The organism is Cellvibrio sp. ARAG 10.3 (assembly GCF_051846955.1).
Taxonomy (GTDB): domain Bacteria; phylum Pseudomonadota; class Gammaproteobacteria; order Pseudomonadales; family Cellvibrionaceae; genus Cellvibrio.
Genome location: NZ_JBPYCU010000006.1, coordinates 114,389 through 172,059, shown reverse-complemented (window position 1 = coordinate 172,059; position 57,671 = coordinate 114,389). Strand labels below are relative to the sequence as shown.

The window sequence follows — 57,671 nt, the reverse complement described above, 5'->3', positions numbered from 1 at the left end:
TGATCTCCGACACCAGGGTTGATAAAGCCTACTTGGCAGCGGATGCTGCGGTAGACGTCCTTTTTCGAGGGAGCGCAGGTGCTTATTGTTATCGTGCAGTTGCCGATGCATTTTGTCTGACAATAACCCAGGCTGTTGATCATGACTAGAAATTAACGTGCCAGCGGGAAATTTCTGGCACCGCTTTCAGATTTTAACGAAACCGTAAATAGTATTTTTAACGCGCTCACTTGCTGGTGCAGGCAAACAGTATGCAATCTCAATAACACGCACAGGAGATGATTATGGAAACGCAAACACTATACCGAGGCCGGCTGATTGATCACGTCCAGTTAGTGGTGCGCGACCTATCCGCCGCTCACACGTTTTATAGCGCTGTTCTGAATGTGCTGAACATCCCCGTCAGCGGTACGGGTGATGGATTTTTTTGGGCTGATGAATTTGTCGTGTCAGCGGCTGACAGTCCAGCGGCGTTGGGGATGTTGACCGGGCGCAATCATGTGGCATTTCAAGCAAAAGATCGCGCTACAGTAGATGCTTTTTATGAGGCAGCCATGGCCAATGGCGGAACATCCAATGGTGAACCCGGTGTGCGCAGTAAATATCACCCCGGATATTACGCAGCTTTTGTGCTGGACCCCGATGGCAACAATATTGAAGCCGTTTACCATGGCGAAGCACAACGCAGTGCATCTTCCGTGATTATCAGGTTTTGATGAAATCCTGATGTAAAAATTATTACGTTTTTTATCACTTCATATTTCAAAACTCGGCGGAAAACCCCGCTGAGCCCCTTCTTTCTTTTTCTTCACTTCTCACTGCTTGACTCACCAGGCCTCGTCAACAAGTTGTCATGATTAGGTTTGTAGAATGCCGTCACCAAAATCCATAACCATTAAGGAAAACGTGATGTCATTTCTATCAGGCATAAAGCAAGCAGTAATGTTTCGGTCGGCCGGTTACCTGTTGTTGGCGACTTTGGCCAGCGGTATCGGCCAAGCACAGGCGGATGAGTTTCCTCGCTGGGACGCAGCGATTACCAAATACAATGAAGCGCAGGTGCTGAATTTTCATCCCAAGTTCGACTTTGATTCTGATGGCTGCTATGCGGCTACGCCGTTTCATCGTTATGAAAATTTGCGGCAGAATCCGGGCCTTGGTGCAACCGGTACTGTGTGGGGCGCATGTCGGGATGCCGGCTGGGAAAACTATGCGAACACCATTCATCGCCAGCTGTGTCGCACCACCAACGAAGGTGGTAATACCATCCAACGCTGCGCCCATTTTTACGAGCTGTATTTTGAAAAAGACCAGGCCATTGGCTTTTCCTTCCTGGCCGGTCACCGCCACGACGTAGAAACCGTGATTGTGTGGACGGGTAAAATCAACAACCAGGCTCCGTTTGTTTCACATACTTCCGTGAGCGCACACGGCAGCTTTACCACCAGAGCAATGAGCCAGATTCAAACCCAGGGGTCCCATGCGCTGGTGGTTTACCATAAAGATGGCGCGGGCACGCATGCATTTCGTTTTGCGAACAGCACGGACAAAAATAATGTCGAATTTCAGGGTAACTGGGGCGAATTTTATGCACCCAATATCCTGAGCCATTATCGCGCCGTGGCGTCATGGAGCAGTGATGAGTGGACGCGCTATAACGCCAACAGACAATATCGATTGGTGCTGGAAAATTCAAACTTCGGCAGCGCGACCTTTAAAACCCGTAACGATGCAGAAGTATTAAATAAAGCCAATGATAATGCCCCGCGCAGTGATGCCTTCTGGGCGAATACCTGGTTTTCCTGGGATGACGTGTGGGCGACGCGGGCAAAAGAGTTTGAAGCCAACTACCCTGCTATTCACCAGCAAATCAGCGAATAACACGATAGAGACTGATGTTAAAGCTGCGATGTTGCAGCTTTAACATCAGCACCCTTACTTCCACTTGATATTACAGCCCAGGCTCGGCACCTGGTTCGGTGATACAGACTTTCCTTCCAATAATGCATCCATTGCTGCACGCAAATCCTTACCGGTAACCGGTATGTCATTGCCCGGCCGGGCATCGTCAAACTGACCGCGATAAACCAATTGCAGATCACCGTCGTATAAGAAAAAATCCGGCGTACAGGCGGCATCGTAAGCCTTGGCAACTTGTTGGGTTTCATCATAAAGATAGGTTATGCCGAGGTTAAGTTGCGGCATTTTTTCCGGCGCGTCATCGGGATATTGTTCGGCATCGTTGGAACTGATGGCGACCAGGCCGATCTCGCTGTTGTGGTAATCACGCCCCAATGCGCGTAGCCCTTCAAGGATGTGTTTAACAAAGGGGCAGTGGTTACACATAAAGATGACCAACAAGCCTTTGCTCTTACGCAGATCATCGCGCGCGACCTGCTGGTTGTTAGCGGGATTGAGCAAACGAAAATCAGCGGCAGCACTGCCGAGGGCAACCATGGTTGAGGGTGTGCGGGCCATAGGCTTCTCCTTTCATGTGGGTGGCGTTGGTGTGGGTGATGAGCCTACCACATCTATCGCGCGGCGCTCAGGCGCATCTATACACTTCTTAAACCAGCGCCCGTTGCGACCGGCGGCGCGCCTTTGTTAACCTGCCGAATCACTGCAACCGTCATCGGAGACGATAAATGAAAACCCTAACCCGCTCCTATTCATTACTCGCTGTAGCACTCGGCCTGCTGCTGGGTGCCGGTGCGGCGCACAGTAAAACGATCAATGTCAAAACAGAAACCACACCGCTGCGCGTGGTGACCGTCACCGACGGATTGAAAAATCCCTGGGGTCTGGACTTCTTGCCAGGCGGCAAGATGATTGTGACCGAGCGCGGCGGCCAGATGCGCGTTGTTGAAGCAGATGGCACCAAAGGCCCGGCCCTGAAAGGGCTACCCGACATTATTGCGCGCGGTCAGGGCGGCTTGCTGGATGTCACCGTGGCACCGGATTTTGCCACCAGCAAGCGCGTGTATTTTGCTTACTCTGAACCGGCCAAAGAAGGCAAAGGCAACAGCACGGCTGTGGCTTACGGCATATTAAAAGGTGATACGCTGGAAGACGTGACCGTGGTGTTCAGTCAGCAACCCAAATTCGATAGCACGGCGCATTTCGGATCGCGCATTGTGTTCACACCAGACGGCAATATGTTTGTCACCCTGGGTGATCGCTACTCGCGCATGGATGATGCCCAAACCCTCGATAACCACCACGGCAAAGTGGTGCGTATAAAACCCGACGGCAGCGTGCCGGAGGATAATCCTTTTGTGAAAACTGAAGGTGCCTTGCCCGAGATCTGGTCTTACGGTCACCGCAATGTGCAGGGCGCGGCCTTGCATCCCACTACCGGCAAACTCTGGACCGGCGAGCATGGCCCACAGGGCGGCGATGAAATTAACCTGGATGAGCCCGGAAAAAATTACGGCTGGCCAGTGATTACCTATGGTGAAAATTACGGCGGCGGCAAGATCGGTATCGGCACGCACAAAGACGGCATGGAGCAACCTTTGCACAAGTGGGTGCCGTCCATCGCGATTGCGGGCATGACGTTTTACACCGGTGATAAATTTCCTGAGTGGAAAGGCAATTTATTGGTAAGCGCGTTGCGCGGCCAAACCCTGGCGCGCCTGGTACTGGATGGCGACAATATCACTCACGAAGAGCGCCTGCTGCAAAAAGAAGTGGGGGAACGCTTCCGCGATGTGGTGCAAGGGCCGGACGGTTTTGTGTATCTGGTTTCTGATGAAAGCAACGGTAAGATTTATCGCCTTGAGCCCGCCGGCAAAAAATAATTGCCTTGATGACAGCGCCGGAAGACGTATTCCGGCGCTCACCTTCGCTTTCTTTCTCAATATTTTTCAGCAGTACCTGGCGGTAAGGAACAGCCATAAACGCGGCAGTAACGTTTATCGGCCCAGCGCTCATAGAAATGATCCACCAACCGGGCGAACAGGCGCCAACGCAGGGGGCGCAACAAGAAGCCAAACGGCGTAAACGACCAGGCGGCCACACTCGCATCCATATCCATCAACCAACGACCGTCCGCCTGTTTCAAATGCAAACGGCGCAGCAAACGTTCGCGCTCATCCGCCGATAAACTCAACATGTCGTGTACATTGATTAACTGCAAGCCCGCCGCTTTGAATTTATTGAGCCAGTGCATTTCGCGTAGGCAGATGGGACATTGACCATCGTAAAACAATGTGGCTTTATCCAGCACAAACGAGACAATTTCAGTCGAGGATTTATTGGCAGCAGGCGAGTTGCGCACGATCGGTCACCTTCAGGAAAGGACAGCATTGATACGCGTTAATAACATCCGTTCGCGATAACAACCAGCGATACAGACGTGGCAACAGCGACGCGTTACAGACGCTATACGCGCTTACTATAAGGCTGGATCAGGCGTGAATATAAATCAAGGCACGACAACAAAAATTCTCCGCGCGGTCAGCGCCGGCTGATCGCAAACAACCTGCTTGTGACCAATTAGCACGATTGCGATCTTTTACTGGATTTATCCGGTATAAGCGGCTATTTTTTCGCAACCTGTCGAGGAGGCTTCATGACTTATAGCACGCTGCAACAACCTGCTGATGCGTTATTCCACCGCAAAGAGACGGCGCCGCGCGTCACCACCGGGGTTTTGCTGGTGAACCTGGGTACGCCGGATGCGCCCACCACACCGTCGGTGCGCACCTATCTTGCAGAATTTCTGTCCGACCCGCGCGTCATTGAAATTCCGCCCCTGACGTGGAAGCTGATTTTGCATGGCATTATCTTGCGCGTGCGCCCGAAAAAATCCGCCGCCTTGTACAAGAGTATCTGGAGCGATGAAGGCTCACCGCTGTTGGCAATCAGCCAGCGTCAACAGGCCGCTATTCAACAAGAGTTAGGCAGCGACGTCAGCGTCAAGTTGGGCATGCGTTACGGCAACCCCTCCATTGCCAGCGCACTGCGGGAATTTCGTGAAGCCGGTATTCGGCGCATCATTGTCTTACCGCTGTATCCGCAATACGCCGCGCCTACCACCGGCTCTGTATTCGATGCCGTTGCGCGCGAACTCATGACCTGGCGTTGGGTGCCGTCGGTGGATTTTATTAACGGTTATACCGATAACCCGCTGTATATCGATTCCCTGGCGCAGAGCATTAAAGAACATATTGATGCGCAGGGCCTGCCGCAGAAAATTCTTTTTTCTTACCACGGTATGCCAAAGCGCAATTTGGAGTTGGGCGATCCTTATTATTGTTTTTGCATGAAAACCACACGCCTGGTCGCCGAAAAATTGGGGCTGGATAAAGACCTGTGTTTATCGACGTTTCAGTCGCGCTTTGGCTACGCGGAGTGGTTGCAACCGTACACAGATAAAACGCTCGAAGCATTACCCGCGCAGGGCATTAAACAGATTGCGATAGTTTCCCCTGCCTTTAGCGCAGATTGTCTGGAAACGCTGGAAGAGTTGGCGGAACAGAACCGGGAGATTTTTTTACATCATGGCGGTGAATCGTATCACTACATTCCCGCCCTGAATGATCGCCCCGATCATATCAGTGCGCTGGTTGATATTATTCGCCAGAAATTGTAAGTGTCGGATTACGCTGTGCTAACCCGACCTACATGGAATGCGCGTGTTCCCGTAGGTCGGGTTAGCGCAGCGTAACCCGACACCACCCTTGCGGCGTAAACAGAGGCGTTTACTGGTCAAGAGGTTCATGAATTCATTAGCGACCCGCCATGGCATTCCCTACTTTGTGATCTTCAGCACCGGGCACGGTTTATCCTCGCTCGGTAGCTGGATGCAAAAAACCGCCGTGGGTTGGTTGACCTGGGAGCTGACGCATTCGCCCGCCTGGGTGGGCACCATCGCGATGAGCGATTTAATCGCGGCCTTATGGGTCGCCCCCTTCGCGGGTGCAGTGACAGATCGCAGTAATCCCTTTCGCCTGATGTTGCTCACCCAAACCCTGCTGATTGTATTGACGCTGATCCTCTGGGCCATGACGGCCAGCGGCGTGGTGACCATCTGGTTATTACTCGCTTGGGCGATCACCGACGCCAGTGTGCAAGGTTTTAATCAACCGGTGCGTATGGTGGTCATTGGTTCACTGGCACCGCCGGAGCGCATGTCGCAAGCCATTGCAACCAATTCCATTGCCGTAAATCTTGCGCGCAGCCTCGGCCCGGCGATTGCCGGCGTGGTGATGGTGACCGGCCATATCGAGCAGGTTTTTCTGATCAATGCCTTTTCGTTTATTGCCCTGGTGACCGTCATCGTGTGGGTCCGCCGCCACATCAATCGACCGGGTTTATCACCGCGCACCGTGCATATCCTGCACGATATCCATTCCGGTTTTTCCTACATCCGTCACACGCCGGTGATTGCTACATTATTTGCGCTGGCGCTGGGTTTCGCGTTGCTGGCGCGTCCGTTCAGTGAATTATTTCCTGCGATTGCGGGGGATATCTTGCGCGGAGGTCCGCAAACCCTGTCCTGGCTGATGAGCGCGCAAGGCTTCGGCGCCCTGCTCGGTGCCGTATGGATGTTAAAAGCCAAACCGGCAGACCATCTCATAAAAATTACCTTTGGCTCCGCCGTCGGTATTGCTGCAACCCTGATGATTTTTTCATTCACCACGCAACTGGAATGGGTGGTTTTTATCATCGCCATCGCCGGCATTTTTCATGTGGTGTGTAATATCGGTATGCAAACCATGGCGCAAACCTTGAGTGAACCGGCAATGAAAGGTCGGGTGATGGCGTTGTACGGTTTGATCTTTCGCGCCGGCCCGGCGTTGGGCGCATTTATCTTCGGTGCCTGTGCGCAGTGGGTGAATCTGCAATGGTTGCTCGGTGCAGCAGCAGCGGTGTTTGGCGTGATGGTATTGATACATTTACCCAAAATTCGGCGAGTTTATTTCAACGATAAAAACTCACATAAAGATAATTTTTGAGAAATTTTGATGTAAATCAATTTTTCGCGCCATCCAATTTTGAAAAACTTTTTTCCTCGACTATCCTCAAACAAGCCGTGACTAAAACTAATAAGTGAGACGCAGTGATGCAGGAACCTCAGCTTGCTCAGACTGACCCTGAACAGCGACGCAAAGAATGGCGCTTGTTTATTTTTATTATCGTGTTTTTATTTCCTATCCTCAGTGTCGCTATCGTTGGGGGCTATGGTTTTGTGGTGTGGATGTATCAGCTTTTTGCCGGCCCGCCCGGCCCTCTCTAAGCCTGCACATTTTTCTTCATAGAATAAGGATTGCCCGTGTCTGCTGAATTCATTCCGTTACATCAAGAGTCTTTACACCAAGAGTCTCTACACCACAAACCCTCGCAAACGGTGCACATCGCCAGTGTCATTGCGCATGTGCAGCCCTTTGCGGTGCTGGATATCCAGCGCTGGCTGGAAACAAAACCCGGCCTGGAGATTCATGCAGTCAGTGATCAAGGCAAGCTGGTGATTGTGATAGAGGCAGCTCGGGAGCAGGCCATTCTTAATCTCATTGATGACATAACCACACAACCCGGCGCGCTTAACGCGGCGCTCGTGTATCACGAAATTTTGAATGAGGAGGCTGGCCCCCTATGACAATTTCCCGCCGCGAATTTGCCAAAGCCCATGCTGCTGCCGTAGCCGCAGCTGTCATCGGCGTCCCCTTACCCGCCAGCGCGACCAACCTTATCACCAACCGCGAATTAACCACGCTCAAATGGGACAAGGCGCCATGCCGTTTTTGCGGCGTGGGCTGCGGCGTGATGGTGGCGACCAAAGATGACCAGGTGGTTGCCACCCACGGCGATGTGAAGGCCGAAGTCAATCGCGGGCTGAATTGCATTAAGGGTTATTTTCTTTCCAAGATCATGTACGGCGGTGATCGTTTGCGTACACCGCTGTTGCGCATGAAAGACGGCAAGTACGACAAGCAGGGCGATTTTGCGCCGGTGACCTGGGACCAGGCGTTCGACATCATGGCGGAAAAATTTAAAGAAGCGCTGCGCGAATCCGGGCCGGAAAGTGTGGCCATGCTCGGCTCCGGGCAGTGGACCATCTGGGAAGCCTATGCCGCCAGCAAACTGTTTAAAGGCGGCCTGCGCAGCAATAACCTCGACCCCAATGCACGTCATTGTATGGCGTCGGCGGTGGGCGGCTTTATGCGGACCTTCGGCATCGACGAACCCATGGGTTGCTATGACGATATTGAACACGCCGATGCGTTTGTCCTCTGGGGTGCAAACATGGCGGAGATGCATCCGATCCTGTGGAGCCGCGTCACGGACCGGCGACTGTCTTTCGAGCATGTGAAAGTGGTGGCGATGTCGCCCTACGAAACGCGCAGTTTTGAGCTGGCGGATATTCCGATCATCTTCAAGCCGCACACGGATTTAATCATCCTCAATTACATCGCCAACTACATCATCCAGAACGACAAGGTGAACCGCGACTTTGTCAATAAACATACGCGCTTTGTGCGCGGGCAGGATGACATCGGCTACGGCTTGCGCCCGGAAGATCCGCGTCAGGTCAACGCAAAAGGCGCGGACAAGGCCAACACCTGGACCGACATTAACTTTGAAGACTTCGCGGCCTTTGTGCGGCCTTACAGCCTGGAGCGCACCGCTGAAGAAACCGGCGTGCCCGCTGAGCGGCTCAGGAAACTGGCGGAGCTGTATGCGGACCCCAAGGTAAAAGTCATGTCGCTGTGGACCATGGGTTTTAACCAGCATACGCGCGGCGTCTGGGCCAACAACATGGTGTACAACCTGCACCTGCTGACCGGCAAGATCAGCGAGCCGGGCAATAGCCCTTTCTCCCTGACGGGCCAGCCGTCTGCCTGCGGCTCAGCGCGGGAAGTGGGTACATTCTCCCATCGCTTACCGGCGGACATGCTGGTCACCAACCCCAAACATCGCGCCAAAACTGAAGACATCTGGAAGCTCCCGCCCGGCACCATCCCCGACAAAGTGGGTTTTGCGGCAGTAACCCAAAGTCGCAAATTGAAAGATGGCGTGGTACGCGTTTACTGGACGCAAGTGTGCAACAACGTGCAGGCCGGGCCGAATATCATGCAGGAAACCCTGCCCGGCTGGCGTAACCCGAAAGCGTTTGTGATTGTGTCCGATGTCTATCCCACGGCTTCAGCGCAGGCGGCCGATTTGATCCTGCCGGCGGCCATGTGGGTGGAGAAAGAAGGCGCCTTTGGTAACGCCGAGCGCCGGACGCAGTTCTGGCATCAACTGGTACCGCCGCCGGGCGAGGCGCGCTCGGATTTATGGCAGTTGATCGAATTTTCCAAACGCCTGAAAACCGATGACGTCTGGCCGGAAGATCTGCTGGCCAAAGCGCCGGATTATCGCGGCAAAACTCTCTATCAGGTGTTATTCGCCAATGGCCAGGTAGACCAGTTCCCGCTGGCCGATATCGAGGCCGGCTATCGCAACGATGAAGCCAAGGCCTTCGGGTTTTATGTGCAGAAAGGTTTGTTCGAAGAATATGCGCGCTTCGGTCGCGGCAAAGCCCACGACCTGGCGCCCTTTGATCGCTATCACCAGGAACGCGGCCTGCGCTGGCCGGTGGTGGACGGCAAGGAAACCCGCTGGCGTTTCCGCGAAGGCTACGATCCTTATGTGGCCGAAGGCAGCGGGGTGCAGTTTTACGGTCATGAAGACAAGCGCGCATTGATCTTTGCCCTGCCCTACGAACCGCCGGCGGAGTCGCCGGACAAGGAATATCCCTTTTGGCTTAGCACCGGACGCGTACTGGAACACTGGCACACCGGCTCCATGACCCAACGTGTGCCGGAGCTTAACGCGGCTGTGCCCCATGCCCTGATCTACATGAATTACGAAGACGCACGCGAGCTGGGGTTCCGGCGCGGCAGCGAGATTCGCATCACCAGCCGACGCGGCTCCATGCGCGGACGGGTGGAAACCCGCGGCCGGGTTAAGCCGCCCCGTGGGTTGGTATACGTGCCGTTTTTTGATGCCAATCGGCTGGTTAATAAAGTCACCCTCGACGCCACTGATCCGATTTCGCTACAGACGGATTTCAAGAAGTGTGCCGTTAAACTCGAACTGATCAGCCTGGCGTAAAGGAGTATGTTCATGAAAAGTCTCTTGTTCCGTTCATGGTTACTTCTGCTGCTATTTCCACTGACATTGACAGCGCAGGAGCATATCAACGGCGACGGCCTGGATGCCTCCGGCCCCAACGGCGTACGCCCCGGCGGCACCCTGAACCAGGAATTACCGGCGCCAAAAATTCCGCGCGAGGTGACCCCGACAAGGCGCCCGTTGCGCAATTACCCGGACCAACCACCGACCATCCCCCACACCGTTCGTGGTTATCAGGTCACCAGCAACTTCAATCAGTGCCTGACGTGCCACAGCCGCACTCGCAGCCCGGAAACCGGCGCGCCCATGGTGAGCATTACCCATTATCTGGACCGCGATAACCAGGTGCTCGCCGCTGTGTCACCGCGCCGTTACTTTTGCCTGCAATGCCATGTGCCCCAACACGATGTCGCCCCCGCGACAACGAACCATTTCAAAAGCATCGATACCGTGTTGCAAGAAAGCCAAGAGCGACAGGCGGAATAGACCATGTGGACATTATTGAAAACCTACTGGCGAGTATTCAACCGGCCCTCGGCCTATATCGGCCTGGGCACGCTGAGCATGGGCGGGTTTATTGCCGGGATTATTTTTTGGGGCGGATTCAACACCGCACTGGAATACACCAACACCGAACAATTTTGTATCGGTTGCCATGAGATGCAGGCCAATCCGTATCAGGAATTGATCCCCACCATTCATTACACCAATCGCTCCGGCGTGCGCGCCGTGTGTTCCGATTGTCACGTGCCGCACGATTGGACTTATAAAATTGCGCGCAAGATGGAAGCTTCGAAAGAAGTCTGGGGCTGGATCTTCGGCACCATTGATACGCGCGATAAATTCGTGGAAAAACGGCGCATGTTGGCCGAGCGGGAATGGCGTCGGCTGAAAGCGAACGACTCGCTCGAGTGTCGCAACTGCCACAACTTTGAATACATGGACTTCACGCTGCAATCACCGCGCGCGCAACAAATGCATTCCACCTTATTGGCCAGCGGTGAAAAAACCTGTATCGATTGCCATAAAGGCATTGCTCACCACCTACCGGATATGAGCGGCGTGCCGGTGGGGTATGCAGAACCGCTGATAGAACCCTGGCAAATATATATTGCGCAGCATGTGGCAAAGTAAATAATTTTTGGCGCGACGCCGGATTCCGACCTGCCACCCCGTAGGTCGGATTAGCCAAAAGCGTAATCCGACAAACACCTCTGTTAACAATCTAAAAACTCGACCCCGGCCGCTGCAAAAACGCCAATTCCTCTGCTGTCGACTCCCTGCCTAAAATCTTATTGCGGTGCGGATAACGCCCGAATTTTTCAATAATCGCTTTATGCTGGAATTCAAAATCCAGATTGTTCTGGATACCGTTAGCGGTGAATAACCGCACCGCTTCTTCGTGAATGACCAGCGACTCGCTGTGCATGTAGGGCATGTACAAAAAGCTGCGCTCGACGGCGGTCAGCGCTTTATCGGCTCCACACGCGACGGCTTCCTGCGCAAGCGCCAGGGCCAGGGCATCGCAGGAAAACGCCGCGGGTGAATCGCGAAACATGTTGCGGGAAAATTGATCCAGCACAATCACTTCTGCCAATCGGCCTTTCGCGGCACCTCGCCATGAAAACAATTCGCAGCGCGCGGCTTGCGCGTGTGTATCGCTGAATCGCTCGCGGATGCGCTGGTCGAGTGCTTCGTCTTTTATCCACCATTGTTCGGGCGTGAGTTCGGTGAACCAGAAAGATAATACGGTTTCGCTCATGGCAGGCTCCGTTTGCAGGGTGATTGGCGGATTGTGCTGCGCTAATTCACCGGGCTATTGAATTTGTCGCGGGGTTTGCTTGTCGGGTTACGCTGCGCTAACCCGACCTACGGGTGTGGCACGTTGCAATGTAGGTCGGATTAGCCGCAGGCGTAATCCGACAATTACTGTAAGAACACTTTGGATTGGAGCGGCTTGACATAAACTGTGGTACCCAGCTGTAAATTCAGTAACCGCTCCTGGGAGCGCGGCAATTCCACATGGAAAAGGTCGTCGCTGAGTGCATGGCGCAACTCAATACGCAACACCGCACCTGCCGTGCTGATATTGTCCACTCTGGCTTCGATAAAATCCTCACCCTGCGGTTCCCCTTGCAACTCAATATCATGGGGACGAATGTAGGTGATAGCCGCGCTATCGCCGATGCTCGCGTGCTCCGGCGCCGGCAATTTCACCTCGCCGATATGGGCCCAGCCTGCATGGACACGACTGTGAAATGCATTCACCTGACCGATAAATTCGTATACAAACGGGCTGGCCGGATTATTGTAAACCTCATCCGGTGAACCTATCTGTTCAATCGCACCTTTGTTTAATACGACAACACGATCCGCCACCTCCATGGCCTCTTCCTGGTCGTGGGTGACGAAGATGGAGGTAATGTGCAAGTCATCGTGCAGGCGGCGCAACCAGCGGCGCAAATCCTTCCTGACTTTTGCATCCAATGCGCCGAAGGGTTCATCAAGCAATAACACCTTCGGCTCTACCGCGAGCGCGCGCGCCAGGGCAATTCGTTGGCGTTGACCACCGGAGAGTTGATCCGGATAGCGATCAGCAAGCCAATCCAGCTGCACAAGACGCAACAATTCATGCACGCGTTCAGCGATCTCCTTTTTGTGGGGGCGCTTGTCTTTGGGGCGTACCGTTAAGCCGAAAGCAACGTTATCAAACACCGTCATGTGGCGAAACAACGCATAATGTTGAAATACAAAACCCACCTGGCGCTGCCGCACATGAACATGGGTGGCGTCTTCCCCGTGAAATTCCACCACGCCGCTATCCGGTTGTTCCAAGCCGGCAATAATACGCAGCAGTGTGGTTTTACCACAGCCGGATGGACCGAGCAGCGCGACCAGTTCACCGGTGGGAAAATCCAGTGAAACGTTATCCAGCGCAGAAAAATTGCCAAAGTTTTTGTGGATGTTTTTGACCTGGATACTCATGTGTTTTCTCGTTGTATAAAAAATGCTGTGGTAAAGATTTCTATCACTGCTAATGTTGATAAGCATTAATTGACGGCCGCTGTCGGATTACGCCCTTGGCTAATCCGACCTACGGGATGGCCAGTCAGGTTTGCTGAAGGGCAGCGCGGATGGATTTGTCGCGGTCGCGCTTGTGTTGCCATTCCAGTAGTGATTTCACCAGCAAGGTGATCAATGCCAAACCGGCAAGTAAGGAGGCCGCCGCAAACGCCGCAGCGAATTGATATTCGTTGTAGAGAATTTCAATATGCAAAGGCAATGTGTTGGTCTGGCCGCGAATATGGCCACTGACGACGCTAACTGCACCGAACTCACCCATGGCGCGCGCATTACACAAAATAATGCCGTACAACAAACCCCACTTGATTGATGGCAAGGTCACGCGCCAGAAGGTTTGCCAACCGTTGGCGCCCAGCGTAAGCGAGGCTTCTTCATAGGAAGTGCCTTGCTCTTCCATCAAGGGAATTAATTCCCGCGCAATAAAAGGAAAGGTGACAAACACCGTCGCCAATACAATGCCCGGCACAGCGAAGATAATGTTTATATTGTTATCTGATAGCCAGGGACCAAGCCAACTTTGCGCACCAAATAACAACACATAGATTAACCCCGCCACCACGGGTGAAACCGCAAAGGGTAGATCAATCAAAGTGATTAGCGCTTGCTTGCCGCGAAATTGAAACTTGGTAATGGACCAGGCGGCTGCCAAACCAAACACAAGGTTCAGGGGTACTGCAATAGCAGCGGCCAACAAGGTTAATTTAATGGCATGCCAGGCGTCCGGCTCGGTAATTGCGGCCCAATAAATATCTGCACCACGTGCGAAAGCCTCTGTGAATACCGCAACCAACGGTACCACCAGAAATAACGCCAGAAAAACCAGGGCTGTACCAATTAATGCCAAACGAATCCACAGCGGTTCTGTTGTCGTATCGGTTGTGTTACTGCGACGGCGCCAGAGGGAGGATACTGCACCAGTCATATCACGCTCCTGCCCGCTTGCTGCTCCAGTGTTGCAACACATTGATCAGCAACAACAGAATAAAAGAAAAGACTAATAGCACCACCGCCAGAGCAGCGGCACCGGCGTAATTGTATTGCTCGAGTTTTGACATAATTAATAAGGGTGTGATTTCGGTACGAAATGGCATGTTGCCGCTAATAAACACCACGGAACCGTATTCACCCACAGCGCGCGCAAAGGCCAAGGCAAAACCGGTAAGCAAGGCGGGTAAAACCGCGGGCAATAAAATGCGCCGAAAGGTATGCCAACGATTAGCACCCAAACTTGCCGCTGCTTCTTCAATTTCTTTTTCCAGCTCTTCCAACACCGGCTGCACGGTTCTTACGACAAACGGCAAACCAATAAAAGTTAAGGCCACGATGATACCCAGCGGGGTGTATGCGACCTTGATGCCGAGCGGCGCAAGCCATTGACCAATCCAGCCTTGCGGGGCGTAAAGCGCCGTTAATGCAATCCCTGCTACGGCAGTGGGCAAGGCAAAGGGTAAATCAACCAGCGCATCGACAATTTTTTTACCAAAGAACTTGTAACGCACCAATACCCAAGCGACGATAAAGCCAAATACCAGATTAATCAGCGCACCCACAAAAGCTGCACCGAGACTCACGCGATAACTGGCAATCGCTTGTGGATCGAGTACCGTTGCCCAAAACTCAGACCAGGTGAGTGTAAAAGCTTTGGCAAATAAGAAAGCCAATGGAATAAACACCACCAGGCTTGCGTAAAATGCTGCATAGCCCAGTGACAAGCCGAAACCAGGAATAACAGAAGGTCGACGATTCATGAAACACCTTTTTTGCAAAACCAGCGTGTATAAAAGCCCGCGCAGAGTTGACGGCCTCAGCGCGGGGTGCTGCCCTCAGCAAATTTAATTCGCACCTGGTTTATAGATCTCATCAAAAACACCACCGTCATTGAAGTGGGTAGCCTGGGCTTTCTGCCAACCGCCAAAGGCGTCATCAATCCTCACCAGATTAACCTTAGGAAAAAACGTCGCGTACCTGGCTGCCACGTCAGGATCGCGCGGACGGTAATAGTGTTTGCCCGCGATGTCCTGACCAGTTTTGGTGTAGAGGAATTGCAGGTAAGCCTCAGCCACTTTACGTGTGCCATGTTTATCGACATTCTTGTCGACGACGGTCACCGGTGGTTCAGCGAGGATGGATAACGAAGGCACAACAATCTCGAATTGATCCTTACCCAACTCATTCAATGCCAGGAAGGCTTCGTTTTCCCAGGATAAAAACACATCGCCAATACCGCGCTGGACAAAGGTCGTGGTTGATCCGCGAGCACCCGAATCAAGCACGGGCACATTCCTGTAGAGCTTGGTGATAAAATCTTTGGCCGCCTCATCGGAACCGTATTGTTTTTTGGCATAGGCCCAGGCCGCAAGATAATTCCAGCGCGCGCCACCTGACGTCTTCGGGTTGGGCGTGATGACTTCTATTCCCGGTTTTATCAGGTCATCCCAATCCTTAATCTGTTTCGGATTACCCGAACGTACTAGAAATACAATCGTGGACGTGTAAGGAGCGCTGTTGTAAGGCAAACGCGACTGCCAGTTGGCTGGTATTAATCCCACTTCGCTATGAATCGCATCAATATCGTAAGCCAGTGCCAACGTAACCACGTCGGCTGCCAGGCCATCGATGACCGCGCGCGCTTGCTTGCCGGCGCCGCCATGGGACTGGCTGATACTCACTTTCTGCTGTTCCGTTTTTTGCCAGTGCTCGGCAAAAGCTTTATTAAATTCCACATACAATTCGCGGGTCGGGTCGTAGGAAACGTTTAATAATTTCACTTCCTGCGCTTGGGCAACGGTGGTGACGGCGAAGGATAAAACCAGCAGTATTTTTTTCAGGTGTGTCATTGACATGATCAAGGTCCTTACAGAAATTTTTAATGAATAAATTCAAAATATCAGGCGAAAGTAACGCGCGAGAACACAGCGCATCAACATCGTTTAACAGGCAAAGTGTTATCCATGATTCACCTTAAAAACTATGATCAAGTCCGACGGCGAAGGTGTTGTCTGCCAGATCTGCGCGATCAATATCCTGCGCCGAGAAATAGGTAAACACCTTGGTTTTATTGCCCAGGCTGTAATCCAGCCCAAACGCTGCCAGGGTGGCCTTTTCATCACTTATATTTGCTTCCGCGATACCGTATTGGGCTTTCAATTTGGCGTGACCGATATACCAAGCGCCCGATAAAAGATAACTGGTATCTTCTGCATCGCTACCTTGTGCAACATCACGGGCCTGCTGCACCAGTGCACCCAGCTCAAATGTACCCAGTTTTGCAGTGCCCACTGCACGGATAATATCGGCACGAACAATGCCATCCAGGCTGCGGCGCGCCAGTTGGTGGGTGTCGTATGCAATGGCTCCGTAAAAGGTGCCGGTGTCGGCAACCAGTGATACCGAAACGGTATCCGTCAAGCCGTCGTCAGGTTCACCGTCAAGATCGACATCCGCACCCTCTGCAGCAATAGCGGCAACGTTGGCAGTGACAACTCGGGCGAATTTGGGTGTAGAGTATTGAACAATGTTATTGGCCCGATTCTGGCCGCCGAGCAACACGTCGATATCGGCTTTTAAGTCATTAAATTGGTCGACCCTGCCTTCAATCACCTTTAACGGTGTATCAAATTTACCGCCAAAGATTCGACCGAAATTCCCTTGTAATCCAGCGTAGATATTGCGTTGGGTAAAAGGACTGTTACCGCCATCGTCAGCGTCGGTTTCATATTCCGCGAGATACACCAGGGTTAAACCGGAATCCTCCAGTGCCAGTTCGCCTTTAATACCCAAACGCGATGCATTGGAATTCAGTTCCCATTGGTCAATGGTAAGCGGTGTTTGGCCAGCTGCAACACGGGCCGCGCCTTGGTGATCAAATTGATCCAGGGTGAGATTGATCTTGCCGTATAACGTCGGTGTTGCAGCATCTGCCTGAGCAACAACACTGTTGATTGCAGTGGCAATAGTGAGGGACAAAAATGCAGGGTAAATGAATCGGCGAGGTAACCGACTACCGTATTGAAATGACATGCTAATCTCCAGAATTAACCTATCACTTCCGGTGGTCCGGTCAGTGTTTGTGTGTGTTTAGACTATCGTGTTGATTTATCTAGCGTGGTCGCCTTTATCAAACCGTTTTTTCTCGCGACGTTCCAGTTGTACGATTTTTCCGTTATGGATGAAAATTTCCAATGAGCCATATTGAATTTGCTGCAAGGCCAGTTTTATTTCCTTGAGCACGGCGTCATCCAAATCGGCGACTGATGCTTCTGTTAATGGGTTCGCCATGATGTTTCTCTTTGTCTAACTTACCCGACTGATTGCTCAGCGACGGCGCCATACTAATCAAGCCACCGCGCACCTGAGAAAGATTTATTTTTTATTAGCTTATGCCGGCCAAGGGTATAAGAACCTGCGTTTCAGGAATGATGTTTTCGGTAATATCCACAGAACAAATCATTCCTTCATTCGATACCTCTTTGTATTTAAGCTGCACATCAATATAGAACACAGGTTAATACAGGAGCCGATCATGAGTTTGTCTTACCCCTTGGATGAACAGCTCCAGTCCCATGAAATATGGCAATCAGATACCCAGACGTTTACCGCTGGCTATCCAGTTCTGATCGTGCCCGGCCTGAATAACAGCGACGCCAACCATTGGCAAACCCTGTGGCAGCAAAAACTGGTGAACACCCGGCGAATTAGCGTTAAGGATTGGCATCAGGCTGATCTGGATAAATGGCGTGCGGCAATTAAAAAATCCCTCGATAAAATCGGCGCGCCGACCATCCTGGTCGCTCACAGCTTCGGCGCATTGGCCGCCGCGTCTATCGCCGCCGATTTTCCCGGGCAGGTAGCAGCGGTGTTGCTGGTGGCGCCGGCTGATCCGGATAAATTTCATATCGCACATCGCTTGCCTGACCGACCGCTCGGCGTTCCGGTGCATGTGATTGCGAGCAGCAATGATCCCTGGATGAAAGACAGCAAAGCGGCTTATTGGGCGTTGCTGTGGGGTGCGAATTTTTTACGCCTAAAAAACCTTGGCCATATCAACAGTGATTCTGCGATTGGCATTTGGCCGGAGGGTTTGCAGCAGTTGCAGTTGTTAACGTATAGAGCATCTGCAGCGACAGCACGATCAGCAGCGCCGCAAACGCCTTTTTCAGTTGACTCACCGGCAAACGGTGCGCGAGTTTTGCACCCAGTGGCGCGGTGATAAAACTCATCAGGCTCATGGCAACCACAGCGGGCCAGTAAATAAAACCCAGGGTAAAATCCGGCAAGCCTGCCACCGTCCAACCGTTGATAAGGTATCCCGCCGCACCCGCCACGGCGATGGGCACACCCACCGCTGCCGAGGTGCCAATGGCTACCGGCAAACGCACATTGCACCAGGTCAAAAACGGCACGGTCAGCGTGCCTCCGCCGATGGCGACCAATGCAGACACTCCACCGATCCCCACCCCCACACCGGCCAGTGTCGGCGCCGCCGGCAGTTGCCGCGTTGGTGCCGGCCGACGATCCAGGATCATTTGCAGCGCGACACATGCCATAAAACAGGAAAAGAAAATCGCGAGGGGTTCTGCGGGAAGATAACTCGCCACAAAGGTGGCGGCGAAGGTGCCAAGGATAATGCCCGGTGCAATTTTGAGAACGACTGGCCAGAGCACCGCGCGGTGTCGGTGGTGCGCCCCTACGCTTGCCAGCGCCGTTGGCACAATCGCCGCCATGGACGTGCCGAGGGCGAGATGAACAAGGTGCGTGTCAGGAAATTGATGCGCTGCAAACAGCAGCGTCAGCATCGGCACCATGATGCCACCGCCGCCGATACCAAAAAGTCCGGCGCATAAACCAGTAACGGCGCCTAACAGAAAAAATGAAATGAAAAACAGGATATCCGGCATCGATTTTTGAGAGAGCTTCCAATAAAAATGCCCATTTACCGCATCGAACTACCGACCGTAAATGGGCATGATCATTACCGCAAGAAATTATTTTTTAGCGCGTTTACGATCGTTTTCCGTCAACAGTTTTTTGCGCAGACGAATACTTTGCGGCGTCACTTCTACCAACTCATCGTCTTCAATAAATTCCAGCGCTTGTTCCAGTGTGTGACGAACCGGCGGTGACAAGGTCAGTGCATCGTCAGTACCGGAAGCACGCACGTTGGTCAATTGCTTGGCCTTGGTGGGGTTAACGACCAAGTCGTTGCTGCGTGAATGCAAACCAACAATCTGACCCTCATACACTTCCACACCGGCACCGAGGAACAAACGGCCGCGGTCTTGCAGCGGGTGCAAACCATACGCGAGGGTCTTACCTTTCACCATGGACACCAGCACGCCGTTTTGACGCTTGGCCACTTCACCTTCCTTAACCGGACCGTAATGGTCGAAGATGCTGGTCATGATGCCGGAACCGGAGGTCATGGTGAGGAACTGACCGCGGAAGCCAATCAGGCCACGCGACGGACACAGGAACTCCAGCTTGATACGGCCTTTGCCATCCGGCTCCATATTGGTCAACTCGCCCTTGCGCAGGCCGAGCTCTTCCATCACAGAACCCTGGTGATGTTCTTCAACGTCGATTACCACTTGCTCGTAGGGCTCGTGAATTTCACCGTCAACAATTTTCTGCACCACTTCCGGACGCGACACACCCAATTCAAAACCTTCACGACGCATATTCTCGATCAGTACTGAAAGGTGTAATTCACCGCGACCGGAGACAATAAATTTATCGGGCGAGTCGCCTTGTTTGACCCGCAGAGCCACGTTGTGGATCAGTTCCTGTTCCAGGCGATCCTTGATGTTGCGGCTGGTGACAAACTTACCTTCTTTACCGGCAAAGGGTGAATCGTTGACCTGGAAGGTCATGCTCACAGTCGGCTCATCAATCGACAGGGCCGGCAGGGCCTCAACGGCGTCGGGGCTGCACAGGGTGTCAGAGATACCCAGCTTGTCCACCCCGGTAATACAGACGATATCGCCCGCGTAAGCCTTGTCGGTTTCCACCCGTTGCAGGCCGTGGTAACCCATCACCTGCAACACCTTGGCTTTACGCTGGTTGCCTTCGTGATCCACCACCACAACCTGCTGGTTGGGTGCCAGGCTGCCGCGCTTGATGCGGCCAATACCGATAACGCCCACATAGCTGCTGTAATCCAGTGCGGAAATCTGCATCTGGAAGGGACCATCCAGATCCACCACCGGCGGCTTAACCTTGTCGACGATCATCTGGAACAGGGGCGTCATGTCGTCTTTAATGTCATTCAGATCGGTACCGGAGACACCGTTCAACGCCGAGGCATAGACCACGGGGAAATCCAGCTGCTCTTCGGTGGCGCCCAAGCGATCGAACAATTCAAACACCTGGTCGATCACCCACTCCGGACGTGCGCCCGGGCGGTCGATCTTGTTGATCACCACGATGGGATTCAGGCCTTGCTCGAAGGCTTTGGAGGTTACGAAACGGGTCTGCGGCATGGGTCCGCCCACCGCATCCACGATCAACAAAACAGAATCCACCATCGACAGAACCCGCTCCACCTCGCCACCGAAGTCGGCGTGTCCGGGGGTATCCACGATGTTGATGCGGTAATCGTTCCATTTGATCGCGGTGTTTTTCGCGAGGATGGTAATCCCGCGTTCGCGTTCCTGGTCATTGCTATCCATGATCAGATCGCCAGTGTCGTCGCGGCGGTCGAGGGTGCCGGATTGACGCAACAACTGGTCAACCATGGAGGTTTTACCGTGGTCAACGTGGGCGATAATGGCAATATTACGCAGTTTTTCGATAGCGGATTGATCTGTCACAGTGTTGTTTCTCTTGGATTTGGCGCCAGCTGAGGCTAGGATTTGACGCCAGCTGAGGCAAGGGAGGACGGTAAAAAGCCGCGCATTATACCCATGTCGGGCTGACGGGGATATGACAGATAGGGTTTTATTGATGATTTTTTAGTCGAATCATGGCAGCGAAGCGGAAGAAGTCGTGCGGCATCGCTGCCATCTCCCTGCGCTTCATATGCGGCAGCAAGATTGTGACCGTGTCAATCTGGGTAAAGCCGAGTGCGTAATCGGTTTTCAATAAGGGATAGATCGACAGCAAGGTGGATGGATCAAGTCATGTCTAAATCGAGCACGCGCTTTTCGGCTCAGGACGATAAACACCAATATTAGTGTGCCCTGCATCTTTCAGGTTGGCCGCATGCAGCTGACTCATGACGCCCTTCTGGCAATAGAGTAAATACTGCTTGCTCGTATCCAATTGCGGAAATTGTTTGTTGAGCGAATAGAAGGGAATCTTTTCGATGGTGACATTGGGCAGTTTCAGCGGGTTCGCTTCTTCTTCATCGGGATGGCGAATGTCGATCACCACCTGATCCGCACCCACGACATCCGCCACAATCGGAACCGTCAGATCTGCATTCAGGTCGTCCACAATTTCATCGATATTCTGTGCAATGCGTTCGTCGATAGCGCGTTGCAGCACCGCCATATCAAAATTTTCTTCTTCCGCCTCTACGCGCCCCAACTTCGCACGCGTGGTGGGGTTTACGGAAATCACACCGCAATATTCCGGCATGCTGGCGGCGAAGGTTTCCGTACCGATCTTGCGCGAGATATCGATGATCTCACCTTTATCCATCGTGGCCAGCGGGCGCAACACCACCATATCCGTCGCGCGGTCAATCACGTTTAAATTCACCAGCGTCTGGCTCGACACCTGCGCCACACTTTCACCGGTCACCAGCGCCGGAATCTCCAGCGACTCCGCCACCTGTTCCGCCGCACGCAACATCATGCGCTTGAGCACCACGCCCATGTAGGAATTATCAACCTTTTCAAGAATTTCACGCACCACATCTTCAAAGGGCACAGTGACGAATTTTACGCGATGCGAAGCGCCGTATTTATTCCACAAATAATAAGCCACTTCTTTTACGCCGATTTCATGGGCGCGGCCGCCGAGATTGAAGAAACAATAATGCGCGCGCAACCCGCGCTTGATGCACAAATACGTCGACACCGTGGAATCAAAACCGCCGGAAATTAATGACAAAACCGGGTCCTGCGCACCGAGCGGAAAACCGCCCAGACCTTGCGTTTTGCTCGCGATAACAAACAGGCGCTCCCACTTGATTTCCAATGGAACAACAATATCCGGGTTATGCAGATCCACACCTTTGGCCTGCGAGTTATGCAACAACCCACCCCCCACAAACTTTTCCACTTCCACCGAACTGAAGTCGTGTTTGCCATGGCGCTTCACGCGCACACAAAAGGTCTTACCAGCCAACGCATCGCGCCAATGCGCCAGGGTTTTTTGAAAGATATCTTCCAGATCACCCAGCGGATAAGCCTGGATCAACGAAAAATTCGCAATTCCCGGCGTATGCGCCAACACCTCAGCCACCTGCGCCGTCACCGACGCATCCGCACCCGGCGCGACTACCTCAATCTTTTCCCAATCGCGCTGCACATCAATATCCACCCCCAGATCCGCCAGCAAACGCCGCAGGTTATCGCGCAGCTGCTTGATAAAGCGCTTACGCACCGGCGGACTTTTGATAATGATCTCGGGGAAAACCTTGACGATAAAATGCATGAACAACCGCGCCTGACTGGTGAAAAAGGCGGCGATTATACCTTATGTTCGTCTGATCCGGGATTGAGGCATCAATGACATGAATTTGCATTGAAGTGAGTTTGGCATTGGGGTGTTTGTTTCGAAACCCTCAAGTCAGGGATGACTTGAGGGAGCTACAGGGATGTATTCATGCGTTTTCGAAACAAACACCCCAATGCCAAACGGTGTGCAAAGTACTTATTTCGACCTAAAAATAACTTCTCGTAACTTCTCCAGCTTCGGCGCCACCACCGGCACCGTCAACATCGTACTCGCCACCGCCATCAACAACAGCGCCGTAAACGTCTCACTCGTAATAATCTGCTTATCCAACAACACATTCGCAAAGATGATCATGATCAACGCCTTGGTCTGCAACAACCAACCAATAATCGACGCCTCACCCTTCTCCCACTTCAAAATCCGGCCCGCCAGATGCACCCCCGCCAACTTACCGCTCACCGACGCCACCAATAACACCGCCGCCGCCACAAACACCATGGTGCCGCCCACGTCCCAATTGGTCCGCAAGCCTGTACTGAGGAAAAACACCGGCATAATTACCAGCAACACATGGTGACGCAGCTTGTCCATATCCTCCTGGTTAAACCAGTCGCTGTCGGTCACCGCACCCGCCAGAAACGCACCCACCATATAGTGCAAGCCGGACCAGTCACCCGCGAAACCACAAATCGCCAGCCACACCAGAGCCACATACCAACGGTCCCGCTCGGGAATAGCCGTCATCAACTTACGATACAAATAGCTCGCCGCCGCAAAGCCCACCAGGAACATCCCCTGGCGTCCCACGCGATCCCAATCCAGCAGGATCAACGCCAATACGCCCCAGATCGCAATATCATCAAGGCTGGCATAGCGCAGGATGCGCTGGCCAATTGGCTGGCGCAGAATCTCCAGCTTCTCCATCAACAAGATCAGGATCGGCAAAGCGGTCACGGCGCAGGACATGCCCACGCCCAATACGAACTGCCAGGGCATCCCTTGCGGGCCCATCCAGCCATCAAACATCAACATACCCAGTCCGGCGGCACAGCCAAATGCCAGCGGCACCCCCAAGGCCAGACCAGCAGTGATACCGCTCTCGCGTTTGTAGCGCCAGGCCTTGCTGAGGTCCAGTTCAACCCCGGCGATAAACACAAACAACATCACTGCCCACCAGGCAATGCCGTTGAGCGCGGTGACCACCGCAGGATTAAAGACAAAAGCATAGTAGTCGGGAAAGAAGGCACCGAGGATGCCCGGGCCGAGCAGGATACCGGTGATAATCTGCACCACCACCAGCGGCGCCCAGTAATCTGTTTTTCCAACGCGCCAGATGAAATAAGGCACAGTGAAGATAATCGTCATGGCAATCAGGAAGATTTCCGTGGTGTTCATCGCGTGAGGCATGGCATGTCCGGTTTATTGTTATGGGTTAATCAAACGTGAGAAAAAATCACAACCGATAGCGCCTGAACCGGTGCTCCCGGTCAGGCGCGCCTTTGTACAAAGCGCCGCTGTCGCCGGTCAATTGTTTAAAACTATCTGCACGATAGCCCGAACGTGGCCCCAGGTGACGGGGCGCAAAGCAACGCGTCAAAGTACGGATTTATTTGCGCTTTGAGCTTGACGGTGAATCACCGGAAAGCCTACTGTTGGCGCGCTAAAAAGAAGTTGAGAGATTTTAAAGCAAGGGATGGTTGATACCATCAATCCACCGCTCAATTTGGCACCAAATAAGTGCAAAGCAAAAAACGCGTGCAACATTTTGGTGCTTTTGATAAAAAAGCTTGGGTCCCAATCTTCCGCAAAGCCTGATTTTTACAAGCCCGTTGCTATTTCTCCGAGATGGCATATATTTTGCCCCTTTTCGGACACCCTGGTTCTCGCTCTGCTCGCTACTGGGGTGGCGAATGTGGAAAGAGCGCGGGATAAAAATGATTTCTGACTTGTAGCTATGGTGGCTACTCATTTACTTGGAGGCATTCAATGTCTAAGACTCTGGACTTGATCAAAGAACACGAAGCGCGCTGGATTGACCTGCGCTTTACCGACACCAAAGGTAAAGAGCAACACGTTACCTACCCCGCCAATGTGGTAAACGATTCCTTCTTTGAAGAAGGCAAAATGTTTGATGGTTCATCCATCGCTGGCTGGAAAGGTATCAACGAATCAGACATGATCCTGATGCCGGATGACTCTACTTCTATGCTGGACCCCTTCTACGACGAAGCAACCATCATCGTGCGTTGTGACATCGTTGAACCTGCCACCATGCAAGGCTACGACCGCGACCCACGCTCCATCGGCCGTCGCGCTGAAGAGTACCTGAAGTCCACCGGCCTGGGCGACAAAGCCCTGTTTGGCCCGGAGCCAGAATTCTTCATCTTCGACAGCGTTCACTACGCCAGCACCATGGGCGGCGCGTTCTACAAGATCAAATCTGAAGAAGCCGCCTGGGACTCAGGTGCTGACACCGAAGGTAAAACCGGCCACGCACCACGCGTAAAAGGCGGTTACTTCCCGGTTGCGCCGATCGACTCTCTGCACGACATCCGCGCTGCCATGTGTAATGCCATGGAAGCTATGGGTCTGGAGATCGAAGTTCACCACCACGAAGTGGCTAACGCTGGCCAGTGTGAAATCGGCGTAGGCGCCAACACCCTGGTGAAAAAAGCGGACGAAGTACAGATCCTGAAGTACTGCGTACACAACGTGGCTCACCAGTACGGTAAAACCGCTACCTTTATGCCGAAGCCGCTGATTGGCGACAACGGTTCAGGCATGCACGTACACCAGTCTTTCTCCAAAGCTGGCGTTAACCAGTTTGCCGGTGATGCTTACGCTGGTCTGAGCGAAACTGCCCTGTACTACATCGGCGGTATCATCAAGCACGCTAAATCACTGAACGCTTTCTGTAACGCGTCTACCAACTCCTACAAGCGTCTGGTTCCAGGCTTTGAAGCGCCGGTCATGCTGGCTTACTCTGCCCGTAACCGTTCTGCTTCTATCCGTGTTCCGTTCGTATCTGGTGCCAAAGCCAAGCGTATCGAAACCCGTTTCCCTGACCCGACTGCTAACCCTTACCTGGCCTTCGCTGCACTGTTGATGGCCGGTATCGACGGCGTTCAGAACAAGATTCACCCTGGCGACCCAGCGACCAAAGACCTGTACGACCTGGAGCCGGAAGAAGAAGCGGAAATCCCGACCGTTTGTGCCAGCCTGGAAGAAGCGCTGCAAGCTCTGGAAGCTGACCACGACTACCTGACTGCTGGCGGCGTGTTCACCAAAGACTTCATCGACTCTTACATCGCGCTGAAGCGTGCCGACATTCAACGTGTTGACATGACTCCGCACCCGGTAGAGTTCGAGCTTTACTACAGCGTGTAAGCCAGTAGCGTTTAGTTAGTAAGGTAATTACTTACTTAAGGCCCGTTCAGGCGACTGAACGGGCTTTTTCTTTTTCGGCAGCGGGAGTACTCTTGCGGAAATTGTTTAAGGAGATATCCATGCCCCTTCGCTCGCTGTTGTGCTTACTCCTTGGCCTTTCCCTGACGCTCAGCGCCGGTGCGCAAATCTATAAGACCGTCGACAAGGACGGCAAGGTGATCTACACCGATAAGCCCCGCGGCGATCAGCCCGCGGAAGCCGTTAAACTGCCTCCCATTAACACTCTGCCTCCTGAAAACGCGGATAATTTTCCTCGAGACGAACAGCAAAACCAGCCCGAGGCGATTCGCTACCAGGTAGACATCATCAGCCCCCGTGAAAACGTGACGATTCCGCCAGGGCAGCGGGATCTGGGCATTGCTGTCACCCTTAACCCGCCGCTAGCCGGGGACCACTGGCTGCTTTACTTTATGAATGGTGAATTGCTAGAGGAAACCCGGGAAAGCAATATTGTGGTGCAGGATGTTTTTCGCGGCAGCCACACACTGGAAGTCGAAGTGATCGACAACAATGGCACCTCTCTGGGCAAGTCAGCGCCGGTCGTGGTGAACGTGATTCGTCCCACCGTCAAACAGCAAGCCGCGCCGAAGCCCAAACCCAAGACATAATGCGCCAGATGCACAAGCCCTAAAAGCGGGCAGCACTATTTTGGTGCAAACCACCCTTGCACCAACTAGACTCACCCCTGAAAACGCCTAAAAATAAGCACTTTTTACGTTGGTTTGCTTTTTGCATAGCTCATGCACACAGACCAAGCACACCAGTGGGCATGTGCCCACTGCCAAGGCATTCAGGAGTCAATTAATCGGTGAGCCCTCGCGATCTCCATAAACCGCTACTCGACAGCCTCAGTACCGCCATCATCCTGGTGGACAGCGACCTGCTGCTACGCCACATGAACCCGGCGGCCGAAGCGCTGCTGTCGATGAGCTGTGAACGCAACATCGGCGAACCCATCACCTATTTCTTCCACGAATCCAACGAAACCGAAAAACAACTCAAGCTCGCCGCCGCCCAAGCCAACCATTACACCAAGCGCCACGCGGAATGGCAGTTGCTCAGCGGTGGCCATATCACCGTGGACTACACCGTGACACCGTTTGGCGATCACGAAGGCTTGATTATCGAGATCCTGCCGATTGACCGCCTGCTGCGTATCAGCCGCGAGGAGATGCTGGCCTCATCCCACGAAACCACGCGCAACCTGATTCGCGGCATGGCCCACGAGATCAAGAACCCCCTGGGTGGGATTCGCGGCGCAGCCCAGTTACTGGCGCGGGAACTGCCGGACAGCGGCTTGCAGGAATACACCAATATCATCATCGACGAGGCGGACCGCCTGCGTAACCTCGTTGATCGCATGCTCGGCCCCAATCAATTGCCACAGCATAAACAGCTCAATATCCACGAAGCACTGGAGCGGGTCGCCACCATCATCCACGCGGAAAGCAATGACGCGGTCAAGATCGTGCGCGATTACGACCCCAGCATCCCGGACATGATGGGCGACAAGGAGCTGCTGATCCAGGCGTTCCTGAACATCGTGCGCAACGCCATGCAGGCGCTGCTGGAAGCGGGCATGACCGACGGGGTGATTCGCCTGCGCACGCGCATCCAACGGCAATTCACCATCGGCCGCCGCCATCATCCGCTGGTGTGCCGGGTGGACATCCTGGACAACGGCCCCGGCATCCCCCAGGACATGATCGAAAACATTTTCTACCCCATGATCTCCGGGCGCGCTGAAGGCACCGGGCTGGGCTTAACGATTTCGCAACACCTCATCCATCAACATCACGGCCTTATCGAGTGCCAGAGTGAGCCGGGCCAAACCCGCTTCACTCTCTACCTACCAATGGAAGTACAACATGCAGAAGTCTAATCGTGTGTGGATTATTGATGACGATCGTTCCATCCGCTGGGTGCTGGAAAAGGCCTTGCAACAAGCCAACATCGACACGCGGGTGTTTGACTCGGGTGACAGTGCGCTGAGCCAGCTGAATCGCGAGGTGCCTGATGCGATCATCAGCGACATTCGTATGCCGGGGATGGATGGTCTGGCATTGCTGACCAACTTGCACTCCAATCACCCGCAGGTGCCGATCATCATCATGACGGCGCACTCCGACCTGGACAGCGCGGTAGCGGCCTACCAGGGCGGCGCCTTTGAATACCTGCCCAAGCCGTTTGACGTGGATGACGCAGTAGCGGTGACCCAACGCGCCCTGGCCCATGCCCAGGAACAAAAGAGCGAACATACCAGCGTGGCGAGCATTGACGCCAATACCGAAATCATCGGTGAAGCACCGGCGATGCAAGAGGTTTTCCGCGCGATTGGCCGCTTATCCCAATCCAACATTACCGTGCTGATCAATGGCCAATCCGGTACCGGTAAAGAGCTGGTGGCGCGCGCTTTGCACCGCCACAGCCCGCGCCGCAACGGTCCGTTCATTGCGCTGAACATGGCCGCGATCCCTAAAGACCTGATGGAATCCGAGCTGTTTGGCCATGAGAAAGGCGCCTTTACCGGCGCTGCCTCGCAGCGCCAGGGGCGCTTTGAGCAAGCCAACGGCGGTTCACTGTTCCTCGATGAGATCGGCGATATGCCTGCGGAAACCCAAACCCGCCTGCTGCGGGTTTTGGCCGATGGTGAGTTCTACCGCGTGGGTGGCCATACCCCGATCAAGGTGGATGTGCGCATCATCGCCGCCACCCACCAGAACCTTGAGCATCTGGTGGCGGAGAACCGCTTCCGTGAAGACTTGTTCCATCGTTTGAACGTGATCCGGATTCACATCCCCAAACTCGCCAATCGCCGTGAAGATATTCCGAAATTGGCGCGTTTCTTCCTGCACAAGGCCGCTACCGAGTTGAACGTGGACCCGAAAGTCTTGCTACCGGAAACCGAGGAGTTTTTCTGCTCCCTGCAGTGGCCGGGCAACGTACGGCAACTGGAGAACACCTGTCGCTGGATCACGGTGATGGCTTCCGGGCGCGAAGTGCACATTGAAGACCTGCCGCCGGAATTGCTGGATCACAAGGAAGGCAGCACACCGGCGGATGATTGGGAAAAAGCCTTACGCCACTGGGCTGATCAGGCGCTGGCCCGCGGTCATCACCAGTTGCTCAGCGAGGCCGTACCTACCTTTGAGCGCGCATTGATAGAAACCGCGCTCAAATACACTGCTGGCCGCAAACGCGACGCCGCCAACCTGCTCGGCTGGGGCCGCAACACCCTCACCCGCAAGCTGAAAGACCTGGGCATGTCCGGCGGCACTGACGAATAATATCTTCCCGGTAGGTCGGATTAGCCGCCAGGCGTAATCCGACAATTCCTCGCCGAAGCATTGCGCATCTGTCTTTAGCCAGATCGCGTCGGATTACGCTGCGCTAATCCGACCTACGGGTATGGCGCTTCTAACAACATTTGTCATCCTAAGCTGCCTCTTCCAAATACTTCGTTATAACCCTTAATATTTTATTGACTATGCCGTTAACCCAACTAGGCTAAGCAATAACAACAGAGGGTTTTGGTGCGCACCAAATAAGTGCATAACCCTAAAATGTTTTGTCTTCCCTGTCTCTGCCTGGTGCAATCCACAGGCGCCTGAATAATAAAAACCGGAGTATGAAAGATGGTCGAACGTTCTCTGCTCACCAAGTTGATGGGCTGGCTGAGCGCCGCGATGGTTCTTATTGCCATGATCGTGGCCTTTGCCAATTACCGCATGGCAGCCAGTGAGCTGCAGGAAAAATTTACCCACGACAGTCAGACCATGATCGAGTTGACCAACTCGTCGCTCCTGGAAGCCGTGTTCGCCTATGACTTCCAGCAGATTGAGGCCATCGCCAAATCCCTGGTCAACACCTCGTTAATTACCGGCATCAATATTGTCGACCATCGCGGTAAAGCGCTGGCCAAAGCCCAGGACGCCCAGCTCGGTGATGGACAAGTCCCCCATACCGCCATTCCGATTGTGTACAACGGCAGCAATATCGGTAGCTACGACATCACCTTTTCCACCCACGAAGTCGACCAGGTACTGAGCAGCCAGGTTAAGAACAATATTCTGGTGGTGGTATTGCTGCTGTTGGCGAGCCTGGGCACCGTGTACGTGCTGACCCGCCGACTGGTGCTAGCACCGGTAGCCGAAGTGACCCAATCCCTCGCCTCTATCGCCGATGGCGGCGGTGACTTGACCCGTCGTTTGCCCACCGCCCGGGGCGATGAAATTGCCGCACTGGCCCACAACTTTAATCGTGTGATGGAACATATCGCCGACATTATTCGCAACGTGGTGCAGGTCAACAACAAGGTGCGCGACCACGTGCGCGATATGGCCGCCGCCACCGACAGCACCGTCACCTCCACCAGCCAGCAGCTGAAAGAAATCGAGCTGGTGGCAACGGCAGTAGAAGAACTCTCCGCCTCCGCCACCGAAATTGCCAAACACGCCGGGGATACCGCCGAACGCACCAACGCCACCAGCATCCTTGCCGAGGAAGGCCACCAGGTCGTGAACCTCTCGTTGAATAACGTCAACAGCCTCACCAACCAGATCGATGCGACGGCAAAAAAAATTCAGGTATTAAAAGAAAACAGCGTGAACATTGGCTCTGTGATGGAAGTGATTCGCACCATCGCCGAACAAACCAACCTGCTCGCCCTCAACGCCGCTATTGAAGCCGCACGGGCCGGCGAACAAGGCCGCGGCTTTGCTGTCGTGGCCGACGAAGTTCGCTCCCTCGCACAGAAAACCCGCGACTCCACCGAAGAAATTGAATCCATCGTGGTGCAACTACAACGCGCCGCCGACGAAGCGCATCAATCCATGAACACCAGCACCGCCTCCGCACGCGAAACCATCGACACCGCCGCACGCGTCGGCGAAGCGCTCGACAAAATCCGCGCGAACATCACCGTGATCAACGACATGAACCACCAGATTGCCACCGCCTCACATCAACAAAGCTCAGTCGCGGATGAAGTGAGTAAAAATATTTCGGCGATCCACAACTTGTCCGGCAAAGTCTCGCAAAACGCCAACGTCGTCAGCGCCAGCGCCAGCCACCTCACCCAGGAAAGCAGTGAACTCAAAGAACAAATCGACAACTTCAAGATTTAACTCCAGCCAGAGCCTTGCTTGGGCGATATTGCTGCGCAATATCGCCTTTTTTATATCTCACTTTTTGCAACAAAAAATAAAAATCTATGCGCATTATTCATAACCAACGATAAATATTGCTTTAATTTTGCTCACCCCAAAAACATCAACTACAGTTATCCATACCTGAACAGGATCTATCTTCACGGTACTCTCATCGTCAGTTAAACAGGACTTTAAGCATGACATCCCCCACGCTCGATGGGCTGCGCAAAAGCCGGGCTTTGCGCGCCGACAAGATGTTCCTCCTGACCATCATCCTCGAATTCATCTACACCCTCGCACTGGCACCCTGGTTTAACACCTGGAAAGCAGCATTGATGGTGGGTATACCGCTGGTCATTGCGGCACTGGCAATCTATTCCTGGCGACCCGCCACCCGTTTGAGTTCAGTGGTACTCGCCAGCATCGCAATGCTGTTCGTTACCCTGCATATTCACCAGTCCCAAGGGCTGATAGAAATGCACTTCGGTGTCTTTGTGGTCCTCGCATTTATTGCGGTGTAGCGCGATTGGGCGCCGCTGGTTATCACTGCCGCTCTGGTGGCCGTCCATCACCTGGTTTTTTGTTACTTGCAACATGCCGATATGGGCGTCTGGTTATTTCGTGATATGGAAGATCACTGGCTGCGGATTTTTATCCACGCCGGTTATGTGGTGGCAGAGACTGCGTTTCTGATTTTTTTCACACGCAATGCACGGCGTGAAGTTGAAGTCGGCGATGTGTTGATGGTCACCACCCAGAAGATGATGCGCAACGAAGACACCATTGATTTTCGCATCCAGATTGAAAGTTCCTGCACCGAACTACAACAGTTTTCCCGCTTACTTTGCTGCCTGAAAAAACTGCTGTTCCAGGTCAACAAAGTGTCCGACGAATTGCAATCATCAGCCCAGGAACTGGATGTAAAACGCGAGCAATTGCATCAGGACAGCGAAACCATCCAGATGGATATCCATAGCCTCGCCGAATCCGTCACTACTTTATCCCGTGCGGTACACGATATTGCCGACAACGCTGCGGCGGCGGCCAGCGCGGTGGAAGACGCTTATAAAGACGAGCGCTCGCTGCGCATGGTGGTGAAATCCAGTCATGATATTAACGAATACCTGACAATGGCTTCAGACAAGATGGGCAATCTGAATCAGGCCTGCCACACCATTGATAAAGTGGTGAGCGTCATTACCGGTATTGCCGAACAAACCAATTTGCTTGCACTCAACGCGGCGATTGAAGCCGCTCGCGCGGGTGAAGACGGGCGCGGTTTTGCCGTGGTTGCGGAAAAGGTTCGCGCCTTGGCGGGACGCACCCAACAATCCACCGGCGAAATTTTCAGCCTGGTGCAAACGCTGCAAAAAGGCTCGGAAGAAACGCTGAATATCATGAAAGATTGTCAGCGCATTGCCCGGGAAACGGAAGAAAATAGTATGGACGTGGCGCAATCGCTGGATACGCTTAAAGCCTCGCTCTTATCGATCAATCAACTTAATCAATCCATTGCCCAGGCGACCCAGGAGCAGGATCAGGTAAGCCAACAGATGAGCGTCAATGCCGCCACGGTTGAACAACGCAATTCGCAAATGCAGGAACAGGTATCGGCGCTGAGCAATCTTTCCAATATCCTGATCCAATCACTGTTAAACCAACAACTGCGCAATGTATTGTTGGATTCTTCGGCGGAATTGGCCAAAGGTTGATTGCATAGCGGAAAGGCCGGGATCCGGCCTTTTTTAATTATGGCTTTTGCCAATCACCCATCAATGTTTCCCAGGTGTAATGCTGTGCGTCTTCTGTGGTCAGCTGACGGCGCTTGGCATTTTTATGCGCACCCGCACCGTGACTCTGGTATTCAAAGAAACGCGCATCGTCGGGCATAAAAGGTTCTTTGCCACCGTCGCGCGTGGTGCCGCCCATCCAATACCAACCATCGCGCGTAATATGTGCGTCCATTTCAGTGTCGATAAACACCGCTTTACCAATCGCATTTGGATCGGCATAACGGCCGTCGGGAAAATCGGTGGTGGGATGCCAAGGCCGCCCCAAGGGCGTGGAATTATCCGGCACGCCCGGTTCGCGGGTCAGCTTGCAGCGAATAAATGTCAATCCATATTCATCCGCAATCTGCGTCGATGGTGCGGTGACATAAGCATGGGGAATCGAGTCGCGGCCACGAATGCGAGTGATAATTTCAGAATCGGTGAACAGTGCGTTGCCCGCGCCGAAGATAAAATCCACATTGCCCGCAATCTTGTTGCGATCAAACCAGGCGCGGCCGGCATCTACAAATAACGTATCCTGATACCCCAACAATTGGACTTCACGTGCCAGCACGCGGTCACTGCCTTTATCCAGATGTAAGGCCACCGCCTGGCTGTGGCGAATCTTTTGCGGATCATCATTTTCCAAAGCATCGTTGCTAACGAAATCGAAGCTGTTCTCAATCGTTAAATTGTGAAATTGCACATCCGCGGCGCGCACAATCACAGTACCGGAACCGCGCGTGCCCCAGGTTTTTCCTGGTTCAGAAACCTGGCCTGAATAAGCATCAAACAGGATACGGGTTTTATCCATACCCGCGCCGATCAACTGAATATTGGGTTTATCGATAACCAGCTTTTCGTAGTAATCCCCCGGCTGGATAAAAATTTTAAAGGGCGTGGCGGCACCCACCGGCGCAGCATCGAGTGCTGCCTGCACGCGATTAAAATGACCAGGTTTACCGAGCAAATACGTATCGCGAGTGACAACCGCATCGTAAGACGCACCGGGTTGGTGAGCGCAGGCCAACAGTTGAGCCGCGAACACTAGCCACAACAGAATCTTTATCGTGTTCATCTTATTCTCCTCAAACAAAAACGGCGACATCAACACAGGAGTCGCCGTTAAACCAGACGCTATCAGTGCTCAACCGATCAGGCGAAATAGTGCTTGATCGTCGCCAACACCCCTTTGTCATAAAAACGCGTTAACCAGAGCGCGGTCGTTTCGACAAAACGTGTATCGTTGATCAGGTCTGTACCGAATACTTGCGACAGGGAAACCACCGCTTTCACCATTGCCAGAGGATTGCCCGCATTCTCAGTGCACAACTGGTGCAGCGTCGCCGCGAGCGGATCGGACACTTCGATAGGATTGCCTTGCTCGTCAACGCCGGAAACGTAACGAATCCAGGCGGCTACCGCCAGACAAATAATGTCGATATGGCCATTGCCGGCCAATTGTTCGCGCAGGGTTTCCAGCAGGCGTTGCGGCAGCTTCTGTGAACCATCCATCGCAATTTGCCAGGTGCGATGTTTGAGCGCTTTGTTGAAGAAACGGTCACGCAATTGTTGTTTATAGAATTCAATATCAAAACCATCCGGCGCGGCTACTGTTTCGCCCGCCTCACGCGCCATGTATAACTTGATCATATTGACGAATGCCGGCTCGCTCATGACTTCGCTGATGTAATTAAAGCCGGATAAATAGCCGGTGTAGGCAAGCGTCGAGTGAGAACCGTTAAGCAACCGCAGTTTAATTTTTTCGAAGACGTGCACATCATCAACCAACTGCACACCAACCTTCTCCCATTGCGGGCGACCATCAGAAAATCGATCTTCTACCACCCATTGCGTAAACGGTTCCGCCACTACCATGCCTTCATCGCGCAGGCCCAGGCGCGCTTCAATTTCATGGCGATCTTCATCGGTCGTCGCGGGTACAATCCGATCAATCATCGTGCAGGGAAAACAGGTGTTGGCTTTGATCCAGTCCGCCAGTTCTGCGGAAACCTGTGCAGCAAACTGCCAGACGACCTTGGCCAACACCTCGCCGTTATTCGGTAAGTTGTCACAACTTAATGCAGTAAAACTTTTATGGCCGGCGCGAAACCGTTGCTGCAAAGCGGCCACCAGATAACCGATAGCTGAAACCGGACGGTCCAGATTCGCCAGATCGTGAATAATATCGGGGTGCGCGCGATTCAGGTCGCCCGTGGCCGGGTCGTGGCAATAACCTTTTTCGGTTACGGTGAGCGATACAATACGAATGGCCGGATCAGCCATCAGCGCCACCAGCGCAGCAGGATCTTCCGGCCCGACAAGGGTTTTTAACACGGCACCAATCAATTGTAATTTTTCACCCTCGCCGGAACGCTCAACCAGGGTGTAAAGATTATCTTGCGGAGCCAATTGCTCACGCACAGTCGCTGAGCGCAAACTGCAACCCACAATCCCCCAGTCACCGCCGAACTGATTTAATACCGCCTCGGTGTAAAAAGCCTGGTGTGCACGATGAAATGCACCTATGCCGAGATGCACGATTCCCGGTTTGAGTTCCGCCCGTTTGTAAAGGGGCAATTGTACATCGGAAGGCAATTGCTGGATGTTGCCTGAGTTCAGCCTGTTCATCTTGATACCTGCGTGGTTGATTTGTATTTCTACTCAAACGATGGTGCAGCCGGCTCTCTCAAACCAGCGTTTTTTTGCGCACAAAACGCGCTTAATTATAGCGAATCCGAACAAATATCCGATAGCGCGAAAACTGGTAAATCCGCAAGGGAGATGCTATATTTTCGCCGATTTTTTGCACTTTAATCGGTTTTGATAAATAAAAAATGTCATCCTGTTTTTTAATAACCAAAAGAAATTCATTGGCGTTTACGCAGCGTCATCCAAAAAGAATCGTCTCCCTAAATCAACCCGGAATGTGAGCTTCACATACACCCGACTTACAGGCACATGTCTATGGCACATATAGCAGCAATTGGTGAAGTGATGGTGGAGTTGTCCCCCTTCACAAACAACACAACCGACAACCGTGAAGTCATGGCACTGTCTTACGCTGGCGATACCTATAACACATCGGTTTATATGGCTCGTCTCGGTTTGCAAACAGATTACGTTACCTTGTTGGGGGATGATCCCTACAGCAAACAAATTCTGCAACGCATGGCCGATGAAAATATCGGCACCGACATGATCAACCAATTGCCCGGGCGTTCACCGGGCTTATACATTATTCGCAACACCCCGGATGGTGAGCGCGAATTTTTTTACTGGCGTAAAGAAGCGCCGGCGCGCGAACTGTTTTCTACCACAGAGCAGGCTGCTCGTCTGGTTGCACAACTCACATCCTGCGATTGTGTTTACCTCAGCGGTATTACCCTGGCCATCATCGGCGAGGCTTCACGCCAGATATTGCTCACTGCGCTACAGCAATTGCGTGCTGCCGGCGTGAGGATTGCATTCGACAGCAACTTCCGCCCCCGCTTGTGGCGCGACAAACATGAAGCGCAGCAGGCGATGCTGGCGATCCTGCAATTCACCGACATTGCCCTGCTGACACTGGATGATGAATTGCTGTTATGGGGTGACGACTCTGTCCAGGGCTGCGTCGACCGCTACAAACATACTGCCGTGAAAGAACTCATCCTAAAACGCGGCGCCAGCGACACCATCATCATTCAGGACGGTCAGGAAACACGGGTTCCGGTTCCGCCTGTAAAAAATATTATTGATACCACCGGCGCGGGTGACACATTTAACGCAGGTTATCTGGCTGCGCGTTTAAACGGTGCTTCTGCGGCGGATGCGGCGAAGCAAGGTACGCGTTGCGCGGGCATCATCATTCGCTATCGCGGTGGTGTGATTGATAAAGCTGTCTTTGAGCAGGAGCTGAGTGCCTAGTGCAGGTTGTTAAGTCGGATTACGCCTTTGGCTAATCCGACCTACCTTGGCAGCATCCCCACTCCATCACGCTTTAACATTAAGCCTTCAACATAGGCGTGCCGCGTTTGCACAATTGAATTGCCAGCCCCCAGGGGTCGCGCATCATCACCAGGTGTGAACCATCTTTGATGCGTACTTCTTCCGCAAAGGTAGCCCCAACCTTTTCAAGTTCTGCGCGTTTTTCTTCCGGGTTTTCGCACACAAAAGCCAGATGCAAAATCAGCGGATTCATGTTCGCGTAGTCCGGCACCTGATCCGGTGGATTGTTGTAAATCTCAACCATCACCTGGCCACTGTCGTCGGCGAGAAAGTGGGTGTTGGGGCCGCCTTCCATCTTGCGCGCAATGGTCATCCCCATATGCGTTACATACCACTCGGCGACAGCAATGGGGTCAGCCACATTGAAAGCAAAATGTTCTATCTTCATAAAATACCTGTCAACTTCTCATCAATACAAATCAAACGCACGCGGCAGCCATTCACTGATGGCGGGGACGTAAGTCACCAGCAGCAACACGGTAAACATTGCCACATACATGGGCAACAACGGACGCACCATCTGCGCAATGGTTGTTTTGGCAATGCCACAACCGACAAACAATACGCTGCCCACCGGCGGAGTACATAAACCGATACACAGATTCAACACCATCATGATTCCGAAGTGCAGCGGCGACATACCCAACTCTGTGACCACCGGCAGAAAAATCGGTGTAAAAATTAACACCGCCGGTGTCATATCCATAAAAATGCCGACAATCAACAGGATCACGTTGATGATCAGCAGGATAATGACCGGGTTATCACTCAAGGCAATCAAACCATCGCTGATGCTTTGCGGAATATTTTCGTACGAAAGAATCCATGACATGGCTGAGGATGTACCAATCAACAACATCACAATGGCTGTTGTCTCCACCGACTTCACCAGGATTTCCGGGATCTCCCTGACACTGACTTCGCGGTAAAAAATAACTGCCAGCAATAAGGAATACAGCACCGCAATGACGCTGGCCTCGGTCGCGGTGACATAACCGCCGATAATCCCGCCGATCACGATCACGATAAGCAGCAGGCTGGGAATCGCATCGAGGGTTTTCTTGACCGCATCGCGCAGGCCAACACGCTCACCCACCGGATAACCTTTGGCTTTGGCATAGAAGCCGCATACCGCCATCAAGCCCAGCATCAATAAAATACCGGGCAAATATCCGGCGATAAATAATGCAGCAATGGAAACACCGCCACTGGCCAGCGAATATACGATGAGAATATTGCTCGGCGGAATCAATAAACCGGTGGTTGATGCTGTTACGGTCACAGCACCGCTGAAGGCACGGTCGTAACCTTCTTTCTCCATCACCGGCACCATAAATCCGCCGATAGCAGACGTCGCAGCCACCGCTGAACCGGAGATTGCGCCGAACAAGGTACAGCTGATGATATTTACAAATGCCAGGCCGCCGGGCAACATGCCAAACAAGACCTTGGCAAATTCAATCAGGCGATGCGCAATACCACCGCGCCCCATGAGGATGCCTGACAAGATAAAAAATGGAATCGCCAACAATGCAAAACTGTTGATACCACTCGCCATACGTTGCGCAATGGTCACCACCGCCGGCCCGGCATCAATGGTGAATAACATCGTCAGCAAGGTGGCAATACCGATGCTGATTGAAATAGGTACATTCATTGCCAACAAGATGGCAAAGCTGAGTAACAATACTAAAATTGAAATTTCCATGATCTCTCGCCTCGTTATTCTTCTGGTTATTAATCGATGGGGTTCTGTCCGGCGTCGGCGCTGGCACCCACACGGACTTTCGCGCTGAAGATATTGTCGATGGCGTAAATACAAATCAGCACACCGGCAAGTGGAATCACGCTGTACACATACCCCATGTTGATCTCCAGCGCCGCCGAGGTTTGGCCGAGATCAAATTGCAATTTCACCAGACTGATACCGCCGTACACCATCACCCAGGCAGCAAAGATAAAACTCATGACTTGCGAAAAAATTTCTGCGACGTGGCGGCGGGTGGGCTCCATCTTGGCGGTGAATAAATCCAGCCCCAAATGTGAGTGCATACGAAAGGCATAGGCAGCACCTAACAAACCGATCCAGATCAACAGGAAACGCGCAATCTCTTCGGTAACCGAACTGGGATTGCCGACGATAAAACGCGAAAGCACCTGCCAGGTCACATCAATCACAATGGTGGCCATCAGTATCATGAGGATAAAGGCCAACACACTATCCAGTTTTTTTAATACGCTTTGCATTGTGAAGTCCTCAATGTCTTACATGTCGTTGATGCGTTGCATCAAGTCATAGATAGGTTCGCCACGATAGGACTCGTGCATGCTTTTAACCTGCTCCTGGAACAGGGTTTTATCCGGGTACACCACTTCAACATCGGCAGCTTGCACAGCGGCCAGGGCTTCCTCGGTGTCCTGTGCCCACAATTCCCGCTGGAAGTCCACGGATTCATCCATCGCCTGCTGCAGCCATACTTGTTGTTGTTCATTGAGGGTGCTCCAGACATAACTGCTGATCAACATCACATCGGGCACTGAGGTATGTTCATCAATGGTAAATAATTTGCACACTTCAAAGTGTTTGGAGAGATAAAAACTCGGGGGATTATTTTCGGCCGCATCCACTACACCTTGCTGCAGCGCTGTATAAAGCTCGCCCCAGGAAATAGGTGTTGCAGAGCCGCCCAAAGCTTGAATCATACGCACAGATGTCTGGCTTTCCTGTACGCGAACTTTTAAACCGGAAAGGTCAGACGGGGTGCGAATGGGTTTGCCGGTACCACATTGGCTGTAAAAACTGCGGCTGCCTGCATCGTAATAACCGATGCCGCGCAAGCGTTTGGCTTCGCCTTTGGCGAGCATGCCTTTACCAATATCGCTCTCAAGGAAACGCCACAAATGTTCTTCATCGCGAAATACGTAGGGAATGCTGAAGATGCGCATCTCCGGCACAAAACCTTCCATCGGGCTGGCCGACACTTTGGTCATAGCGAGGCTGCCCACCTGCAACAGTTCAATCAGCTCGCGCTCGGAGCCCAATTGCCCGCTTGGGTAAACGTCGACACGCATGGTGCCACCGGATAACTCGTGCAGGCGCTCACCCATAAAGACCATGGCTTTGTGAACCGATGTGGTCTGGTCAAGGTTGTGACCCAGCTTGAGAATCTTGACGTCGTCCTGCACGCCGCAACTCATTAGCAAACCGGTCAGGCAAACTATAACTAGCGTGCGTAACAAATGTTTTGGTTGATATTGATCCACAGTTTCCATAATCATTTTCTCGTGTTGACTGCTTTTTCTGGCGCATGGCGCTCGACACACCTGGCCGTTTTATAATTTTGTGGTGTTGTTTTACCCGAGAGAATATGACTCTCACAGCTGTTGTAGTTATGTGTTGTAGTTATGCGTTGTTGTTATGTATTGAGTTATGTTATGTCCTTGGGAATTTTTGCAGATAGCAAAAGTGCCTCGGGTGAGGAGGCACTTTGCAGGGAGCAACAAAAATCAATCCAGGTTTCTGACGATAGTCTCCACCATTTTTTTCGCATCACCGAACAACATCATGGTGTTGTCCTTGTAGAACAACTCATTCTGCACACCGGCGTAACCCGATGCCATGCTGCGTTTGACAAAGAGCACCGTACGCGCTTTTTCCACATCGAGGATCGGCATACCGAAGATCGGGCTGGTCGGATCACTCTTCGCGGCAGGGTTAGTCACATCGTTGGCACCAATCACAAACGCCACATCGGCGGTCTGGAATTCGTTATTGATGTCTTCCAGCTCAAACACTTCGTCGTAAGGAACGTTCGCTTCGGCGAGCAACACATTCATGTGGCCCGGCATACGGCCGGCCACCGGGTGAATCGCGTAACTGATTTTCACACCGGCTTTTTTCAGCTCATCGCACATTTCGCGCAACGCGTGTTGTGCCTGCGCCACCGCCATACCATAACCGGGCACGATAATGACGGAACCGGCATTTTTCATAATGAATGCTGCGTCTTCAGCACTGCCCTGTTTGACCGGGCGATCATCGACACCACCGCTGGCACCGGCCGCTGCCGGATCGGCACCAAAGCCGCCGAGGATAACATTGAAGAAGGAACGATTCATACCCTTACACATGATGTAAGACAGAATTGCACCGGAAGAGCCGACTAGTGCACCAGTAACAATTAACGCATCATTATGCAAGGTAAAACCGATACCGGCCGCCGCCCAACCCGAGTAAGAGTTAAGCATGGAAACCACCACCGGCATGTCTGCACCGCCGATAGGAATAATCAGCAGCACACCAATCACAAAGGCCAGCGCGGTCATGCTCCAGAATACCCAGGGCGCCTGCTCGAAGCAGAAAAACACAATCAGTCCGATAATCACCAAACCGATTATCGCGTTCAGGATATGTTGGCCACCGAAGGAAACAGGTGCACCGGATACCAGACCCTGCAATTTGGTAAACGCGATAACGGAGCCTGAAAAGGTAATCGCACCAATGACCACACCCAGGCCCATTTCGATACGGCTGGCAATAAAGATTTCACCGGCAGAATCCAACAACCCGAATGCTGCCGGATTACTGAAGGCAGCACCGGCTACCAGCACCGCCGCCATACCGACAAGACTGTGAAAGGCGGCGACCAATTGCGGCATCGCGGTCATGGCAATGCGGCGCGCAGTAATCACACCGATCACAGCACCAATCGCCAACGCAATAACAATCCAGCCGTAGGATTCCACAGCGGGGCTCAATACTGTGGTGACCACAGCAATGAACATCCCGATCATTCCATAAATATTTCCGGCGCGGGAAGACTCCGGTGAAGACAATCCGCGCAGCGCCATGATGAACAACACCGCCGCTACCAGATAGGCGAGCGAGGTAAGGTTTGCATGTAATTCTGTCATGATGTTCCCCAATGATGATGTGCGGATTTATTTTTTCTTTTTGTACATGGCAAGCATGCGATGCGTCACGGTAAAGCCGCCAAAAATATTAATTGCAGCTAACACCATTGCACCAAAGCCAAGGACTTTGGACAGACTCATCTCTGCCGGCCCGACAGCAATCAAAGCTCCGACAATAATCACACTGGAGATCGCATTCGTGACCGCCATCAAAGGCGTATGCAGCGCCGGCGTAACACTCCACACCACGTAGTAACCGACAAAAATAGCCAATACAAATATCGATAATTGAGAAATGAAATTCGCTTCCATAAATCCCCCTAGGCATTTGCCGGCTGAAAGTTGGGATGAACTACCTGACCATCGCGCGTCAAGGTAACCGCCGCCACAATTTCATCCTGCCAATTGATGTTGAGCGCTTTTTCTTCAGCGTTCACCAGGGGCGTGAGGAAATTCAGCAGGTTCTTGGCGTAGAGCGCACTGGCATCGGCGGACAGACGACTGGGAATGTTGAATAAGCCAATGATGGTCACACCATTTATTTCAACAATTTCTCCCGGTTTGGTCAGCGTGCAATTGCCACCCTGCTCTGCCGCCAGATCCACAATAACCGAGCCGGGGCGCATGCTGTGCACCATCTCGTCGTTGATCAGCGTGGGCGCTTTGCGACCGGGAATCAGTGCGGTACAAATCGCAATGTCCTGCTTCTTCAGCGTTTCTGCAACCAACTCGGCTTGGCGACGCTTGTAGTCGTCACTCATTTCTTTCGCATAACCGCCGGCGGTTTCTGCGTTGGCCACTTCGTCACTTTCCACCATGACGAACTTGCCGCCGAGACTTTCCACCTGCTCTTTGGATGCAGCCCGCACGTCGGTTGCACTGACAATCGCACCGAGTCGTTTGGCCGTGGCGATAGCTTGCAAACCGGCAACGCCCGCGCCCAATACCATCACGCGCGCCGGCGCGATCGTACCGGCGGCAGTCATCATCATGGGCATGGCGCGGTCATAAACATTAACCGCTTCCAAGACTGCACGATAACCGGCCAGGTTACTTTGGGAGCTGAGCACATCCATACTTTGTGCGCGTGTAATACGCGGCACAAACTCCAGCGCCATCGCCGTTACACCGGCAGCAGCGTATTGCTGGATCGCGTTGGGGTCAGCATAGGGAGATAGAATAGCGATGAGCAGCGCGCCGCGTTTCATCAGCGCCAACTCGTTGGGACCATCCTCGCCCGCTAAAATGGGGCGCTGGACTTTGAGGACAATGTCGGCATCCGCCAATAACTGCGCAAGATCACCAACAATTTTTGCACCGGCGGCTTCATAAGCCGCATCAGTAATCCGGCTTGCTTCACCGGCACCTGTTTCTACAGCTACATCAATACCTAAGGCAACAAATTTTTTCACCGTCTCTGGTGTTGCGGCCACACGACGTTCGTGGGCACGACGCTCCCTGGGTATGGAGATCTTCATAGGACACTTCCCTCTAAGTAAGGTCTTTTGATAGCAAACAAATACCTCTCGCGACGGTAACATCACAAGAAGTTTTTGCAGCAATCACGCCTTTATAATAATGGCACTTAAATCGGGCCAGCTCAGAACAATTCACTATAAGCAGGAATGGCTTGGCTGACTTCTCAATCTGTGCTTTTTCATGATGGCCGGACATCAAGGTCCGACTCTTCTCTCTCACCGTCAGTGCGGCGTTTAAATACACTTGAGATGGATGCAAAACACCTCAAGCTAATTTTTTTGTTAAACCACGGCACCAATTTTCCAGGGATTGAATTCGTTATCCCCGTAACCTAACAGTTCACTTTTAGTGGGCTCACCGGAGGCTACCGCAAGCACTTCGGCAAAGATTTTTTCGCCGCATTCCTGCAAGGTGTATTCACCATCCAACACACCGCCGCAATTAATATCCACATCTTCTTTCATTCGCTCAAACAATTGCGAATTACTGGCCAACTTGATGCTGGGAACCGGCTTGAAACCAAAGGCAGAACCCCGCCCGGTGGTAAAACACACCACGTTTGCACCGGACGCCACCTGACCGGTGACGGATACCGGATCGAAGCCAGGGCTATCCATAAACACCAAGCCCTTTTCTTTCACTTCTTCCGCGTATAAATACACACCGGTCATCTGGGTAGAACCACTTTTGGCCTGGGCGCCGAGGGATTTTTCCAGAATCGTCGTCAATCCACCCACCTTATTGCCGGGCGAAGGATTGTTGTTTAATTCAAAGCCGTTGCGCTCGGTGTATTCTTCCCACCAGCGAATGCGTTCCAATAATTTTTCTGCCAGTTCAGGCGTTGCCGCGCGTTGAGTCAACAGATGTTCCGCACCGAAGATTTCCGGCGTTTCTGAATAGATAACTGTGCCGCCGTGACGCACCAGGATGTCTCCGGCAATCCCCAGCGCCGGGTTCGCGGTAATCCCGGAGAACGCATCTGAGCCGCCGCATTGCACTGCCAGGGTCAATTCGCTGGCAGGAACAGGCTCACGTCTTGCTTCGTTAACCAGGGGCAACATCTGCCGCAGGGTTTCAATACCTTTCTCAATAGCGATGCGCGTACCGCCCACCTCCTGGATGGTGTAAGCGCAGAAGGTTTTGGTGTCTGCCAGACCGCTTTCTTCCATCACGCGCTGAACCTGCATGGTTTCACAACCGAGGCCCACCATCATCACGCCACCAAAGTTAGGATGACGTGCGTAGCCATCAAAAGTACGGCGCAAGGTTTCATAACCTTCGCCTTCCGAGCGCATACCGCAGCCCGTCTCATGGGTGAAAGCCACGACACCGTCAATGTTGGGAAATTGTTTGAGTTCACCCGAGAAGGTGAAGTGTTGGGCAATGGCGCGGGCCACTGTCGCCGAACAATTCACGGTGGTGAGGATACCGATGTAATTGCGTGTCCCGACCTTGCCGTTAGCGCGACGATATCCCTTGAAGGTGGCGCGCTGAGCTTCAGGCACAAAGTCTGTCGGCACAGCATTGCGACAGAAACCATAATCTTTTTCGAGGTCGCCCATCACGCAGTTGTGGGTGTGCACGTGCTCACCCGGCGCAATATCTGTACTGGCAAAACCAATCACCTGGCCATACTTCAGGATCGCGTCGCCTTTGGCAATCGGCACCAATGCCACCTTGTGCATGGCCGGAATGTCAGCCCGCAAGGTGAGATTGTTTTCGATCAAAGTGATTCCGGCAGGTAAAGCGGCTTTACAGACACCGACATTATCCTGTTCGTGTAAATGAATAATACTGCTCAAGATTGCAACCTACGGTGAGTTTTTGGTCGATTGTACAAATTCGCCAGATGATTTTTGTTATAGGAGAAGTGTTACCGACGGTAGAGAAAAAAACAGGCGCCTTGCGGCGCCTAAATATCGGCAATGGTATTCGGTCAATACCAATTTCAATCTATCACCGATGGGAATAGTCCCGCAATAACGAACGCCAGCCGCGCTTCGCGAGCTGATTTCCGGTTAATCAAAATTTCTTCCGCCTGACAGCGCTGTCAATCTCACTATGCGGCCTTAATACGCAACCTGAGTCCGCCTTCATATCAGTTTATTAGGAGCAAATTTTTTCGATAATTTTTGAAAAATATTTCTCTTTTTTTGTAAAGAAAACGATAAATCATTTACTCAGCGCAACATGTAACCGTTTACAAGAATAAAAATAATTACATGAAACCGATTACACTTAAAAATTAGTGACAGGGAAACTAATAAAAGGTGACAAAATAGAAATTTCACACTAAAAAGATATTGATTTTCCTGGCAGCGGAATACACAATGAAAAAACGGCATCAATGAATACATCAACCAGATGCCCGCTTCTGTCTACTTTCTCTCTGTGCACGGGCCTATTACTACATATCAAATTGACCGGCACGGTCTTGGCAGAACGGACATCAACATAACTTTCTTCATTGATACCCGTGTGTTTAGTTGTCTGCGCTTGAACACGATCATTACCGACTCGAAAGTTAGCGAACAACGCTCAACGAATATATAAAAGAGAGAGACAGGTGAGAGAGCTTCGTCCCGCAAAGATCAGTCGTCGTGCTTTTTTGGTTGCTACCGCCGGTAGTGCTATTGGTTGCGCCGTTCTTGATCAGCAGTCCAACGCCCCCCAAGCAACTGATGATGCCCTGCACCATCAGGCTTGGGAGATGGCGTCCACTATTCGCCAGCAAACCATCGTTCCGACTTTTCCTGACCGTCAGTTCCATGTTCGTGATTATGGTGCTGTTGATGATGGCACTACCGATAATACAACCGCCTTTGCCAATGCGATTGCCGCGTGTCACAACGCCGGCGGTGGCCGCGTGGTGGTTCCGGCAGGGCGTTTTCTGACCGGCCCGATCCATCTGAAATCCAACGTTAATCTGCACCTGGAATCCGGCAGCCGAGTTTTATTCAGCACCGACCCGAAAGATTATCTCCCCGCCGTCTTCACTCGCTGGGAAGGTGTGGAACTCATGGGCTATTCGCCCCTGATTTATGCTTACGAGCAGAAAAATATTGCGGTAACCGGCAGCGGCACCCTGGACGGACAAGCCAATCGCACGACCTGGTGGCCGTGGAAGGGTGGCAGCTGGGTCGGTGGAACCAACTGGAGCGTCCCCGGCTTTCCAAACCAGGATGAAGGGCGAGCCAAATTATTTGCTGATGCTGAACAGGGCGTCCCCCCGGAGCAACGTCTTTACGCTGAAGGTGCCAATCTGCGCCCACCGTTTTTCCAACCTTATCGTTGCGAAAATGTATTGATTGAAGGTGTCACCATCACCGGTGCGCCTTTCTGGTTGATTAACCCTGTGCTGTGTCAAAGCGTCACTGTCAAAGGGGTTACCTGCTCCAGCCTTGGGCCGAACTCCGATGGCTGCGATCCCGAGTCTTGCAAGAACGTCGTGATTGAAGATTGCCATTTCGATACCGGCGATGACTGTATCGCGATTAAATCCGGTCGCAATACCGACGGCCGCCGTTTAAATACTCCCGCCGAAAATATCCTGATTACCGGCTGCAAGATGCGCAGTGGTCACGGCGGTGTTGTCATCGGCAGTGAAATCTCCGGCGGTGCGCGCAACGTGTTTGTTGAAAACTGCCAGATGAGTAGCCCTGACCTTGAACGCGGCATCCGCATCAAGACGAACTCCATGCGCGGCGGCGTTATCGAGAATTTTTATATTCGCAATATTGAAATCGGCGAAGTAAAAAATGCGCTGGTGATCGATTTCCATTATGAAGAAGGCGACGCCGGCGATTTCGACCCTACAGTGCGCAACATTGAAATCCGCAATCTCGTTTGCCAAAAGGCAGAACGCGTATTTCAGGTGCGCGGCTTTGAGCGTGCCCCGATTCGTGACCTGCGCATGATCAACAATACCTTTGTTTCCGTGGACGAGATTGGTGATATTGAACACGTTGAAAATTTTGTCGCTAAAAACGTTACGATAGAAGGCAAAGTTTTTAAAGTCGGCTAGAGTGCTATCAAGCTTTCGAATTATTTTTTGCTATAACAACCCAACGTCTTTTTGTCGCAATGAATAACAATTAGACAAGGACTATAAAATTGAAATGATATGACTCAAGGTTTTATAAATTCGTCATCTCGTTTCTGTATAACAAGCCTTGTTTTCGAAGGAATTGTTAGGCGATGACATGTTCACCGCCTAACATAAGGCATCACAATGATCAATGTGATACATCAAAATAAATACACAGGGGAAAAACAATGAGACAGTTCAAGATCAATCCACTGGTGCTGGCAATGGCAGTTGTATTGCCTGCAACCGGATATGCACAAAACAACAATGAAACTATTGAAGAAGTTGTGGTAACTGGCAGCTTCCGGGATAGTTTGTCTAATGCATTAAATATTAAGCGGAATCAAGCCGGTTTTGTTGATGCGATTGTCGCCTCCGATATTGCTGAATTTCCGGATAACAACCTGGCAGAGTCACTTCAGCGCATTCCTGGGGTCGCCATCTCTCGCTCTGGTGGCGAAGGTCGTAATATCACAGTTCGCGGTTTGGGACCGACATTTACCACCGTTCGCCTCAATGGAATGGAAACTATTTCAACCACAGGTGGAACAGATGCTGTAGGCGGAAATAATCGGGGGCGTGGATTCGACTTCAATACATTCTCTTCTGATCTGTTCAGCTCATTAACAGTTCACAAAACAAACTCCGCGGAAATCCAGGAAGGCTCTCTTGGAGCCACAGTGGATCTAAAAGCTGCGCAACCATTTGACTATGATGACTTTGTTTTTACAGCATCCGGTCAGCTTGGTTATAACGATCTATCGGAAAAAACTGACCCTGCGGCGTCCTTCCTTGTAAGTAACGTATTTGCAGACGGAAAATTTGGTGCACTTTTTTCTTTCTCTTACTCTGAACGCAATGTTAAAGATGAAGGGTCCAGCACTGTCCGCTGGTCAAACAACACGGCTCAAGGCTTCGGTCAGTATCAAGGCAATGCAATAGATGCCTCACACCCCATAAACAATGCATTCCGTCCTCGTATTCCTCGTTACGATTCCTACGAACATGAAATGGAACGGATTGGTTCAAGTTTATCGCTGCAGTTCCGCCCAACTGATTCCACTGAAATCAGCTTGGATGGCCTTTGGGCTAAGTTTGATGCAAATCGTCAAGAAGTGTTTTTGCAAGGCTCGTTGAATCCTGGAACAAATTCCACTACTAACGTATTGGATTATGCGATTCAAGGTGACACATTAATTTATGCTGACCTTGAAGGCTCTCGATTACTTTCTGAAAATCGATACGATGAAATGAGTACCGATTTCTCCCAAGTCACCCTGTCTTTAAAACAAGATTTTACTGACACATTCCGCATGAATGCGATGATCGGAACTACAAAGTCTGATTACGACAACCCGATCCAGAACACTTTATTGATGCAAGCGAGTGACCAAGATTTTACCTATGACTATCGCAATTACAGCAATCCCTCGCTCATTTTTGGCGAAGGAGCTTATGACAAATCCAGCTGGGTAGCAACAGGTGTTCGTCAACGTCCTCAATCTACCGTGAACGAAAATGATGCTGCGCAAGTCAGTTTTGAATATGATATTAATGAAAACCTGACCTTTAAAATTGGCACAGATTACAAAGATTTCAATTTCAGCACTGACCAATATCGCTATGCCAGCGAAGGCGCCAATGGTGTAAATATTCAGTCAAACGACAACTTCATCATTGAATACAATTCCGGCTTGGGTGATGGCCAACCTTGGCTAATCCCTAATCGCAGCTTGATTATGGACTCCTATAACTTGTTCGACGTAGCGCTGGAGCCAAACTACGGCAGCAACTACGAAGTTGGAGAAGAAACAGTTGGTGTCTATGCACAAGTGGATTTCAATTTCGATATAGGCAGTGTCCCTGTTCGAGGTAACCTTGGTGTTCGCAGATTTGAAACAGACCAAACAAGTAGCGGCTGGTTAAATGGCAATACTGCGAACCGCGAATATATCACTGTTGAGCATAGCTACTCAGACACTCTCCCTTCCCTCAATGTAACTGTGGAGCCCGTCGAGGATGTATTATTGCGCGCCAGCTATTCGGAAGGTATTTCCCGAGCAGGTCTTGCGCAAATCGTACCAGCTGTGAACGTGAGTGTTGCCGGAACCAACATGACTATCATTGGTGCGAATCCCACACTTGAACCTACCAAAGCGAAAAGCTATGACCTCGGTGCCGAATGGTATTTTGGAGATGGTGCGCTGGTTGCAGTAACGGTGTTCAAGAAAGAAATTGAAAGCCATATCCAAACACTAAGAAGCACTGTTAACTATGCCTCAACGGGCTTACCTGCTGCTGCTGCGGATGCTGCTTGCGAAGCAGCGGCTCAACCAGCAACAACATGTAATGCGAATACCATTTGGAACTTCCAGTCTCCAACAAACGGGCCTGGCGGCGATCTAGATGGTTATGAAATCAGCTATCAACAGCCGTTTACGTTCTTACCTGGTGCATTTAGCAATTTCGGTTTCATTGGTTCCTACACCCATGTTGAGTCAGACCTGGATTATCTGGATGTCGATGGGAATGTTGAGACAACCAAGCCACTTACCAATTTATCTGACGAAACCACAAGCGCTACGCTTTACTATGAAACAGATAAATTCAGTGGACGCGTCTCCGTCGCTTCTCGTAGCGGCTATCTCACAAACGCTGTAGGACGTGACGGGAACGATGAGGAAGGTACCAATAGCACTACAAATGTGGATGCGTCATTTAGCTACCAACTCAATGACAACATCAAGTTCACGTTTGAGGCATTGAACCTGACTGATGAAGTGGATGATCAATGGGTGGGATCGGAGGACGAACAACGTCTGTCTTATTACCACTCTACGGGAATTCAATATAACTTGGGTGTGCAATACAAGTTTTAATAGAAGATACTCAAATAGGGATGCCGGTTTCCGGCATCCCTATTTGATTCTTCAGATAGAATTTTTATAACGTCTGTGCATGAAAAATCGCAACAGAATTTTGTAAGTTCGTTACCTTATTGACACCACACTTCTTAACAAAAGCGTTATTCAACACTCTTGCGTATAGCTGCATCTGCCGCCACTATCACGGTGGTGAGATAATATTTAACCTTCCTATAAAAACTTTATTCATTGACCAGCCAAAAAAGGTGAATCCATTGAAACGAAAAAAAATGGCAAACATTGGCGGATTGGTATCCGGCAGCTTATTGCTGGCGTTAGTCGCGGGCTGTGACTCGGGTAAGCCAACAGCGGAAACATCCATCAGCACAGTATCCAGCAGCGCGGCCAGTACCGTCGTTTTGGCGCAGGCAGAAATTGCGAATGCAACAGATTTTGCACGTCATCAGGAACCTGTGTACTTCAGCCTCTATGATCTCGGTTTGGAGGATCAGGATGCACAGGTACAACACCTGATTGCCAAAGAAGGCGAGCAGCGTTTGCCAACGCAGATGGTTGATCGTGATGCAGACGGCACGCCCGATGACCTGTTGATCACACTGGATCTTTCACCAGCGCAGAAACGCAATATCACCATTGTGGCCGATGCGGATGCGCAACCGCTGGATATACCCAAGCAAACCCAGGCAGAAATCTCCCATAAAGTGGGCGGTGAATGGCAGGATAAAAAATATATCGGCGGCACCTTTGAGAATGTCAAAGAACTGACCCCACCGCCGCAATACACCGATCACTCAGAATTTATTCGTTACGAAGGGCCAGGCATTGAGTCCGACAAAGTGGGTTACCGGATTTATCTCGACTGGCGTAACGGCTTTGATATTTTTGGTAAGAAAACCAGCGACATGGTGTTACAAGATGTCGGGCAAGATGGTTATCAGTCTTACCATGAGCCTGCCGACTGGGGCATGGATTTATTAAAAGTGGGTAAATCTCTGGGAGCCGGCGGTTACGGATTCTGGAATGGTAAAGAGGTCGAGCTGGTATCCAACGTTGACCAATGGACCGCAAAAGTCATTGAAGATGGTCCGCTCTATTCCGCGCTGAATTTGACCTACAAAGGTTGGGAAATCAACAACCAAAAGCTGGATCTGGTCAGCGATCTGTCCATGACTGCAGGTAGCCGTTTGGTGCATACCCGTTTAAGCATATCGGAAGAGCTGCCCAATATCGCCATCGGCATGGTGAAACATCCGGGTACAAAATTGTTGCAAGGCAGCCAGGAAGTCAGCGGTTATGCCTGGACCTATGTCGCCAGCTGGGGCAAGCAAAGTTTAAGCGGTGAAGATGATTACCTGGGCGTGGCAATCCTGTTCCACCGTCAAAGCCGCGTTGAGCAAACCGAGGACGCCAACAGTTATGTTTCTGTGATGGAGCCCACCGGTGGCGAGCTTGAATATTATTTCCTCGCGACCTGGGACGGGGAGAAAGATGGCATCAAGACAGAAGAAGAGTTTGTGGCTTACCTGGAACAGGAAGTTAAACGCCTGACCGCTACACCACGCATTCGTTTTGAAAGCGCCCTCAGCGAAGAGGCCAAATCATTTCCCATCACTGCCGATGCGGCCCTGAACTGGAGCAAGCGCCTGGTGGATTCCGAACTGGAGCGCAAAACCCTGAATTATCATTATGATGGCTGGGACGAAAACCGCCGTCGTAAACCCAAATTTGAATACGATATTCACGGCGTACAGATTCTTGCGCTGGAAGAATTGGCCAGGGTTGCGCCCGATGCACGCTACAACGATGTTGCAGAAAAAGTCACCGGCAGTTTTATTACCGATGAAGGCGACATTCGCGAATACGATATCAAAAATTACAACATCGACAGCGTCATGCCCGGCATGGTGGTGTTGAGTTTGTATGAGAACACCAAAGACGAAAAATATCGCAAAGCGGCTGATCTATTGCGCAAGCAACTTAAAGAACATCCGCGCACCAGTGAAGGCGCTTTCTGGCATAAACAAGCTTATCCCCATCAGGTATGGCTCGACGGCGTATACATGGGCATGCCTTTCCTCGCGCGTTACAGTGTGATGTTTGAGGATGGCGAAAGTCTGGAAGAAGTCGTCAAGGAATTCAAACTGGTACACGAGAAGCTGCGCAATCCCGAGTCCGGACTTTATTACCATGCTTGGGATGAATCCAGGCAAATGAACTGGGCTAACAAGGAAACCGGTTTATCCGAGTTTTATTGGGGCAGAGGTTTGGGCTGGTTAACCATGGCGCTGGTGGATGTGCTGGATTACATCCCTGAAAGCAACACCGAATTGCGTAAACCCTTATTGGATATGGTGACTGAACTGGCGGCGGATTTACGGCGCTATCAGGACCCGGCCACCGGTACCTGGTTCCAGATTCTGGACCAGCCGGAGCGCGTCGGTAATTACCGTGAATCCTCGGCAAGCGCGATGTTCACCTACTTTTACGCCAAGGCGATCAACAAGGGTTATGTTCCGGATTCCTATCGCGCAACCGCGCAAAAGGCCTACGAAGGTTTGATCAAGGAATTTGTGACGGTGCACCCGGATGGTTTGATCAGTATGACCAATCAATGTCTGGTAGCAGGTCTCGGTTTTGGTCGCGATGGCAGTTATGATTATTACATGAGCGAGCGGATATTCGAGAATGATCCAAAAGGTAACGGACCCTTTATTCTCGCCGGTGTCGAAATGTATAAGCTGCTCGGCAATAACGCAGCACAATAAATAATAAGCCGTACCTGTCAGCCGGATAGTGGATATTAAAGGCCCTATCCGGCATTGTACTATTGAACAACCAACCTGGTAACGCTGAAGGTTTTATTATGAAAATTGTGGAAGAACGCTTTGCCGTTCATATGGATGACTTCAAACATTACGATACTGAAAAATTGCGCAAGCATTTTCTGATCGAGAAAATTTTTGAAGCCGATGAAGTTCTCTTTACCTATACCCACTACGAACGACTGATGGTGGGCGGCGCTATGCCGGTCAACAAAGCAATCAAGCTGGACCCGGTGTATCAGCAAAAAGCGGATTTCTTTTTACAGCGACGCGAGCTGGGTGCCATCAACATTGGTGGCAGCGGCAAGATCACCGTCGACGGCACAGAGTATAAGATCAACACCAAAGAAGCCCTGTACATCGGTCGCGGCGCACAGGATGTCAGTTTTAGCAGTGATGATGCCAGCAACCCGGCAAAATTCTATTTGAATTCAACACCGGCGCATCATGCCTACCCGACCAAAAAAGTCGGCAAGGAGGACGCCAAGGTGTTGAACATGGGTTCATCGGAAACCTGTAACGAACGCAATATTTATCAGTTAATGATTGCCGGTGTGGTTGATACCTGCCAATTGCAGATGGGCATGACCGAACTGAAAACCGGCAGCATCTGGAACACCATGCCGGTACACACGCACAGCCGTCGGATGGAAGCCTATTTTTATTTCCAGATCCCGGAAAACCAGGCGGTGTGTCACTTTATGGGTCCGGCGCATGAAACGCGGCATATCTGGGTTGGCAATGAACAAGCGGTGGTGTCGCCGCCCTGGTCCATGCATTCCGGCGCAGGTACAGCCAATTACACCTTTATTTGGGGTATGGCCGGCGAGAATCTGGATTACACCGATATGGATTTCCACAAGCCCAGCGACTTGAAATAAGGATCAACTCATGACACATCCTCTGTTTGATTTAACCGGCAAGATAGCTGTCGTTACCGGCGCTACCCACGGCCTGGGTATGTCCATGGCCTGTGGTCTTGCCAGTGCCGGCGCCACCTTGATTATCAATGGCAATTCGTCGCAGGAAAAAATCGATAACGCGGTGGCGGCATACCGTGCAAAAGGCTTCAAGGCGTTCGGTTATAAATTTAACGTGACAGATGAAGCACAAGTGATAGCAGCTGTCGATCAGATTGAACAAGATCACGGCCCTATTGATATTTTGGTCAACAACGCCGGTATCATCAAACGTATTCCATTACTCGATATGCCGCTGGAAGAGTTTGAAGAAGTGATCAAGACTGACCTCACCGGCGTGTTTACCATGACGCGCCCGGTAGCGCGCAAGATGGTGGAACGCCGCGCGGGCAAGATCATCAATATCTGTTCCATGATGAGCGAGTTGGGTCGCAACTCTGTCGGTGCATACGCAGCAGCGAAAGGCGGCCTGAAGATGCTGACGCGCAACATGGCGACCGAATGGGCCAAGTATAACGTACAGGTAAACGGGATTGGCCCCGGTTATTTCGCGACCAGCCAGACCGCTCCAATTCGCGTTGATGGCCATCCGTTTAATGATTTCATCATCAATCGAACCCCGGCTGGAAAGTGGGGCGATCCGGATGATCTGCAAGGCGCGACGATTTTCCTGGCATCAAAAGCGAGCGACTTTGTGACCGGACAAATCGTGTATGTCGATGGCGGCATCCTCGCCACCATTGGCAAGCCCTCCAACGAAGCCTGACCCTTTCTCCTCTGTTTTTTTGCTCTTTGCAGCCGCTGCTGACGCAGCGGTTTTTTTATGTGTGGCACACAACAAGGCGCCATCTCCGCAACGAACCCGACTTACTTTCTTTTGTCTAGAATCTTGGCCAATACATCCTCGCCATCGACACCAAAACCCTACACATTCAAATGGAACGAACCAGGTAGAAGACGACGATGAAGAAGGCACGGCTGGAGCAAGCAACGATGGAGAAAGCAATGAATCTGACAGCAGTCCTGGATGAAATTAAAGAAAATATCGATGGCGATAAAATCAGCTTTGGTAAAATCGTCGACGAATTTGAAGATCGCGGCTACGGCCCACTGTTGCTCATTGCAGCATTGTTTATCATGTTACCCACCGGGGGCATACCGGGAATTCCCACGGTATTAGCTGTTGTTATTATTTTTATTGCCGCGCAATTAACCTGGGGACGCTCCACACCCTGGTTGCCGGATAAATTGCGCAGCATCAGTTTTGATAAAGCGAAATTTACTAAAGCAGCGAACAAGATCAAACCGTTCACTCGCAAAGTTGATTACATACTCCGGCCACGACTGAAACGCTTCGCCAAGAAGCCCATGACGCGCATTATCGGGGCTGTGATTATTGGGCTGTGTTTATTCATGCCGTTTTTGGAAATCATTCCTTTCGCAGACGTAATTCCTTCTTCGTCTATTGTGATTATCAGTCTCGGCCTGACGGCACGTGATGGTATCTTCACCCTGGTCGGATTGATAGCGGCACTTGTCATGCTCGGCGGCCTGGCGACCTGGCTACTGTAGCCGTTCAATCACCCGTGTAAGCCTCAAGCACATTGTTCAAAAAACGCTGCCCTAGCGCTGTGGTTTTCATTATGCCTTCACCCACCTCTACCAATCCCTTCTGTGTTAATTCCGACCATTGCGGCTCCAACGCATTAAATGGCAAGCCCGTACGTTGTTGAAAAAAAGCCACAGGGACTCCTTCCACTAAACGTAAACTATTTAATAAAAATTCCAGGGGTAGCGCGTGTTGCTGTAACACCTCGCCACCACCGAGGTACGTGTTTTGATGACCGGCAACAGCAGGTGAAATTTTATTGTGGCTGTCCAGGTAGTGTTTGGGTAAACGGGTTTTCCATAAGCGCGTAATACCTTGTTGTGTCGGCGACGTGATCTTGCCGTGGGCACCGGCGCCGATGCCAAGGTAATCACCAAACTGCCAATAATTGATATTGTGCCGCGCGCGTTTGCCCGCTTGTGCATAGGCAGAAATTTCGTATTGCCGGTATCCGGCTTCCGCCAACAGGTTCACACCGGCATCCTGAATATCCGCGAGGATGTCTTCGTCCGGTAAGCGCGGCGGCGCCGAATAAAAAACCGTATTCTGTTCGATGGTCAACTGATACCAGGAGATATGCTCCGGCGTCAGTGCAATCGCCTGTTGTAAGTCGGCTTGCGCATCCGCTACGGACTGCTTAGGCAAACCGTGCATTAAATCCAGATTAATATTATCGAAGCCGGCGGCGCGTGCGACATCTACTGCACGCAGGGCTTCACTGCGACCATGTACACGGCCCAGCAATGCCAGTTGCGTATCGTTAAAACTCTGGATGCCGATGGATAAACGATTCACACCGGCAGCGCGAAATCCGCGAAAGCGCTCCTGCTCAAAGGTGCCCGGATTTGCTTCCAGCGTAATTTCAATATCCTCTTCAAATCCGACCAATTGCTCAGCGTCTTGCAGAATCTGCCCGATCGCTTGCGCCGATAGAATACTCGGCGTGCCGCCGCCAAAAAAAATGCTGATGAGTTTGCGCCCCTGTGCCAGAGACGCATCCTGCTCAAGATCAGCCCGCAACGCGGCGACATAATCTGCTTCCGGCACGGCATCATTGGCTTGATGCGAATTAAAATCACAGTAGGGACATTTGCGGATGCACCAGGGAATGTGGATGTACAGTGCCAGGGGAGGAAGTTGCAGCATGGGAGTCCTGCTGGTGATACAGCAATAAGAATTAACGAAATGCAGTTAACAAACCGCAGGAAAATCGTTCGCTATAAAAAGCGGTTTACCGGCTTTTTAATATGGCCAGCAAATCCGCCATAGCCATACCGCGATGGCTGATACGGTTTTTTTCATCCTTGTCCAACTCAGCCGCCGCACACCCATGAGTCGGCACAAAAAATAAAGGATCGTAACCAAACCCACCCTGCCCGCGCGCCGCTGTGAGAATGCGCCCCTCCCATGAACCGTGGCAGAGTAGCGGCGTCGGATCTTCTGCATGACGCATAAACGCCAGCACACAGTGGTATCGCGCGGTACGTTGCGCCTCCGGGACAGCGTGGAGTTCCTGGAGCAATTTTGCATTGTTATCGCCGTCGGAAGCACCGTTACCCGCGTAGCGCGCGGAATAAATGCCCGGACGGCCATTGAGCGCATCAACTTCCAGACCTGAGTCATCTGCAATGGCGGGCAAGCCGGTGTGGTGACAGGCATGGCGTGCTTTGATGATGGCATTTTCAACAAAGGTCAAACCGGTCTCGTCAGCATTATCAACCTGATAAGCAGATTGCGGCACCACGTCGAACCCACAGCCGGCA

49 protein-coding genes and 1 pseudogene (1 of these 50 cut by a window edge) are annotated in these 57,671 nt (G+C 52.0%); 25 read left to right on the top strand and 25 right to left on the bottom strand.

From position 1 onward, the window contains the following. Nucleotides 1-284: 284 nt before the first annotated feature. Both ACSV5M_RS10140 and ACSV5M_RS10135 read left to right on the top strand, forming a co-directional pair. On the top strand, nt 285-716 hold the full coding sequence (locus ACSV5M_RS10140) for a VOC family protein (RefSeq protein ID WP_439175973.1): 432 nt from the start codon (nt 285-287) through the stop codon (nt 714-716). Between the two features lie 193 nt (nt 717-909). Continuing rightward, nucleotides 910-1,881 (top strand): NPP1 family protein, encoded by a 972-nt coding sequence (locus tag ACSV5M_RS10135; protein WP_439175971.1) that lies wholly within the window; start codon nt 910-912, stop codon nt 1,879-1,881. Between the two features lie 54 nt (nt 1,882-1,935). On the opposite strand, the gene ACSV5M_RS10130 is transcribed toward ACSV5M_RS10135, so the two are convergent. After that, a complete protein-coding gene (locus tag ACSV5M_RS10130) occupies nt 1,936-2,478 on the bottom strand; it encodes a thioredoxin family protein (RefSeq protein ID WP_439175969.1) in 543 nt (180 codons plus the stop codon). A 167-nt stretch (nt 2,479-2,645) separates the two neighbouring features. Here ACSV5M_RS10130 and ACSV5M_RS10125 point away from each other — a divergent pair, with 167 nt between their 5' ends. After that, nucleotides 2,646-3,800: a PQQ-dependent sugar dehydrogenase gene (locus ACSV5M_RS10125; protein WP_439175968.1), complete on the top strand. Its 1,155-nt coding sequence runs from the start codon at nt 2,646-2,648 to the stop codon at nt 3,798-3,800. A gap of 56 nt (nt 3,801-3,856) precedes the next feature. On the opposite strand, the gene ACSV5M_RS10120 is transcribed toward ACSV5M_RS10125, so the two are convergent. Then, a complete protein-coding gene (locus ACSV5M_RS10120; RefSeq protein ID WP_439175966.1) occupies nt 3,857-4,279 on the bottom strand; it encodes a thiol-disulfide oxidoreductase DCC family protein in 423 nt (140 codons plus the stop codon). Between the two features lie 294 nt (nt 4,280-4,573). Between ACSV5M_RS10120 and hemH the strand changes: the two genes are divergently transcribed. The 7 genes from hemH to ACSV5M_RS10085 all read left to right on the top strand — a co-directional run bounded on the left by hemH (nt 4,574) and on the right by ACSV5M_RS10085 (nt 11,259). Then, nucleotides 4,574-5,596 carry a ferrochelatase gene (gene hemH / locus ACSV5M_RS10115; RefSeq protein ID WP_439175964.1) on the top strand — a complete coding sequence of 341 codons (1,023 nt, stop codon included), beginning with the start codon at nt 4,574-4,576 and terminating at the stop codon, nt 5,594-5,596. A gap of 127 nt (nt 5,597-5,723) precedes the next feature. Then, entirely contained in the window at nt 5,724-6,962 is a 1,239-nt protein-coding gene (locus ACSV5M_RS10110) for an MFS transporter (RefSeq protein WP_439175962.1), read from the top strand. Between the two features lie 107 nt (nt 6,963-7,069). After that, the gene (gene napE, locus ACSV5M_RS10105) at nt 7,070-7,243 is read left to right on the top strand and encodes a periplasmic nitrate reductase, NapE protein (protein WP_439175961.1); all 174 of its coding nucleotides are present in this window, start codon (nt 7,070-7,072) and stop codon (nt 7,241-7,243) included. 36 nt (nt 7,244-7,279) lie between these two features. Continuing rightward, nucleotides 7,280-7,603: a chaperone NapD gene (locus ACSV5M_RS10100; RefSeq protein ID WP_439175960.1), complete on the top strand. Its 324-nt coding sequence runs from the start codon at nt 7,280-7,282 to the stop codon at nt 7,601-7,603. Next, complete coding sequence (gene napA, locus ACSV5M_RS10095) at nt 7,600-10,104, top strand: nitrate reductase catalytic subunit NapA (protein WP_439175959.1); 2,505 nt, start codon at nt 7,600-7,602, stop codon at nt 10,102-10,104. The genes ACSV5M_RS10100 and napA overlap by 4 nt, the downstream gene beginning before the upstream one ends. A gap of 12 nt (nt 10,105-10,116) precedes the next feature. Beyond that, entirely contained in the window at nt 10,117-10,611 is a 495-nt protein-coding gene (locus ACSV5M_RS10090; protein ID WP_439175957.1) for a nitrate reductase cytochrome c-type subunit, read from the top strand. Between the two features lie 3 nt (nt 10,612-10,614). After that, nucleotides 10,615-11,259 carry a cytochrome c3 family protein gene (locus ACSV5M_RS10085; RefSeq protein ID WP_439175956.1) on the top strand — a complete coding sequence of 215 codons (645 nt, stop codon included), beginning with the start codon at nt 10,615-10,617 and terminating at the stop codon, nt 11,257-11,259. 91 nt (nt 11,260-11,350) lie between these two features. On the opposite strand, the gene ACSV5M_RS10080 is transcribed toward ACSV5M_RS10085, so the two are convergent. From ACSV5M_RS10080 to ACSV5M_RS10050, 7 genes are all read right to left on the bottom strand, one after another. Then, a complete protein-coding gene (locus ACSV5M_RS10080) occupies nt 11,351-11,887 on the bottom strand; it encodes a DUF924 family protein (protein ID WP_439175954.1) in 537 nt (178 codons plus the stop codon). A 164-nt stretch (nt 11,888-12,051) separates the two neighbouring features. Next, a complete protein-coding gene (locus ACSV5M_RS10075) occupies nt 12,052-13,110 on the bottom strand; it encodes a sulfate/molybdate ABC transporter ATP-binding protein (protein ID WP_439175952.1) in 1,059 nt (352 codons plus the stop codon). Between the two features lie 124 nt (nt 13,111-13,234). Then, nucleotides 13,235-14,131, bottom strand: coding sequence for a sulfate ABC transporter permease subunit CysW (cysW, locus tag ACSV5M_RS10070; protein WP_439175950.1), 897 nt, complete (start codon nt 14,129-14,131; stop codon nt 13,235-13,237). Between the two features lies 1 nt (nt 14,132). After that, on the bottom strand, nt 14,133-14,957 hold the full coding sequence (gene cysT, locus ACSV5M_RS10065) for a sulfate ABC transporter permease subunit CysT (RefSeq protein WP_439175948.1): 825 nt from the start codon (nt 14,955-14,957) through the stop codon (nt 14,133-14,135). Between the two features lie 84 nt (nt 14,958-15,041). Then, entirely contained in the window at nt 15,042-16,052 is a 1,011-nt protein-coding gene (locus ACSV5M_RS10060; protein ID WP_439175946.1) for a sulfate ABC transporter substrate-binding protein, read from the bottom strand. A gap of 118 nt (nt 16,053-16,170) precedes the next feature. Continuing rightward, nucleotides 16,171-17,229, bottom strand: a complete 1,059-nt coding sequence (locus ACSV5M_RS10055; protein WP_439175944.1) for a porin — start codon at nt 17,227-17,229, stop codon at nt 16,171-16,173. Nucleotides 17,230-17,304: 75 nt separating this feature from the next. After that, nucleotides 17,305-17,487, bottom strand: a complete 183-nt coding sequence (locus ACSV5M_RS10050; protein ID WP_439175942.1) for a YezD family protein — start codon at nt 17,485-17,487, stop codon at nt 17,305-17,307. Nucleotides 17,488-17,731: 244 nt separating this feature from the next. Here ACSV5M_RS10050 and ACSV5M_RS10045 point away from each other — a divergent pair. Next, nucleotides 17,732-18,244, top strand: a pseudogene (locus ACSV5M_RS10045) (RBBP9/YdeN family alpha/beta hydrolase); the annotation flags it as partial. Between the two features lie 7 nt (nt 18,245-18,251). Here ACSV5M_RS10045 and ACSV5M_RS10040 read toward each other — a convergent pair. The 4 genes from ACSV5M_RS10040 to ACSV5M_RS10025 all read right to left on the bottom strand — a co-directional run bounded on the left by ACSV5M_RS10040 (nt 18,252) and on the right by ACSV5M_RS10025 (nt 24,240). Further along, a complete protein-coding gene (locus tag ACSV5M_RS10040; RefSeq protein WP_439175940.1) occupies nt 18,252-19,106 on the bottom strand; it encodes a sulfite exporter TauE/SafE family protein in 855 nt (284 codons plus the stop codon). Nucleotides 19,107-19,193: 87 nt separating this feature from the next. Then, complete coding sequence (gene typA, locus ACSV5M_RS10035; RefSeq protein ID WP_439175939.1) at nt 19,194-21,017, bottom strand: translational GTPase TypA; 1,824 nt, start codon at nt 21,015-21,017, stop codon at nt 19,194-19,196. Between the two features lie 313 nt (nt 21,018-21,330). Next, on the bottom strand, nt 21,331-22,809 hold the full coding sequence (gene thiI / locus ACSV5M_RS10030; protein WP_439175937.1) for a tRNA uracil 4-sulfurtransferase ThiI: 1,479 nt from the start codon (nt 22,807-22,809) through the stop codon (nt 21,331-21,333). 219 nt (nt 22,810-23,028) lie between these two features. Next, nucleotides 23,029-24,240 carry a cation:proton antiporter gene (locus ACSV5M_RS10025; protein ID WP_439175935.1) on the bottom strand — a complete coding sequence of 404 codons (1,212 nt, stop codon included), beginning with the start codon at nt 24,238-24,240 and terminating at the stop codon, nt 23,029-23,031. 579 nt (nt 24,241-24,819) lie between these two features. On the opposite strand from ACSV5M_RS10025, the gene glnA reads away from it, so the two are divergent. From glnA to ACSV5M_RS09990, 7 genes are all read left to right on the top strand, one after another. After that, on the top strand, nt 24,820-26,220 hold the full coding sequence (glnA, locus tag ACSV5M_RS10020; RefSeq protein WP_439175933.1) for a type I glutamate--ammonia ligase: 1,401 nt from the start codon (nt 24,820-24,822) through the stop codon (nt 26,218-26,220). A gap of 119 nt (nt 26,221-26,339) precedes the next feature. Beyond that, nucleotides 26,340-26,888, top strand: a complete 549-nt coding sequence (locus ACSV5M_RS10015; protein WP_439175931.1) for a DUF4124 domain-containing protein — start codon at nt 26,340-26,342, stop codon at nt 26,886-26,888. A gap of 200 nt (nt 26,889-27,088) precedes the next feature. Beyond that, complete coding sequence (glnL, locus tag ACSV5M_RS10010; RefSeq protein ID WP_439175929.1) at nt 27,089-28,162, top strand: nitrogen regulation protein NR(II); 1,074 nt, start codon at nt 27,089-27,091, stop codon at nt 28,160-28,162. Then, a complete protein-coding gene (gene glnG, locus ACSV5M_RS10005; protein WP_439175928.1) occupies nt 28,149-29,567 on the top strand; it encodes a nitrogen regulation protein NR(I) in 1,419 nt (472 codons plus the stop codon). Before glnL ends, glnG begins: the two co-directional genes overlap by 14 nt. Before the next feature lie 348 nt (nt 29,568-29,915). After that, the gene (locus ACSV5M_RS10000) at nt 29,916-31,406 is read left to right on the top strand and encodes a methyl-accepting chemotaxis protein (RefSeq protein ID WP_439175927.1); all 1,491 of its coding nucleotides are present in this window, start codon (nt 29,916-29,918) and stop codon (nt 31,404-31,406) included. 221 nt (nt 31,407-31,627) lie between these two features. After that, a complete protein-coding gene (locus ACSV5M_RS09995; RefSeq protein WP_439175926.1) occupies nt 31,628-31,951 on the top strand; it encodes a hypothetical protein in 324 nt (107 codons plus the stop codon). A gap of 36 nt (nt 31,952-31,987) precedes the next feature. After that, a complete protein-coding gene (locus ACSV5M_RS09990; protein ID WP_439175925.1) occupies nt 31,988-33,142 on the top strand; it encodes a methyl-accepting chemotaxis protein in 1,155 nt (384 codons plus the stop codon). A 37-nt stretch (nt 33,143-33,179) separates the two neighbouring features. Here the strand turns inward: ACSV5M_RS09990 and ACSV5M_RS09985 are convergent, their stop codons facing one another. Together ACSV5M_RS09985 and ACSV5M_RS09980 are read right to left on the bottom strand one after the other, a co-directional pair. Then, nucleotides 33,180-34,280, bottom strand: a complete 1,101-nt coding sequence (locus ACSV5M_RS09985) for a pectinesterase family protein (RefSeq protein WP_439175924.1) — start codon at nt 34,278-34,280, stop codon at nt 33,180-33,182. 77 nt (nt 34,281-34,357) lie between these two features. After that, the gene (locus ACSV5M_RS09980; protein WP_439175923.1) at nt 34,358-35,833 is read right to left on the bottom strand and encodes a mannitol dehydrogenase family protein; all 1,476 of its coding nucleotides are present in this window, start codon (nt 35,831-35,833) and stop codon (nt 34,358-34,360) included. Between the two features lie 336 nt (nt 35,834-36,169). On the opposite strand from ACSV5M_RS09980, the gene ACSV5M_RS09975 reads away from it, so the two are divergent. Then, nucleotides 36,170-37,111: a sugar kinase gene (locus ACSV5M_RS09975; protein ID WP_439175922.1), complete on the top strand. Its 942-nt coding sequence runs from the start codon at nt 36,170-36,172 to the stop codon at nt 37,109-37,111. Nucleotides 37,112-37,190: 79 nt separating this feature from the next. Here the strand turns inward: ACSV5M_RS09975 and ACSV5M_RS09970 are convergent, their stop codons facing one another. The 8 genes from ACSV5M_RS09970 to ACSV5M_RS09935 form a co-directional block, all read right to left on the bottom strand. Further along, complete coding sequence (locus ACSV5M_RS09970) at nt 37,191-37,580, bottom strand: VOC family protein (RefSeq protein WP_439175920.1); 390 nt, start codon at nt 37,578-37,580, stop codon at nt 37,191-37,193. A gap of 21 nt (nt 37,581-37,601) precedes the next feature. Further along, the gene (locus ACSV5M_RS09965; protein WP_439175918.1) at nt 37,602-38,900 is read right to left on the bottom strand and encodes a TRAP transporter large permease; all 1,299 of its coding nucleotides are present in this window, start codon (nt 38,898-38,900) and stop codon (nt 37,602-37,604) included. A gap of 29 nt (nt 38,901-38,929) precedes the next feature. Beyond that, nucleotides 38,930-39,391 carry a TRAP transporter small permease gene (locus tag ACSV5M_RS09960; protein WP_439176091.1) on the bottom strand — a complete coding sequence of 154 codons (462 nt, stop codon included), beginning with the start codon at nt 39,389-39,391 and terminating at the stop codon, nt 38,930-38,932. Between the two features lie 66 nt (nt 39,392-39,457). Continuing rightward, nucleotides 39,458-40,465, bottom strand: a complete 1,008-nt coding sequence (locus ACSV5M_RS09955; RefSeq protein WP_439175916.1) for a TRAP transporter substrate-binding protein — start codon at nt 40,463-40,465, stop codon at nt 39,458-39,460. Between the two features lie 234 nt (nt 40,466-40,699). Continuing rightward, nucleotides 40,700-42,106 carry an NAD(P)(+) transhydrogenase (Re/Si-specific) subunit beta gene (locus ACSV5M_RS09950; RefSeq protein WP_439175914.1) on the bottom strand — a complete coding sequence of 469 codons (1,407 nt, stop codon included), beginning with the start codon at nt 42,104-42,106 and terminating at the stop codon, nt 40,700-40,702. Between the two features lie 27 nt (nt 42,107-42,133). Further along, on the bottom strand, nt 42,134-42,418 hold the full coding sequence (locus ACSV5M_RS09945) for a proton-translocating transhydrogenase family protein (RefSeq protein ID WP_087466973.1): 285 nt from the start codon (nt 42,416-42,418) through the stop codon (nt 42,134-42,136). 8 nt (nt 42,419-42,426) lie between these two features. Further along, nucleotides 42,427-43,584, bottom strand: coding sequence for a Re/Si-specific NAD(P)(+) transhydrogenase subunit alpha (locus ACSV5M_RS09940; RefSeq protein WP_439175913.1), 1,158 nt, complete (start codon nt 43,582-43,584; stop codon nt 42,427-42,429). Nucleotides 43,585-43,866: 282 nt separating this feature from the next. Continuing rightward, nucleotides 43,867-45,387: a UxaA family hydrolase gene (locus ACSV5M_RS09935; RefSeq protein WP_439175911.1), complete on the bottom strand. Its 1,521-nt coding sequence runs from the start codon at nt 45,385-45,387 to the stop codon at nt 43,867-43,869. A gap of 764 nt (nt 45,388-46,151) precedes the next feature. On the opposite strand from ACSV5M_RS09935, the gene ACSV5M_RS09930 reads away from it, so the two are divergent. The 6 genes from ACSV5M_RS09930 (at nt 46,152) to ACSV5M_RS09905 (ending at nt 55,871) form a co-directional block, all read left to right on the top strand. After that, the gene (locus tag ACSV5M_RS09930; RefSeq protein ID WP_439175910.1) at nt 46,152-47,609 is read left to right on the top strand and encodes a glycoside hydrolase family 28 protein; all 1,458 of its coding nucleotides are present in this window, start codon (nt 46,152-46,154) and stop codon (nt 47,607-47,609) included. A gap of 251 nt (nt 47,610-47,860) precedes the next feature. Further along, the gene (locus tag ACSV5M_RS09925) at nt 47,861-50,551 is read left to right on the top strand and encodes a TonB-dependent receptor (RefSeq protein WP_439175908.1); all 2,691 of its coding nucleotides are present in this window, start codon (nt 47,861-47,863) and stop codon (nt 50,549-50,551) included. 260 nt (nt 50,552-50,811) lie between these two features. Further along, on the top strand, nt 50,812-53,322 hold the full coding sequence (locus ACSV5M_RS09920; protein WP_439175907.1) for a DUF4861 family protein: 2,511 nt from the start codon (nt 50,812-50,814) through the stop codon (nt 53,320-53,322). A 98-nt stretch (nt 53,323-53,420) separates the two neighbouring features. Next, on the top strand, nt 53,421-54,260 hold the full coding sequence (gene kduI / locus ACSV5M_RS09915; RefSeq protein WP_439175905.1) for a 5-dehydro-4-deoxy-D-glucuronate isomerase: 840 nt from the start codon (nt 53,421-53,423) through the stop codon (nt 54,258-54,260). Nucleotides 54,261-54,270: 10 nt separating this feature from the next. After that, nucleotides 54,271-55,065, top strand: a complete 795-nt coding sequence (locus tag ACSV5M_RS09910; protein ID WP_439175903.1) for a gluconate 5-dehydrogenase — start codon at nt 54,271-54,273, stop codon at nt 55,063-55,065. A 239-nt stretch (nt 55,066-55,304) separates the two neighbouring features. Next, nucleotides 55,305-55,871 (top strand): exopolysaccharide biosynthesis protein, encoded by a 567-nt coding sequence (locus ACSV5M_RS09905; protein WP_439175901.1) that lies wholly within the window; start codon nt 55,305-55,307, stop codon nt 55,869-55,871. A 4-nt stretch (nt 55,872-55,875) separates the two neighbouring features. Here the strand turns inward: ACSV5M_RS09905 and hemW are convergent, their stop codons facing one another. After that, entirely contained in the window at nt 55,876-57,054 is a 1,179-nt protein-coding gene (hemW, locus tag ACSV5M_RS09900; protein ID WP_439175900.1) for a radical SAM family heme chaperone HemW, read from the bottom strand. 85 nt (nt 57,055-57,139) lie between these two features. Then, nucleotides 57,140-57,671: the 3' portion of an RdgB/HAM1 family non-canonical purine NTP pyrophosphatase gene (rdgB, locus tag ACSV5M_RS09895; RefSeq protein WP_439175899.1), read on the bottom strand. It continues 65 nt past the right edge of the window; 532 of the gene's 597 nt are visible here — the last part of the coding sequence; its start codon lies off the right edge, out of view; the stop codon is at nt 57,140-57,142.

Coding starts and splice junctions, on each gene's coding strand:
- ACSV5M_RS10140 (WP_439175973.1), top strand. CDS start 285: ATGGAAACGCAAACACTATACCGAGGCCGGCTGATTGATCACGTCCAG.
- ACSV5M_RS10135 (WP_439175971.1), top strand. CDS start 910: ATGTCATTTCTATCAGGCATAAAGCAAGCAGTAATGTTTCGGTCGGCC.
- ACSV5M_RS10130 (WP_439175969.1), bottom strand. CDS start 2,478: ATGGCCCGCACACCCTCAACCATGGTTGCCCTCGGCAGTGCTGCCGCT.
- ACSV5M_RS10125 (WP_439175968.1), top strand. CDS start 2,646: ATGAAAACCCTAACCCGCTCCTATTCATTACTCGCTGTAGCACTCGGC.
- hemH (WP_439175964.1), top strand. CDS start 4,574: ATGACTTATAGCACGCTGCAACAACCTGCTGATGCGTTATTCCACCGC.
- ACSV5M_RS10110 (WP_439175962.1), top strand. CDS start 5,724: ATGAATTCATTAGCGACCCGCCATGGCATTCCCTACTTTGTGATCTTC.
- napE (WP_439175961.1), top strand. CDS start 7,070: ATGCAGGAACCTCAGCTTGCTCAGACTGACCCTGAACAGCGACGCAAA.
- napA (WP_439175959.1), top strand. CDS start 7,600: ATGACAATTTCCCGCCGCGAATTTGCCAAAGCCCATGCTGCTGCCGTA.
- ACSV5M_RS10090 (WP_439175957.1), top strand. CDS start 10,117: ATGAAAAGTCTCTTGTTCCGTTCATGGTTACTTCTGCTGCTATTTCCA.
- ACSV5M_RS10085 (WP_439175956.1), top strand. CDS start 10,615: ATGTGGACATTATTGAAAACCTACTGGCGAGTATTCAACCGGCCCTCG.
- ACSV5M_RS10080 (WP_439175954.1), bottom strand. CDS start 11,887: ATGAGCGAAACCGTATTATCTTTCTGGTTCACCGAACTCACGCCCGAA.
- ACSV5M_RS10075 (WP_439175952.1), bottom strand. CDS start 13,110: ATGAGTATCCAGGTCAAAAACATCCACAAAAACTTTGGCAATTTTTCT.
- cysW (WP_439175950.1), bottom strand. CDS start 14,131: ATGACTGGTGCAGTATCCTCCCTCTGGCGCCGTCGCAGTAACACAACC.
- cysT (WP_439175948.1), bottom strand. CDS start 14,957: ATGAATCGTCGACCTTCTGTTATTCCTGGTTTCGGCTTGTCACTGGGC.
- ACSV5M_RS10060 (WP_439175946.1), bottom strand. CDS start 16,052: ATGTCAATGACACACCTGAAAAAAATACTGCTGGTTTTATCCTTCGCC.
- ACSV5M_RS10055 (WP_439175944.1), bottom strand. CDS start 17,229: ATGTCATTTCAATACGGTAGTCGGTTACCTCGCCGATTCATTTACCCT.
- ACSV5M_RS10050 (WP_439175942.1), bottom strand. CDS start 17,487: ATGGCGAACCCATTAACAGAAGCATCAGTCGCCGATTTGGATGACGCC.
- ACSV5M_RS10040 (WP_439175940.1), bottom strand. CDS start 19,106: ATGCCGGATATCCTGTTTTTCATTTCATTTTTTCTGTTAGGCGCCGTT.
- thiI (WP_439175937.1), bottom strand. CDS start 22,809: ATGCATTTTATCGTCAAGGTTTTCCCCGAGATCATTATCAAAAGTCCG.
- ACSV5M_RS10025 (WP_439175935.1), bottom strand. CDS start 24,240: ATGCCTCACGCGATGAACACCACGGAAATCTTCCTGATTGCCATGACG.
- glnA (WP_439175933.1), top strand. CDS start 24,820: ATGTCTAAGACTCTGGACTTGATCAAAGAACACGAAGCGCGCTGGATT.
- ACSV5M_RS10015 (WP_439175931.1), top strand. CDS start 26,340: ATGCCCCTTCGCTCGCTGTTGTGCTTACTCCTTGGCCTTTCCCTGACG.
- glnG (WP_439175928.1), top strand. CDS start 28,149: ATGCAGAAGTCTAATCGTGTGTGGATTATTGATGACGATCGTTCCATC.
- ACSV5M_RS10000 (WP_439175927.1), top strand. CDS start 29,916: ATGGTCGAACGTTCTCTGCTCACCAAGTTGATGGGCTGGCTGAGCGCC.
- ACSV5M_RS09995 (WP_439175926.1), top strand. CDS start 31,628: ATGACATCCCCCACGCTCGATGGGCTGCGCAAAAGCCGGGCTTTGCGC.
- ACSV5M_RS09985 (WP_439175924.1), bottom strand. CDS start 34,280: ATGAACACGATAAAGATTCTGTTGTGGCTAGTGTTCGCGGCTCAACTG.
- ACSV5M_RS09980 (WP_439175923.1), bottom strand. CDS start 35,833: ATGAACAGGCTGAACTCAGGCAACATCCAGCAATTGCCTTCCGATGTA.
- ACSV5M_RS09975 (WP_439175922.1), top strand. CDS start 36,170: ATGGCACATATAGCAGCAATTGGTGAAGTGATGGTGGAGTTGTCCCCC.
- ACSV5M_RS09970 (WP_439175920.1), bottom strand. CDS start 37,580: ATGAAGATAGAACATTTTGCTTTCAATGTGGCTGACCCCATTGCTGTC.
- ACSV5M_RS09965 (WP_439175918.1), bottom strand. CDS start 38,900: ATGGAAATTTCAATTTTAGTATTGTTACTCAGCTTTGCCATCTTGTTG.
- ACSV5M_RS09960 (WP_439176091.1), bottom strand. CDS start 39,391: ATGATACTGATGGCCACCATTGTGATTGATGTGACCTGGCAGGTGCTT.
- ACSV5M_RS09955 (WP_439175916.1), bottom strand. CDS start 40,465: ATGGAAACTGTGGATCAATATCAACCAAAACATTTGTTACGCACGCTA.
- ACSV5M_RS09950 (WP_439175914.1), bottom strand. CDS start 42,106: ATGACAGAATTACATGCAAACCTTACCTCGCTCGCCTATCTGGTAGCG.
- ACSV5M_RS09945 (WP_087466973.1), bottom strand. CDS start 42,418: ATGGAAGCGAATTTCATTTCTCAATTATCGATATTTGTATTGGCTATT.
- ACSV5M_RS09940 (WP_439175913.1), bottom strand. CDS start 43,584: ATGAAGATCTCCATACCCAGGGAGCGTCGTGCCCACGAACGTCGTGTG.
- ACSV5M_RS09925 (WP_439175908.1), top strand. CDS start 47,861: ATGAGACAGTTCAAGATCAATCCACTGGTGCTGGCAATGGCAGTTGTA.
- kduI (WP_439175905.1), top strand. CDS start 53,421: ATGAAAATTGTGGAAGAACGCTTTGCCGTTCATATGGATGACTTCAAA.
- ACSV5M_RS09910 (WP_439175903.1), top strand. CDS start 54,271: ATGACACATCCTCTGTTTGATTTAACCGGCAAGATAGCTGTCGTTACC.
- ACSV5M_RS09905 (WP_439175901.1), top strand. CDS start 55,305: ATGAATCTGACAGCAGTCCTGGATGAAATTAAAGAAAATATCGATGGC.
- hemW (WP_439175900.1), bottom strand. CDS start 57,054: ATGCTGCAACTTCCTCCCCTGGCACTGTACATCCACATTCCCTGGTGC.